General features: G+C 61.4%; 48 protein-coding genes, 2 tRNA genes and 1 pseudogene (2 of these 51 only partly in view). 28 read left to right on the top strand and 23 right to left on the bottom strand.

Annotated elements, in window-relative coordinates; all coding sequences use genetic code 11:
* From SLW74_RS11065 to SLW74_RS11025, 9 genes are all read right to left on the bottom strand, one after another.
* Positions 1-594: the beginning of a DUF4011 domain-containing protein gene (locus SLW74_RS11065; protein ID WP_410928879.1), read on the bottom strand. 4632 nt of this gene lie to the left of the window's left edge; 594 of the gene's 5226 nt are visible here — the first part of the coding sequence; it begins with the start codon at positions 592-594; its stop codon lies off the left edge, out of view.
* Between the two features lie 179 nt (positions 595-773).
* Entirely contained in the window at positions 774-1967 is a 1194-nt protein-coding gene (locus SLW74_RS11060; protein ID WP_410928878.1) for an ABC transporter substrate-binding protein, read from the bottom strand.
* A complete protein-coding gene (locus SLW74_RS11055; RefSeq protein ID WP_410928877.1) occupies positions 1964-2968 on the bottom strand; it encodes a CobW family GTP-binding protein in 1005 nt (334 codons plus the stop codon). The genes SLW74_RS11060 and SLW74_RS11055 overlap by 4 nt, the downstream gene beginning before the upstream one ends.
* Positions 2965-3264 carry a hypothetical protein gene (locus SLW74_RS11050; RefSeq protein WP_410928876.1) on the bottom strand — a complete coding sequence of 100 codons (300 nt, stop codon included), beginning with the start codon at positions 3262-3264 and terminating at the stop codon, positions 2965-2967. The genes SLW74_RS11055 and SLW74_RS11050 overlap by 4 nt, the downstream gene beginning before the upstream one ends.
* A gap of 64 nt (positions 3265-3328) precedes the next feature.
* On the bottom strand, positions 3329-4075 hold the full coding sequence (locus tag SLW74_RS11045; protein WP_065988816.1) for an SDR family NAD(P)-dependent oxidoreductase: 747 nt from the start codon (positions 4073-4075) through the stop codon (positions 3329-3331).
* A gap of 60 nt (positions 4076-4135) precedes the next feature.
* Positions 4136-4897, bottom strand: coding sequence for an SDR family NAD(P)-dependent oxidoreductase (locus SLW74_RS11040; protein WP_192130289.1), 762 nt, complete (start codon positions 4895-4897; stop codon positions 4136-4138).
* A gap of 24 nt (positions 4898-4921) precedes the next feature.
* Positions 4922-6262 (bottom strand): MFS transporter, encoded by a 1341-nt coding sequence (locus tag SLW74_RS11035; RefSeq protein ID WP_410928875.1) that lies wholly within the window; start codon positions 6260-6262, stop codon positions 4922-4924.
* Positions 6263-6289: 27 nt separating this feature from the next.
* Complete coding sequence (locus SLW74_RS11030; protein WP_065988813.1) at positions 6290-7171, bottom strand: polysaccharide deacetylase family protein; 882 nt, start codon at positions 7169-7171, stop codon at positions 6290-6292.
* Positions 7171-8583, bottom strand: a complete 1413-nt coding sequence (locus SLW74_RS11025) for an amidase (protein ID WP_410928874.1) — start codon at positions 8581-8583, stop codon at positions 7171-7173. The genes SLW74_RS11030 and SLW74_RS11025 overlap by 1 nt, the downstream gene beginning before the upstream one ends.
* A gap of 341 nt (positions 8584-8924) precedes the next feature.
* Here SLW74_RS11025 and SLW74_RS11020 point away from each other — a divergent pair, with 341 nt between their 5' ends.
* The gene (locus SLW74_RS11020) at positions 8925-9917 is read left to right on the top strand and encodes a GntR family transcriptional regulator (RefSeq protein WP_410929049.1); all 993 of its coding nucleotides are present in this window, start codon (positions 8925-8927) and stop codon (positions 9915-9917) included.
* 578 nt (positions 9918-10495) lie between these two features.
* On the opposite strand, the gene SLW74_RS11015 is transcribed toward SLW74_RS11020, so the two are convergent.
* Complete coding sequence (locus tag SLW74_RS11015; protein ID WP_410928873.1) at positions 10496-11548, bottom strand: GGDEF domain-containing protein; 1053 nt, start codon at positions 11546-11548, stop codon at positions 10496-10498.
* A 263-nt stretch (positions 11549-11811) separates the two neighbouring features.
* On the opposite strand from SLW74_RS11015, the gene SLW74_RS11010 reads away from it, so the two are divergent.
* A complete protein-coding gene (locus tag SLW74_RS11010) occupies positions 11812-12837 on the top strand; it encodes a YrzE family protein (RefSeq protein ID WP_065988809.1) in 1026 nt (341 codons plus the stop codon).
* 98 nt (positions 12838-12935) lie between these two features.
* Here the strand turns inward: SLW74_RS11010 and SLW74_RS11005 are convergent, their stop codons facing one another.
* Positions 12936-13235 carry an ArsR/SmtB family transcription factor gene (locus SLW74_RS11005; RefSeq protein WP_296313147.1) on the bottom strand — a complete coding sequence of 100 codons (300 nt, stop codon included), beginning with the start codon at positions 13233-13235 and terminating at the stop codon, positions 12936-12938.
* A gap of 85 nt (positions 13236-13320) precedes the next feature.
* Between SLW74_RS11005 and SLW74_RS11000 the strand changes: the two genes are divergently transcribed.
* Both SLW74_RS11000 and SLW74_RS10995 read left to right on the top strand, forming a co-directional pair.
* Positions 13321-14412 carry an NADH:flavin oxidoreductase/NADH oxidase gene (locus SLW74_RS11000; protein ID WP_065988808.1) on the top strand — a complete coding sequence of 364 codons (1092 nt, stop codon included), beginning with the start codon at positions 13321-13323 and terminating at the stop codon, positions 14410-14412.
* A gap of 130 nt (positions 14413-14542) precedes the next feature.
* On the top strand, positions 14543-15421 hold the full coding sequence (locus SLW74_RS10995; RefSeq protein WP_192130286.1) for a LysR family transcriptional regulator: 879 nt from the start codon (positions 14543-14545) through the stop codon (positions 15419-15421).
* Positions 15422-15438: 17 nt separating this feature from the next.
* On the opposite strand, the gene SLW74_RS10990 is transcribed toward SLW74_RS10995, so the two are convergent.
* A complete protein-coding gene (locus SLW74_RS10990) occupies positions 15439-15864 on the bottom strand; it encodes a VOC family protein (protein ID WP_065988806.1) in 426 nt (141 codons plus the stop codon).
* 299 nt (positions 15865-16163) lie between these two features.
* On the opposite strand from SLW74_RS10990, the gene SLW74_RS10985 reads away from it, so the two are divergent.
* The 13 genes and pseudogenes from SLW74_RS10985 to SLW74_RS10925 all read left to right on the top strand — a co-directional run bounded on the left by SLW74_RS10985 (position 16164) and on the right by SLW74_RS10925 (position 35312).
* On the top strand, positions 16164-16676 hold the full coding sequence (locus SLW74_RS10985; protein ID WP_410928872.1) for an acyloxyacyl hydrolase: 513 nt from the start codon (positions 16164-16166) through the stop codon (positions 16674-16676).
* Between the two features lie 333 nt (positions 16677-17009).
* Positions 17010-18044 (top strand): annotated as a pseudogene (locus SLW74_RS10980) (cache domain-containing protein); the annotation flags it as partial.
* A gap of 15 nt (positions 18045-18059) precedes the next feature.
* Complete coding sequence (locus SLW74_RS10975) at positions 18060-18899, top strand: methyl-accepting chemotaxis protein (RefSeq protein WP_410929048.1); 840 nt, start codon at positions 18060-18062, stop codon at positions 18897-18899.
* A 137-nt stretch (positions 18900-19036) separates the two neighbouring features.
* Positions 19037-20248, top strand: a complete 1212-nt coding sequence (locus tag SLW74_RS10970; protein ID WP_410928871.1) for a diguanylate cyclase domain-containing protein — start codon at positions 19037-19039, stop codon at positions 20246-20248.
* Positions 20249-20663: 415 nt separating this feature from the next.
* On the top strand, positions 20664-26279 hold the full coding sequence (locus SLW74_RS10965; protein WP_410928870.1) for a putative Ig domain-containing protein: 5616 nt from the start codon (positions 20664-20666) through the stop codon (positions 26277-26279).
* A gap of 668 nt (positions 26280-26947) precedes the next feature.
* The gene (locus SLW74_RS10960) at positions 26948-28303 is read left to right on the top strand and encodes an iron-containing redox enzyme family protein (protein ID WP_410928869.1); all 1356 of its coding nucleotides are present in this window, start codon (positions 26948-26950) and stop codon (positions 28301-28303) included.
* Positions 28304-28350: 47 nt separating this feature from the next.
* Positions 28351-29301 carry a methyltransferase gene (locus tag SLW74_RS10955; RefSeq protein ID WP_410929047.1) on the top strand — a complete coding sequence of 317 codons (951 nt, stop codon included), beginning with the start codon at positions 28351-28353 and terminating at the stop codon, positions 29299-29301.
* Positions 29298-29609 (top strand): hypothetical protein, encoded by a 312-nt coding sequence (locus SLW74_RS10950; protein WP_410928868.1) that lies wholly within the window; start codon positions 29298-29300, stop codon positions 29607-29609. The genes SLW74_RS10955 and SLW74_RS10950 overlap by 4 nt, the downstream gene beginning before the upstream one ends.
* A 144-nt stretch (positions 29610-29753) precedes the next feature.
* Complete coding sequence (locus tag SLW74_RS10945; protein ID WP_410929046.1) at positions 29754-30269, top strand: DUF4142 domain-containing protein; 516 nt, start codon at positions 29754-29756, stop codon at positions 30267-30269.
* Positions 30270-30404: 135 nt separating this feature from the next.
* Positions 30405-30647, top strand: coding sequence for a hypothetical protein (locus SLW74_RS10940; protein WP_410928867.1), 243 nt, complete (start codon positions 30405-30407; stop codon positions 30645-30647).
* A 240-nt stretch (positions 30648-30887) separates the two neighbouring features.
* The gene (ligD, locus tag SLW74_RS10935; protein WP_410928866.1) at positions 30888-33575 is read left to right on the top strand and encodes a DNA ligase D; all 2688 of its coding nucleotides are present in this window, start codon (positions 30888-30890) and stop codon (positions 33573-33575) included.
* 245 nt (positions 33576-33820) lie between these two features.
* The gene (locus SLW74_RS10930; protein ID WP_065988797.1) at positions 33821-35068 is read left to right on the top strand and encodes a zinc-dependent alcohol dehydrogenase; all 1248 of its coding nucleotides are present in this window, start codon (positions 33821-33823) and stop codon (positions 35066-35068) included.
* Between the two features lie 25 nt (positions 35069-35093).
* Complete coding sequence (locus SLW74_RS10925; RefSeq protein WP_410928865.1) at positions 35094-35312, top strand: PLDc N-terminal domain-containing protein; 219 nt, start codon at positions 35094-35096, stop codon at positions 35310-35312.
* Positions 35313-35394: 82 nt separating this feature from the next.
* On the opposite strand, the gene SLW74_RS10920 is transcribed toward SLW74_RS10925, so the two are convergent.
* Complete coding sequence (locus SLW74_RS10920) at positions 35395-36252, bottom strand: SDR family oxidoreductase (RefSeq protein WP_410928864.1); 858 nt, start codon at positions 36250-36252, stop codon at positions 35395-35397.
* A gap of 443 nt (positions 36253-36695) precedes the next feature.
* Between SLW74_RS10920 and SLW74_RS10915 the strand changes: the two genes are divergently transcribed.
* Positions 36696-37076, top strand: a complete 381-nt coding sequence (locus tag SLW74_RS10915; RefSeq protein ID WP_410928863.1) for a RidA family protein — start codon at positions 36696-36698, stop codon at positions 37074-37076.
* 122 nt (positions 37077-37198) lie between these two features.
* Positions 37199-39193 (top strand): peptidase U32 family protein, encoded by a 1995-nt coding sequence (locus SLW74_RS10910; protein WP_065988793.1) that lies wholly within the window; start codon positions 37199-37201, stop codon positions 39191-39193.
* A 55-nt stretch (positions 39194-39248) separates the two neighbouring features.
* Here SLW74_RS10910 and SLW74_RS10905 read toward each other — a convergent pair whose 3' ends face one another.
* Positions 39249-39578 (bottom strand): hypothetical protein, encoded by a 330-nt coding sequence (locus SLW74_RS10905; RefSeq protein WP_410928862.1) that lies wholly within the window; start codon positions 39576-39578, stop codon positions 39249-39251.
* 286 nt (positions 39579-39864) lie between these two features.
* On the opposite strand from SLW74_RS10905, the gene pcsA reads away from it, so the two are divergent.
* A complete protein-coding gene (gene pcsA / locus SLW74_RS10900; RefSeq protein WP_065988791.1) occupies positions 39865-40584 on the top strand; it encodes a phosphatidylcholine synthase in 720 nt (239 codons plus the stop codon).
* 95 nt (positions 40585-40679) lie between these two features.
* Here pcsA and SLW74_RS10895 read toward each other — a convergent pair whose 3' ends face one another.
* Positions 40680-41141 carry an Lrp/AsnC family transcriptional regulator gene (locus tag SLW74_RS10895; protein ID WP_192130271.1) on the bottom strand — a complete coding sequence of 154 codons (462 nt, stop codon included), beginning with the start codon at positions 41139-41141 and terminating at the stop codon, positions 40680-40682.
* A gap of 206 nt (positions 41142-41347) precedes the next feature.
* On the opposite strand from SLW74_RS10895, the gene SLW74_RS10890 reads away from it, so the two are divergent.
* A complete protein-coding gene (locus tag SLW74_RS10890) occupies positions 41348-42508 on the top strand; it encodes a cysteine desulfurase family protein (RefSeq protein WP_410928861.1) in 1161 nt (386 codons plus the stop codon).
* Between the two features lie 544 nt (positions 42509-43052).
* Here SLW74_RS10890 and SLW74_RS10885 read toward each other — a convergent pair.
* Complete coding sequence (locus SLW74_RS10885; protein ID WP_244656862.1) at positions 43053-43472, bottom strand: hypothetical protein; 420 nt, start codon at positions 43470-43472, stop codon at positions 43053-43055.
* Complete coding sequence (locus SLW74_RS10880) at positions 43469-48145, bottom strand: RHS repeat-associated core domain-containing protein (protein ID WP_410928860.1); 4677 nt, start codon at positions 48143-48145, stop codon at positions 43469-43471. Before SLW74_RS10880 ends, SLW74_RS10885 begins: the two co-directional genes overlap by 4 nt.
* A gap of 440 nt (positions 48146-48585) precedes the next feature.
* On the opposite strand from SLW74_RS10880, the gene SLW74_RS10875 reads away from it, so the two are divergent.
* The 3 genes from SLW74_RS10875 to SLW74_RS10865 all read left to right on the top strand — a co-directional run bounded on the left by SLW74_RS10875 (position 48586) and on the right by SLW74_RS10865 (position 51633).
* The gene (locus tag SLW74_RS10875; RefSeq protein ID WP_065988787.1) at positions 48586-48930 is read left to right on the top strand and encodes a YggL family protein; all 345 of its coding nucleotides are present in this window, start codon (positions 48586-48588) and stop codon (positions 48928-48930) included.
* Between the two features lie 377 nt (positions 48931-49307).
* A complete protein-coding gene (gene dacB / locus SLW74_RS10870) occupies positions 49308-50774 on the top strand; it encodes a D-alanyl-D-alanine carboxypeptidase/D-alanyl-D-alanine-endopeptidase (RefSeq protein WP_410928859.1) in 1467 nt (488 codons plus the stop codon).
* Positions 50775-51000: 226 nt separating this feature from the next.
* Positions 51001-51633, top strand: coding sequence for a DUF5666 domain-containing protein (locus tag SLW74_RS10865; protein WP_410928858.1), 633 nt, complete (start codon positions 51001-51003; stop codon positions 51631-51633).
* Positions 51634-51759: 126 nt separating this feature from the next.
* Here SLW74_RS10865 and SLW74_RS10860 read toward each other — a convergent pair whose 3' ends face one another.
* From SLW74_RS10860 to SLW74_RS10850, 3 genes are all read right to left on the bottom strand, one after another.
* Positions 51760-52104, bottom strand: a complete 345-nt coding sequence (locus SLW74_RS10860) for a 2-oxoacid ferredoxin oxidoreductase (protein WP_410928857.1) — start codon at positions 52102-52104, stop codon at positions 51760-51762.
* Between the two features lie 93 nt (positions 52105-52197).
* Positions 52198-52755 (bottom strand): DUF4174 domain-containing protein, encoded by a 558-nt coding sequence (locus SLW74_RS10855; RefSeq protein WP_369319980.1) that lies wholly within the window; start codon positions 52753-52755, stop codon positions 52198-52200.
* Positions 52756-53009: 254 nt separating this feature from the next.
* Positions 53010-53086: transfer RNA gene (locus SLW74_RS10850), tRNA-Val, on the bottom strand.
* 313 nt (positions 53087-53399) lie between these two features.
* Here SLW74_RS10850 and SLW74_RS10845 point away from each other — a divergent pair.
* Positions 53400-53723 carry a hypothetical protein gene (locus SLW74_RS10845; protein WP_065988781.1) on the top strand — a complete coding sequence of 108 codons (324 nt, stop codon included), beginning with the start codon at positions 53400-53402 and terminating at the stop codon, positions 53721-53723.
* A 175-nt stretch (positions 53724-53898) separates the two neighbouring features.
* Complete coding sequence (locus SLW74_RS10840; protein WP_244160351.1) at positions 53899-54120, top strand: hypothetical protein; 222 nt, start codon at positions 53899-53901, stop codon at positions 54118-54120.
* 111 nt (positions 54121-54231) lie between these two features.
* Here SLW74_RS10840 and SLW74_RS10835 read toward each other — a convergent pair.
* Positions 54232-54308 (bottom strand) — tRNA-Val (locus SLW74_RS10835).
* A 247-nt stretch (positions 54309-54555) separates the two neighbouring features.
* Between SLW74_RS10835 and SLW74_RS10830 the strand changes: the two genes are divergently transcribed.
* A complete protein-coding gene (locus SLW74_RS10830) occupies positions 54556-55839 on the top strand; it encodes an NAD(P)/FAD-dependent oxidoreductase (RefSeq protein ID WP_410928856.1) in 1284 nt (427 codons plus the stop codon).
* Positions 55840-55864: 25 nt separating this feature from the next.
* Here the strand turns inward: SLW74_RS10830 and SLW74_RS10825 are convergent, their stop codons facing one another.
* Positions 55865-56557, bottom strand: a complete 693-nt coding sequence (locus SLW74_RS10825) for a peptidase C39 family protein (RefSeq protein ID WP_410928855.1) — start codon at positions 56555-56557, stop codon at positions 55865-55867.
* 235 nt (positions 56558-56792) lie between these two features.
* Between SLW74_RS10825 and SLW74_RS10820 the strand changes: the two genes are divergently transcribed.
* Complete coding sequence (locus SLW74_RS10820) at positions 56793-56969, top strand: hypothetical protein (protein ID WP_167355791.1); 177 nt, start codon at positions 56793-56795, stop codon at positions 56967-56969.
* Between the two features lie 129 nt (positions 56970-57098).
* Here SLW74_RS10820 and SLW74_RS10815 read toward each other — a convergent pair whose 3' ends face one another.
* Positions 57099-57671 carry the 3' portion of a TerC family protein gene (locus SLW74_RS10815; protein WP_065988779.1) on the bottom strand. Its footprint extends 192 nt past the window's final position, so 573 of the gene's 765 nt are visible here — the last part of the coding sequence; its start codon lies off the right edge, out of view — the gene reads right to left on this strand; its stop codon occupies positions 57099-57101.

Below are 57671 nucleotides of genomic sequence, written 5' to 3'. Positions count from 1 at the left end.
CTGCTCGAAACTGGCGGGCGGCAGCGCATAGCTCAATTGAAAGCTGCACACCCCCGACCAAATGGCGGAGGCCAGCTCCCAGGTGCGGGTGCGGGATTTGCTTTCGTAGCCGTCGATGCCGTCTTTCTTGCCGGCACGGCGCAAGACCTGCGAGGCGGCTTTGAGCACCCGGTCCACTGCGGGGTCGTTGGGCATGCAGAACGCGGCGAGCAACTCCGGCATCGCGCTCAACCCGCCCCATTCGGTGCGGGCGAGCAGTTCGGTGGGGAAGCGCTGCTCGACGAGCACCGTCTCGCCCTGGGACACGTGCATGACCACGTCGGCGTTCAGGCTTTCCGTCAGGCCGGACAGGTAACCGGCGTTCAGCTTGATGTCGCGATCAGAGACGCTGAGGCGATCACCGGGATGGATGCGGTCAATATTCCAGCTTCGGCTTTCAACGAAGTCCGGGTCAGTGCTTAAGGTCAGTACCAGGTTTTCAAGGGTGGTTTCTTCCTGGTTCCAGAGGCTCAATTCGCGCACGAGGGGAACGGCATTCTGGTGGGAGGCGAAGCCGATCTTGCGGGCGATCAGCGCTTCAATCTTGATGTTCATTCACGGGATCCTGAAGCTACGAGCGCAGGCCTCCTGTAGAGGCCGCCAAATGGCGCCTATAGTCCATGAGTAATCGATGGTTGTGAACGTGTTTATCGGCTAATCAGCCAGCCGGGCATTTTGCAGGGGCGCCAGCGCAGCGGTCCGCGAGGCCCCGGCTTACGGCCCGCGCCAGGGCTTCACTGCCTGCGCGTGCCTTTGCTGCCGGCCCGGGAGATGTCCCCCCAGCGGCGCACCAGGTAGTTGTGTTCATCCATCACGGCATTCCACACCGCAATGTGGCCCATGCGCTGCTCGTAAGAGCCGCCATCGCGCACTTCGCCGATGTCGATCAGCGGCAAGCCGTCGCTGCCCATCAGCTGTTCCCGGGCGGGCAGCCCGGCGTACCAGTAATCCCACTCGGCCGCACTCAGGTGTTCGCGGCTGCGCGCCGGGTTGCCGATGTAATAACCCTGGCGGGCCATGACCGCGCCGGGCCAGCCGGACAGCCACCAGTTCAGGTACGCATAGGCCGCATCGAGTACCGCGCCCTTGGCATGGCGTGACAGGGACAACCCGCCGAACCAGCCGCGATAGCCCTCACGCGGGACGGCGACCCGGTATTTCACGCCGGCGCGATGCAAGCGCACCAGGGTCGGCGACCATAGGCTCTGGATATCGATGGTCGGGTGCAACATCAGCTCCGCCGCTTCTTCATCGTCAGACCAGAACGCGCCGAACATGCCCTGCCCCTGCTTGCGCACGAGGATGTCGGCCAGCACGTCGATCTCTTCGATGCTCAGGTTGCCGATGTCGTTGAACTGCGCCAGCCCGGCGCCTTGCACCGCCAGTGCAGCGTCCAGCGCGCCAATGGCCGCGTCGCTTTGCAGCGCCACCCGCCCGCACCACGCCGGATCAACCAGCCAGCCCCAGCTCTCGTCCGCCGAACTGAAACCGGCGGGAAGGCGCTCGGGTCGATAGGCGAAACTGTCGGCGTTGTGGGTCAGCGGCAACATGCTGATCCGTTCACTTACCGCGCTGCCGAGGCTGCCGTCGTGCTGCACGAACAGGCGCTCGCTGGGCACGCTGCCGCTGCCGAGCCGGTCACTGGCCGACAGCCTGCCGCGCTTGGGCAAGTCATTGATCTCGTGCCACAAAGCGACACGGCGGGTGTCGATGGGCTGGATGGCGCGGGCGGGCCAGACGAAATCCACGTTGTGGAACCACTGGTCATAGAGGTCGTAGCTGTCGGGCTGCATAACCGCGATGCGCTGGGCGGTCTGCACGTCATGCACCTGATACACCAGCTTGATGCCCAGGTCCTCTTCGGCGCGAACCCGCAGGGATTCAAGCAGCGTCACCGAAGTGCCCAGGACCCGCAGCGTCACCGTCATGCCAGCGCTTCCCGGGGCGCCGGCGCCAGGCGGTCGGTGAACGCCTCGAAGGAGCGGCGCAGCAGCGCGGTGTCCAGTCCGCGCACGATAAACACCAATCGCGAACGATGGTCATCGCCAGGCCATGCAGGGAGATGCACCGGCGCATGCAGGCAATGCTGCACACCATGAATGACGACGGGGGCATGGCTGTTGTTCACGTTAAGCAGTCCTTTGACGCGCAGGATTCGTTCGCCGTGGCATCTTAGCAGCATGGACAGCCAGACCCCGAAAGCGACCCAGTCCAACGGACGTTCGAAGGTCAGGCAGCAGACCTGCGCTTCGCCGTGGCGGGCGGGTGTCGAGCGCACGGCCATCAGGTGCCAGCGCGCGACTTCCTGCGCGGGATCAGGGCTGTGCAGCCCGTCACCGAGCAGCAGCTGATCGCCGCTCTGAATGGCATCCGTGGTCAGCACCGGCGCGGGGTTGATCGACTGCAAACGCCGCTGCAGCGATCGCAGCGCATCGTCATCGGCGAGGTCGGCCTTGCTGATCAGCAGTCGGTCGGCGGCGGCGACTTGGGCCATCCATTCCGGGTGCAGGCGCTCCTGCAGCGCGGCATGGCTGGCATCGACCACCGTCACCACCAGACCAATGTGCACCCGCCCGCGCAGGTGCGGGTCATTGTTGATGGTGGCGAGAATGGGCGCCGGATCGGCCAGGCCCGTGGTCTCCAGCAGGATGCGTCGGAACGCGGGCACTTCACCTTTTGCCCGGCGCTGGAGCAAGTCGGTCAGGGCATCGCGCAATTCGCCGCTAATCGAGCAACAGACGCAGCCGCTGGGCAGCAGGACGGTGTCCGGCGCGACCTCTTCCACCAGCAGGTGATCGATGCCAACGTCGCCGAACTCATTGATCAGCAGTGCCGTGTCGCCGAGGGTTTCGCCCTGCAGCAGGCGCTTGAGCAAGGTGGTCTTGCCGCTGCCGAGAAAACCGGTGATGACGTTCAGGCCGATGCTCATGGGTACTGCTCCAGGTGGTCCAGCAGTCGTTCATCCAGTGGATCCAGCGGGCGGCCGATCAACTGCTCGGCCCGTTGCCACAGTTGGTCGAGACCGCTGGCCAGTTCCTGCTTGCCGGTGGCGCCGAGCAGCAGGTAGGAGACGCCCTGAAAGTCCTCGACCTTCAGACGAAACGGCGCCACCACCTTGTTGATCGCGGCGATCCGGCGCAGGCGTTCGCGGCGACGGGGCAATTCGTCGCCCAGCGGGTCGCTCCAGTGCACGTCTTCACCCAGCAGGCCGCAGAGTCCACACATGGTTAGTTGCTCCTGCTTTATTTGGTGATGAGCTATTCGCGGCTATGTTCTTTGTGCTTGGGCATCAAGGCATCACATCGCCGGAATTGGGCCCCAGGGTCTGGCCGACGAACAGGTTGCCTCCCGGCTCGCTGGCCAGCAGCACGGCGACGGGCGCCACTTCTTCCGCCAGACCAAAACGCCCCAGGGGCAGCTCCGCCGCCTTGGCGGTTTTCCAGGCGCTGCTGATCCCGGCCACCAGCGGCGTTTCGATCGGGCCCGGCGCAATGGCGTTGACCAGCACGTTGTCCTTGGCCACTTCCAGGGCGAGGGATTTGCTGAAGCCGATCACCCCGGCCTTGGCCGCCGCGTAATGGGTCAGCTCGGCGCCGCCCTTGATGCCCAGCTGTGACGCGACGTTAATGATGCGTCCCCAGCGCTGCGCCAGCATATGCGGCAAGGCGCGCTGACTGGCGATGAACACGCTGGTGAGGTCGACCCGCAGCATGTCATTCCACATGTCCAGGGTCAGGTCGACACAGCGGGCCTGGGTGAGCATGCCGGCGTTGTTGACCAGAATATCGATGCCGCCAAAGTGCTGAACGCAGGCGTCGACGCCGGCCTGCGCGCCCTCGACGGTGCCGACATCAGCGACGCTTTCGACCACCTCGACGCCCAACTCGCGGCAGTGCTGGGCGGTGTTCGCCAGGGTGACGGCGTCGCGGTCGGCCAGGACCAGCCGCGCGCCCTGCTCGGCATACGCCCGGGCGATGGCGGCGCCGATGCCGCTGCCTGCGCCGGTAATCACCGCGCGTTTATTGACCAGTTGCATGGTGTTTCCTCTTTCAGTCTGCGGCTTGTGGCGCAATCAATAGCGGATCGGCGCTACGCCCTACTCCGGCCAACGCACGGTCAGGCCGCCATCGATGACGATGCTTTGTCCGGTGAGATAGCTGGACTCGTCGCTGCACAGGAAGCGCACCAGCGAGGCGACTTCATCGGCCCGGCCGACACGGCCCAGCGGGATGGCACGGGCCGCTTTGGCGAGGCCTTCCGGTCCGAGTGAGTTTTTGCTGTCCAGCGATTGCGGTGTCTCGATCAACCCCGGGATCACGGCGTTGCAGCGAATCCCCCGGGGCGCCAGTTCCACCGCCAGCGAGCGGCACAACCCGGGCACCCCGGCTTTGGCCGCGGCGTAGTGCGAGTGGTCCTGCCAGCCATAGACGCCCCCGGCAATCGACGAAATGGCGACCAGGGAGCCGCCCTCGCCCATGTGCCGGGCCGCCGCGCGGAAAGTGCGCATCACACCGGTGAGGTCGACATCGAGCATCTCGTTCCAGCGTTCGTCGGTCATTTCCAGCAACGGCGCCCGGCGCAGCAGGCCGGCATTGGCGACCGCGTAATCGATGCGGCCAAACCGGCTGATCGCCTGCTCGGCCAGGGCGTCAACCGAGGCCGTCCGGGTCACGTCCAGCTCCGCCATTAGGCATTCGCCGCCGGCGTCGGCGACCAGCCGCGCCGTGATCTCGGGGTCATGGGGGTCGGCCGGGTAATAGCCGCCCACCACGGCAACGCCCTTGTGCGCGAACGCCACCGCCAGGGCCTGGCCGATCCCGCTGGCGGCCCCGGTAATCAACGCTACGGTGCGAGTCATGTTCAGCTCCTTATTGGACGGTTGCTATTGGACGGATTCGGGGCGCACATGGCGGGCGGCGAACATCAGTACACCGGACAGAAAGCACGGCACGGCGCCGAAATACAGCGCCGACGTCTGCCAGTCGCCGCCAGCGCTCAGTACCGAAGTCGCGCCAAAACCCGCGACCACCGCGCCAATCGGGCCCATGGCGTGGATGATCGCGCCACCGGTGGCGCGGATGCTGGTCGGGAAGCTTTCGCTGATGAAAAACAGGGCCGCAGAATACGGACCGATCAGGAAGAACAGCCCGAGGCTGTACAGGCCGACCACCGTGGGCATGTTGCTGGGGCCGAAGAGCATGCCGGTGAACGACAGACCACCGAGCATCCAGCCCAGGCCGATGACGTTGCGCCGGCCGATCTTGTCGCCCATCCAGCCGTGGCTCAGGTAGCCGCAATAGCCGACCAGGTTCGACAGCACCAGAATGATCAGCGAGTTCTCGAAGGAGATGTGGTGCACGCTGACGATCACCGAGGTGCCCAATACGCTGAACACTTGAATGGCCGCCCAGTTGAGCAGGATCGCTGCGCCGATCACCAGCGTGGCGCGCCGCGAGGTGCCCCGGAACGCTGCACCGATCCCAGCCGTGCGATGCTCTTCGTAGTCCACGCCGTAGGTCATCGCCACTTGCCTGGCCTGCTCAGCCTCGCCGGCCTTGCGCAGTTGGGTGATGCGCTGGTGAATCTGGAACTGCGGGCTCTCCTTGAGCTTGCGTGCCATGAACGCGATCACCAGCGCCGGGGTCGCGGCGAAGACGAAGCAGCCCTGCCAGCCGATAATAGGCAGCAGCACCGCGGTCAATCCGGCGGCAATCAATGCGCCGACCGGCCAGCCGCCCTGCACCAGGCTGTAGATGAAGCCACGGCGTTTGGCCAGGCGCGGGTCCTCGGAGGCCGCATAGATTTCGCTGAGGTACGTGGCGTTAACGGTTTCTTCGGCGTACCCCAGCCCGCTCAGAGAGCGGATCAGGATCAGCGGCGACTTGCCCCATGACCCGCCCAGCGCCGTCAGCGCCGAGCAGATCGCGGAACCGGTGACCGTGAAAATGATGCCCATGCGTCGACCGAGACGGTCCACCAACGGCCCGATGGCCAGGGCGATGACCGCCGTGCCGACCGCAGCCCAGGTGGCGATTTCCGCCTGTTCCGCTTCGCCCCACTGAAAGTGCCGACCGATTTCCGGCAGCAAGGTGCCGAACAGGATGAAGTCGTACACCGCAAAGACCCACGCGAAAAAAGCGATCCAGGTGGCGTAGCGCACTTGCTCGGAAGTCAGTTGCTGGGGTTTCCAGCCAGTCAGATCAAGCTTGTTGTAGATGGACATGGGTCACGCCTCGGAATGAAGGGCCAATCAGCTGTGGCGAGGGTTACGGCGGACGAAGTCATCGGCGATTTCGTCGAACGTGACAAACTTGACGCCGGCATGGCTCTGGATGTGCTCGATCAGACGCTCCAGCATGAGCAGCACTTGCGGACGACCGGAGACGTCCGGGTGGATGGTCATGGTGAACACGGCGTGCTCGTGCTCGCGGTAGACCCAGTCGAACTGATCGCGCCACATCTCTTCCAGATGGCGCGGGTTGACGAAGCCGTGGCTGTTGGGCGCCTTTTTGATGAACATCATCGGCGGCAGGTCATCGAGGTACCAGTTGGCCGGAATCTCCACCAGGTCGGTTTCCTGACCGCGCACCAGCGGTTTCATCCAGGTGTCGGGGTGCTGGGTGTAATCGATCTTGGTCCAGCTGTCGCCCACGCGGACGTAGTACGGATGGAAGTCGTTGTGCATCAGACTGTGGTCGTACTTGATGCCCTTCTTGAGCAGCAACTCGTTGGTGACCTTGCTGAACTCCCACCAGGGTGCGACGTAGCCGGTCGGGCGTTTGCCGGTCATTTGGGTGATCAGCTCGATGGACTTATCGAGCACGATTTCTTCCTGCTCGGGGGTCATGGCGATGGGGTTTTCGTGGCTGTAGCCGTGCACCCCGATCTCGTGACCGGCGTCGAACACGGCCTTCATCTGCTCGGGAAACGTCTCCATCGAGTGACCGGGGACGAACCAGGTGGTGCGCAGGCCGTAGCGCTCGAACAGCTTGAGCAGCCGCGGCGCACCCACCTCGCCCGCGAACAGGCCACGGGAAATATCGTCAGGCGAATCTTCGCCACCGTAGGAACCCAACCAGCCTGCCACGGCGTCGACGTCGACACCGAAGGCGCACAGAATTTCTTTAGCCATCATCGTTCTCCAGCGGAGTTATCGGATCCTTCGTTTCGGGACGTGCGCAACGCGGCCTCAACGGCCAGCGCTGCGCGTAATAAACGTGAGTCTTCGCCACACGGCGCGCTGATCAACAGGCCCGTAGGCAGGCCGAGCGCGTCGCAGCCGCTGGGCAGCGACACGCCCGGCATGTCCAGCAAACTGCCCGGCATGGTCAGGCGCAACGTGGCCAGATTGGTGCGGATGAACAGGTCATCGTCGCTGAGCAATGGCGCAAGCGGCGGCGCCACATGGGCCACGCTCGGGGTGATCAGAAAGGCGCCATCGAGTTCGTCGCTCATCTGTTGCTGAAGGCGCTCGCGGGCGTTGTAGAGGTTGATCAAGTGGCTGGCCGGGAACGCCCGCGCCGCTTCAAGACGGCGTCGTACGCGAGGGTCGAGTTGCGCGGCCGCGTCGCTGTCGAGCAAGGCCTGATGCAGGGCGAACGCTTCCGCCGCACCGAGCCAGCCTTGCTGCTGGATCAGATCAAGCGTGGCCTGAAAGGCAGGCGACGGACGCACCTCGATCAATGCGCCCTGGGCCTGCACCGCACTCACACCGCGCAGCAAATTGTCACGCACCGCGGGCTCGACGCGATCATCCTCAAGGACAGCCTGATCGACCCAAAACCGCTGGCCGGCCAGCGGGCGTGGCAGCAAAGAGGTCGATTTCGTGCGACCCCGCAGAATGTCGTCAATGGCGATCGCATCGCGCACGCTGCGTGTCAGCGGGCCAAGGCTGTCGAGGCTGTGCGCGAGGGGAAAGACCCCGTCGCGGCTGTAGCGCCGGCAACTGCTGCGAAAGCCCACCAGGCCGTTGAAGGCGGCCGGGATGCGGATCGAGCCGGCCGTGTCAGTGCCCATGGCGACCGGGACGATGCCCGCCGCAACCGCCACCGCCGAGCCGGACGAGGAGCCGCCCGGAATACGCGGCTGGTCATGCCCGAGCGGATTGTGCGGCGTGCCGAAATGGGGGTTCAGGCCCAGGCCCGAGTAGGCGAATTCACTGAGGTTGGTCTTCCCGACGCTGACCATCCCGGCCCGTGACAGCAGGCCGACGGTCTGCGCGTCCAGCAGCGCCGGCGCGACATCACGGCGCACCGCCGCGCCTGCAGTGGTCGGGCTGCCGGCCACGTCAAACAGGTCTTTCCAGGCGATGGGCACACCGTCCAGCACGCTCGCGGGTTGCCCGGCCTTCCAGCGCGCCGCCGAGGCTTGAGCTTCGCGACGCGCCCGGTGGGTGGAGAAGGAAATAAACACGTCATCGACTGCAGCGGCCTGGTTCAGTACCGCGTCCAGGGCCTGCACGGGGTCGCTTCGGCCACTGGCGAAATCTTGTGCCATGGCCAGTGCGTCGGCGAGTAACGGATCCGGGAGGCGAGCGTCGGACATTTCATCTACCTTTAATGTACATATTCGGGAAATGTACATTTAGCAAAGGCAGAAAGCGTGCCAGAGTAGGCGTACGCTGATATCTGGAACGACCCGATGGACAAGTCTTCGGGCCAGGACGGCCGCGCTAGATACGTTGCCAGGCTTTTGAAGCTGACCGAAGGTGTGGTTTTACGAGCGTGAGGTGATGAGCGGCCTCAATAATGGATATTTACGAAAAGGTACGTTTTAGTGCAGAAAAGTAACAACGGCTCCAATACCGTGCGTTCTGACGTGACCCGCAGTGACAACCTGTCTTGTGCGAGAATCGCCGCCCGCCTCTCGAGAAGTGTATGAAATCGATGTCCGTCGAGGATTCCCGCACCCCGTCCCGCTACGCCACGATCCGGCAGGTCCTGCGCGATGCCATCGTCAACGGTGACGTGGCTGAAGGCTTGGTGCTGCTCGAGGCGCCGCTGGCAGAGCTGTTCGGCACCAGCCGGGTGCCGGTGCGTCGGGCGCTGGACCTGCTCCATGAAGAAGGCCTGATCAGCCGATTCAACGGACGCGGTTATCTGGTCAATCCCGACGGCACCCACGTGGAGCCGCTACGACTGGCCCTGACCCACCACCAATTGGGTCTGGACAGCAGTGAAGAACTGGTCGACACCCGCCCGCTGGGGGAACGGATTTACGAGGAAATCGGCGCGGCGCTGTCGACCTGTATCGCGTTCGGTCATTACCGGCTCGACGAGCAGATTGCCGCCGAACACTATGGTGTGAGCCGGGCCGTGGTGCGCGAGGCGCTGATGCGTCTGCGTGATCGGGGGCTGGTAGAGAAAGAACCCTACTCCCAATGGCTGGCCGGGCCGCTTACGGCTCGGGAGGTGACCGAAGACTACGAGCTGCGCGCCTGCCTGGAGCCTGAAGCGTTGCGCCAGACCGCACCGGGACTGAGCCGCGACGACCTGGTCGCCATGCTTGCGCGGGTCGAAGCGGCGCAGAATAACCCGCAGTGCAGCCTGGCGGACATCGAGCGATTGGAGGAGGACCTGCATCACCACTGCCTGGCCGGCATCACCAACCGCAAGATCGCGACGTTGATCCGCCAGGGCCAGAGCCCGATGATCATCAGCCGGATTTTCTATAGCCAATTGGGTATCGGCCCTGACGACGCGATGCTGGCCGAACACCGTCTGATCCTGGAATTGCTGCTGCACGGCGCCTTCGATGCCGCCGCGCTCAACCTCAAAGAGCACCTCAACCGCGCCAGCCAACGGATGCTGCAGCGGCTGAAAGTCCTGTCCGTGCTGCCTGAGCAGCCCGTGCCGGCGTATCTGACCCGACTCAGTTGAAGAAGAGCGGGCATGCGCGGAGTAGGACCGGCTTTAGCCGGGAAAGCGTCAGAGGCAACAACTCAGAATTGTTAGCGTACGCACCGACCTCTTCCCGGCTAAAGCCAGTCCCACTGAAATCAAAAGCAGCCGCCACACCGCGCGCATTGGTGGGACCGGCGTTAGCCGGGATGGCTTCAGGTGCAACACCGCAGAATTGATGGCTTACGCACCAACCTCTTCCCGGCTGAAGCCAGTCCCACTGAAATCAAAAGCAGTCGCCACACTGCGCGCATTCGTAGGACCGGCGTTAGCCGGGATGGCTTCAGGTGCAACACCGCAGAATTGATGGCTTACGCACCAACCTCTTCCCGGCTGAAGCCAGTCCCACTGAACTCAAAAGCAGTCGCCACACTGCGCGCATTCGTAGGACCGGCTTCAGCCGGGAAGGCGTCAGAGGCAACACCTCGGAATCGTTAGCGTACGCACCGACCTCTTCCCGGCTGAAGCCAGTCCCACTGAAATCAAAAGCAGTCGCCACACCCCGCGCATTCGTAGGACCGGCTTTAGCCGGGAAGGCGTCAGAGGCAACACCGCACTCACTCCGCCCGCATCACCCGATTGCGCCCCTCCTCCTTGCCCTCATACAAACGCTGATCCGCCCGGTTCAGCGCATCCCGGAACGTCTCGCCGTCTTTCAGGATGGCCACCGCAAGGGTCGCGCTGAGGGTCAGGCTCATCTGTCTGATCTCCCCGGCCTCCTCGCGAATGTGCGTCAGTATCCGCTCGGCGATCAGCCGCGCATCCTCGAAGGTGGTGTTGGGCATCAACACCAGAAACTCCTCGCCGCCCCAGCGCGCGGCGATGTCGGTGGTGCGCACGCACCGGGCGATGACGTCGGCCACCTGTTGCAGCACCACATCGCCCAGGTCGTGACCGTGCTGGTCGTTGATCTGCTTGAAATGATCGATGTCGATCAGCACCAGCGCCGTGGGTATCTCGCGGCGGCCCCCGCCCAACTGACGCAAGCGCTGCAGCACTCGCCGCCGGGTGTAGAGGTTGGTCAGGCTGTCGCGGTGAGCGGAGTGATAGAGGTTCATGTGCATGGACAGGTTGAAACGCACCGACAGCGCCGTGGCGTGAAGCAACAACGCTGTGGCGGTCAATGCGTTGGCGGCGCCGAACAGGTCCTGGGCGTGTTCGCTGACGCTGATCACCGGCACTTTGTTGCGCATGAGGTACCCGCCCACCGTGACAATTAGCACGGCAGCGCTCAGACAGCCGCGGCGTGCCGGCGAGGAATGAAAGCCGAAGGCGATGATCGGCACGATGCAGAAGACGTACAGATGGAAGTTGCTGTCCCAGCCCAGAACCCAGGTGGCGATGGCCGCATGGGCGATGATTTCGAGGCAGATCAGCATGCCGGCGCATCGATACAGGCGACGTTTGATCGCCAGCAGACAGGCGATGTACGCCGCGACGCTCACTGCATTGGTGACCCACATCACGGGCAGATCCACAATCAAAAACAGACCGAGCAGGAGCACGTGGAGCCCGAAAGCAATCTGCACGATCGGGATGATGTGTTTCCAGTATTCGACGGTGGCTTCCCGAGTGACCTGAGTGCGGTCATCGGCGGTGAGGGTATTCATCAGGATGTCTCGGAAAAAATAAGTACGGTGGCATGGTCGGTTGCTAAGGACAGTGTGCGGGGTGACGCGATATCGCGATTCCGAATAGCACTAATTCCAATTTAGTCTGCTTGCAGGCCTTTGAATTTCCGGCATTTTTAAAGTTTAGGCATTTTGCCAGCATTTTATTTTTCGCCTGCATAAAACTAATTAAAAAGCCCGAGTGTCATTGAATTACGCGCAAGGACTCTTGCGTTCTGCCAATGACCAAAGGAACTGCCACTATGATTCGCGATGACCGAGTAACGCCCGCTGGCTACGATGATCCTGTCTACCGGGGCACCGCTGTTGCTCCCTTGCTCAAACGTATTTCCTGGGGCGCCATTCTGGCCGGTGTGGTACTCGCACTGGTGGTCTCGCTGATGCTCAGCCTGCTGGGCACCGCCATCGGCAGCGCCAGCATTGATCCGCTGCAGGAAGCCGACCCGCTGGCGGGCATGGGCAAAGGCACTGGCATCTGGCTGGGTGTCAGTATGGTCATTTCCCTGTTCATCGGTGGCTGGGCCGCCGGCCGGTTGGCCCATCGCGAAGGCGCCTTCCACGGCATTTTGGTCTGGGCCAGTGTTTCGCTGATCAGCGTTTACCTGGTGTCCAGCGCCGTGACCGGCGTCGTGCGGGGCGGTCTGAACCTGGCAGGCAGCGGCCTGTCGGCAGTGGGCAGCGGCATCGCACAAGTGGCCCCGGCTGTGGGCGGCAAGATTCAGGAGCAACTGCGGGCCCAGGGCATTGACTTCAATCTGGATGATATCCAGGGTGAAATCGAACAGGCCATGCGCCAGACCGGCAAGCCGGAATTGGACCCGAACAAGGTCAAGCAAGACGTCGCCACGACCCAGGAAGACGCTAAAAACACCGCCCAGCGCAGTGCTGAAGCCCCACAACAGGCCGACCAGCAACTGAGCGGTTTGCTGGACCGCCTGAAAGCCAAGGGCGACCAGGCGTGGGATGCGGCTGACCGCCAGGCGTTCGTCAACCTGATCAAGGCCCGCGGCAACAAGACCGACGCCGAAGCCAACCAGATCGTTGATCAGGCCCAGGCCAGCTACCGTCAGGCGTACGCCAAGTACCAGGAGCTGAAAGCTCAGGCAGAACAGAAAGCCCGTGAAGCGGCTGACGTGGCGGCGAAAAACATTTCCCGCGCCGCCTGGATCCTGCTGATCACCCTCGTGGTGTCGGCCCTTGTCGCGGCAGGCGCTGGTGCAATGGGTCGTCGTACCCAACCGGCTGCGAAGATCGTCGGCGCTGTCTAAGCGTCGCGGATGGCGCAAAAAAAAATGGCCCGATCCTGTGATCGGGCCATTTTTGTTTCAGGTCAACCTCCCCGCCGTACATCTGAAAACCACCGCGCTCAATCCTGAGCCAGGATGCTTCGCAACAATCCCGGAAAACGTGCATCCAGCTCGTCAGTGCGCAGGGAATTCATGTGGGTGGTGCCGATATTGCGGGTGTGCACCAGGCCTGCATCCCGCAGCACGCGGAAGTGATGGGACATGCTGGACTTGGGCCGCCCGCCGTCGAGTTCGCCACAGGTGGCCTCGGACACCGAGGAAAGACAGCGAACGATTTCGAGGCGCACGGGGTCACTTAATGCGTAAAGCAAACGCTCAAGTGTGAGTTCGGTCGGTAACGGATGTTTGAAGGCGCGCATGCCGCCCATCATAGCGGGGGGTTTCATCCTCCGCCATATTTCGAATACTATCGAACAAGCGAATTCAATCATCAGGAGTATTTCCATGTCGGCATTGTTCGAACCCTTCACGCTGAAGGACGTAACCCTGCGTAACCGCATCGCCATTCCTCCAATGTGCCAGTACGTGGCAGACAACGGCGTCATCAACGACTGGCATCACGTTCACCTCGCGAGCATGGCCCGCGGCGGTGCCGGTCTGGTGGTCGTCGAAGCCACAGCCGTCTCCCCTGAAGGCCGCATCACCCCGGGCTGCGCCGGTATCTGGAGCGACGAGCACGCCCAGGCATTCATCCCTGCCGTGCAAGCGATCAAGGCCGCCGGTTCCATCCCCGGCATCCAGATCGCCCACGCCGGTCGCAAGGCCAGTGCCAACCGTCCATGGGAAGGCGACGACCACATGGCCGCCGATGACACCCGTGGCTGGCAGACCATCGCGCCCTCGGCTATCGCTTTCGGCGCCAACCTGCCGAAAGTCCCGCAGGAAATGACCCTCGACGACATCGCCCGGGTCAAGCAGGACTTCGTCGACGCCGCGCGCCGCGCCCGTGAAGCAGGCTTCGAGTGGATCGAACTGCACTTCGCCCACGGTTACCTGGGCCAGAGCTTCTTCTCCGAACACTCCAACCAGCGCACTGACGCCTACGGTGGCAGCTTCGACAACCGCAGCCGCTTCCTGCTGGAAACCCTCGCTGCCGTCCGTGAAGTCTGGCCGGAAAACCTGCCCCTGACCGCGCGCTTCGGTGTGATCGAGTACGACGGCCGTGACGAGCAGACCCTCAGCGAATCCATCGAACTGGCGCGCCGCTTCAAGGCCGGCGGTCTCGACCTGCTGAGCGTCAGTGTCGGTTTCACCATCCCGGAAACCAACATCCCGTGGGGCCCGGCCTTTATGGGCCCGATCGCCGAACGTGTGCGCCGCGAAGCCGATATCCCGGTGACGTCGGCATGGGGTTTTGGCGATCCAAAACTGGCCCAGGCCGCCGTGCAGAATGGTCAGTTGGACCTGGTCTCGATCGGCCGTGCGCACCTGGCGGACCCGCATTGGGCGTATTTCGCCGCCAAAGAGCTGGGCGTCGACAAAGCCTCGTGGACCCTGCCAGCGCCTTACGCGCACTGGCTTGAACGCTACCGCTAAGCGTCACGCGATACAGAATGCCGCCCCTTGAGGCGGCATTTTTATTTGCCGACGGCACTGGTTACTATCCGCTGCCGGCCGGCTGCCCATGCGCCCTGCCCGATTTGAATCCCCATCCCAGGACCTGACGATGATCAGAGAGTTGAAAACCTTTGTCTGCGTCGCGCGGCGAGGCACCTTTGCGGCGGCCGGACGTGAGGTCGGGCTGACGCAATCGGCGGTGAGTGCGCAGATCAAAAACCTCGAAGACACCCTCGGCGTGACCCTGTTCGACCGCACCGGCCGCGCCGCCACCCTCAACGCTGCCGGGCAGCGCGCCGTCGCACTGGCTGAAGAAATGCTGCAGTTGTTCGGGCGCATGGGCAGCCCCGACAGCGCCAACGATTTTCGTGGCGCGCTGCGCATCGGCGCCATCAGCACCGCACAGACCGGCATCTTGCCCCAAGCCCTGGTGGCACTGCGCAGCAAGGCGCCTTTTATCGAAGCCAGTCTGGTGCCGGGGGTTTCACTGAACCTGCTCAGCCAGGTGGACGCCGGCGAGCTCGACCTGGCGATCATGATCAAACCGCCGTTCGCGCTGCCCAAGGAGCTGCACGCGGAAGTCATCGCCAAGGAGCCGTTCGTGCTGATCACGCCGGCGAACATGCAAGGCGACGACCCACGGCAGATTCTCAGCGACCACCCCTTCATTCGCTACGATCAACGCTCGTTCGGCGGGCGCCGGGTGACGCAGTTTCTGCGCGAGCGCAAGCTCGAGGTGCGGCAAACCCTGGAGCTCGACGAGCTGGACGCCATCGTCAAAATGGTCCGCGCCGGGCTCGGCGTAGCGCTGGTGCCCATGGCCGGGTTGTGGCTGGAGCATGCGCAGGACGTGCGGATCATTGATCTGGGCGAGATGACCTTCTTCCGCGAGATCGTGCTGGTGAGCAAATACCTGCAGCGGCACACGCCACTGCTGGACCTGTTTCGCCGTTGCGTCATCGACACGCTGAATCAGCCGGCGCGCTGAGGGCCATCTGCAGACGGCTATTTGGCGAAGAGTTGACTCATGTCTTTGAAGGCCTTGAATTCCAGGGCATTGCCGCACGGATCGAACAGAAACATGGTCGCCTGCTCGCCGACCTGGCCCTGAAAACGGATATAGGGTTCGATCACAAACCGGGTTTCGCGGGCGCGCAGCCGCTCCGCCAGTGCTTCCCATTCCGCCCAGTGCAGAATGATGCCGAAATGCGGAACCGGCACGTCGTGACCGTCCACGGCGTTGGAATGCACGGATTCCTGGGATGTGGTTTTGGGGTGCTCATGGATGACCAATTGATGGCCGTAGAAATCAAAATCGACCCACTGCTCGCTGGAGCGTCCTTCGGAAAGACCGAAAACGTCGCCGTAGAAGTGCCGCGCGGCGGCGAGGTCATAAACAGGAATAGCGAGGTGAAATGGCGAGAGGCTCATGGTCGATCCTTGGGACGGGAATGATAGGAACGGATTGTTGACCGTGATCGACCGCTGCGAAAGCGGATATCTCTTCTGCTGAGCCTCAACTATTTCGATCAATAACGCCTTCTATTCAACGGCAGCGTTGAAATGTCCAAAGGCTCGGCAGCGGGGTAAGGCAGCTGGGCGTGCGAAAACGCCACACGGCAAAGCAATTTTTCGCAGTGCCAATGGAACTTTAGTAGTGGCATTATGCCCTACATCCGTTCGGGTGATTTGTCCCCCCGGTTCCACTGACCTTCTTGGCTACCTCTACCATGAAAAAGCTACTGCTCGCAGCCCTTTGTCTGTCCTCTCTCGCCACCCATGCTGATGCCACGCAAATCTCCGGGGCACTGGGTGCCACCAGCCAGGGTGGCTTGACCGGCCGCGTCGCCCTGGGTTTCGACTGGGACAAGGCATGGCTGGAAAGCTCCACCGGCAAACTGACCGGCTATTGGGATCTGGGCTACACCTACTGGGAAGCGGGCAAACAGGCCGGCGCTCGCCATTCGGCGTCGTTTGCCCCAGTGTTCGTTTATGAGTTCGGCGGCGGCCCGGTCAAACCGTTTATCGAAGCGGGCGTGGGCGTTTCGCTGTTTACCGGCGCGTCCGCGGGCGATCAGACGTTTGGCTCGGCGTTCAACTTTGAAGACCGCCTCGGCGCCGGCCTGAAGTTCGGCGACGCCCAGCGCGTGGGTGTGCGCGTGACACACTATTCGAACGCGGGGATCAAAGAGCCCAATGACGGGATCGAGTCCTACGCGCTGGTTTACAGTCAGGCGCTTTGAGGGCTGAAGTTCCATGGGGCTGAGGTTCCAGCGGCAAGCTGCAAGGGGCGTGCCTGACCCTTGAGCCAACGCCGGGCGGACGCCAGAGGGCTGCTTTTGCAGCCCCATATTTTGGGTCTCTGCCCAGCTCCCCTTGCCTGCCTCCTCGCTTTACACACCTTTCGCCTACCACCCTTTCATGACACGCCATCCGTGTCACATGACCGATTGTCAGATTCCAGCGAGGCAGAGGCCTGTTTTAACCCGCAAGCCATTCATCTATGGCGCCGCTCGCCGATAGACCGGCAGACAGACTGCAATCCTTTCCCTGCAATCGCTTGAAGGCTCTACGGCATGACAAAATCCCTGAAATTCAGTCACAAGATTCTACTGGCGGCCTCGCTGGTGGTAATCGCCGCATTTACCTTGTTCACCCTCTACAACGATTATCTGCAACGGACGGCCATTCGGGATCAGTTAAGGGAAAGTCTGAATCAGACGGGCGAGAGTACGGCCGGTAACATCCAGAACTGGATGTCGGGACGCATCCTGCTGGTGGAAAACGTTGCCGAGGGCGCCGCGGTGTCGCCGTCGCCCGACGTGTTCAATCGCCTGCTGGGCCAGCCGACGCTGATCTCGACGTTCATGAGCATCTATCTGGGCAAGGCCGATGGCTCGTTCGTGACGCAACCGCCCGACGACATGCCCGGCGATTACGATCCGCGCACCCGCCCCTGGTACACCGACGCGCTGAAGGCCGGCAAGACCACCCTGACCGAGCCGTACCTGGACGCGGTCACCAAAGGCCTGATCGTGACGATCGCCACGCCGGTCAAAGGCCCCTCCGGCGTGGCCGGCGTCGCGGGCGGCGACCTGAGCCTGGAAGTGCTGGTGAAGATGATCAGCGCGCTGCGCCTGCAGAACGACGGCCATGCCTTTCTGGTCGACGCCAACGGCCGCATCCTCGTGCATCCGGACACCTCGCTGGTCATGAAGACCCTGGCCGAGGTGTACCCGAACGGCACACCGCGCCTGTCCCAGGACATCAGCGAAAGCGAGCACGACGGCAAGACGGAAATCCTCACCTTCGTCCACGTCAATGGTCTGCCGTCGGTCAACTGGTACGTGGGCATCTCGGTGGACAAGGTTCAGGCCTACGCCGCACTGGGCGATTTCCGTAACTCGGCCATCATCGCCACGATCATCGCCGTGGTGCTGATCATTCTGCTGCTGGGCGTGCTGCTCAGCGTGCTGATGCGTCCATTGAATACCATGGGCCGCGCCATGCACGACATCGCCGCGGGCGAAGGCGATCTGACCAAACGTCTGGAGGTCCTCAGCCAGGACGAATTCGGCTACCTGGGCAACGGCTTCAACCTGTTCGTGGAGCGGATCCATGACTCGATGCGCGAAGTCGCCTCCTCCACCGTGCAGCTCAACGAAGTCGCGTTGCGGGTGGTGAGCGCGTCGAACTCCTCGATGCTCAACTCCGACCAGCAGGCCAACCGCACCAGCAGTGTCGCGGCGGCCATCAACGAACTGGGCGCTGCCGCGCAGGAAATCGCGCAGAACGCCGCCATGGCCTCGGGCCATTCCAGCGACGCCCGCAACATGGCGTCCAACGGTCAGGCCGTGGTCGGTCAGAACATTGAGGCGATGAACCGGTTGTCGACGCGCATCAGCGGCGCCAGCGAGCAGATCGAACAGCTCAACACCAAGACGGCCAACATCGGGCAGATCCTCGAAGTCATCACCGGCATCTCCCAGCAAACCAACCTGCTGGCGCTCAACGCAGCCATCGAAGCCGCGCGCGCCGGGGAAGCCGGGCGCGGGTTTGCCGTGGTGGCTGACGAGGTCCGTAGCCTGGCGCATCGCACCCAGGAGTCGGCCAGTCAGGTGCAGAAAATGATCGAGGAGCTGCAACACGGCGCCCGTGAAGCGGTGGCAATCATGAATGACAGCCAGCGCGAGAGCCACGAAAGCGTGAGCATCGCCAACCAGGCCGGCACCAGCCTGGAAAGCGTGACGGTGCGGATCGGCGAGATCGACGCGATGAACCAGTCGGTCGCCACCGCCACCGAGGAACAGACCTCGGTGGTCGAAGCGATCAACGTCGACATCACCGAGATCAACACGCTGAACCAGGAAGGCGTGGAAAACCTGCAAGCCACGCTGCGCGCCTGTTCCGACCTGGAACGTCAGTCGGCGCGCTTGACGCAGCTGGTGGGCAGTTTCCGTATCTGAGGCAAGGCGCAGCGCTGTTCGTCGCAAACCTGACGCTTGATCGGCCAGCCCTTGCGAAATCAGCGTTCCGACGAAATGATGGCACTAAGACATCACCAGTGATGTCTTAGTCCGGTAACCCAGCCCTTTGGTGCAACATGCTTTCCTTTGTCCTCGATCGACCTGGCCCCCATGACGCGCAACTTCTTGCCGAGGTCGATCGCACCATCGCGTCGCGCTTTCGCAGCCTGCGTTTCAGCACCGAGCTGGAGCGTCGTTACGAGGCCGAAACGCTTGAGCAACGCCGCCAGTTTCTGTCCGCCGTGGGCATTGGCGGCATCCTCATCTACAACCTGTTCATGGTCAGCGACTGGCTGAGCCTGAACGATATGTTTACCTACGTGGCGCTGGGTCGTGTCTGCCTGATGACGCCGATCTTTATGATTCTGCTGGTCATCGCGCGGCGTGCCAGCACCCGGCGCATCGTGGAAGCGACGGCAGCCATCGGCACCGTGACGTGTTCGGTGATGCCGCTGATTGCGATGATCTACAGCGAAAGTCCGTTCCGCCTGCACTATCAACTGGGGATGCTGCTGATCATGGTGTATTGCACGGTGATCCAGCAGGTGCCGGTGCGCTGCGCAGCGGTGGCCATGGCGTGCATGCTGGTCATCCAGCTGGTGACAACCTACCTGGCTGACTTCGCTGACTTCCAGATCTGGCAGGCCAATGCGCTGTTGTTCTTCTCCACCGCCGCGTTGCTGATGATGGCGTCGTGGTTTCTGGAACACGGCAGCCGGTTGAGTTATCTGTTTGCGTTGCGCGGGCAGTTGCTGCGAGCGCAGCTGGTGGAACTGGCGCGCATCGATTCACTGACGCAATTGTTCAACCGGCGCTTTCAGGGCGAGGTGCTGGCCTCGTTGTGGAGCCGTGCGGCGCAGACGCCCATGAACGTCGCGGTGATCCTGCTGGACATCGATCACTTCAAATCCTACAACGATAATTATGGGCATATGCAGGGCGACACCTGCCTGCGGCTGCTCAGTGGCGTGATTCAGCGCACTGCGCAGAAAGCCAACGCCCTGACCTTCCGCTTCGGCGGCGAGGAAATCCTCGTGCTCATGACCCACGCCCACCCGGCCCAGGCCAGGGCGCTGGCGGAAAACCTGCGCTCGGCGGTCGCCGCGCTGAATGTGCCACACCCGGTGCTGGGCGAGGGCGCCAGAGTCACCATCAGCCTCGGCGTCGCCATCGCCAGCGCACCGCAGACCAGCGCCGAAGTGCTCATCGCCATGGCCGACAAGGCCCTCTATGTCGCCAAGGGTGAAGGCCGCGACTGCCTGCGTTGCGCCCCGGCCGAAGTGGCCTAACGAGCTCTACCAATCGACCGCGTTCCTTTCAATCGACCGCGATCCCCCTGAATGACCGCCAACCCCCTGTAGGACCGGCTTTAGCCGGGAATGCGTCAGATGCCACACCGCAAAATTGATGGTGTACACGCAGGCCTCTTCCCGGCTAAAGCCGGTCGTACCAATTAACCTGCATTCCTACCCAATGATACCCATCGTTCGCAGCAACCCCCCGCCCCACAAGTGCCAAAAAAGCACAGCCCCCAAAACGTCAATTAGGTGACGCATAAAACCACCCAAATGTGCCGGCCGTCACAAAACGACGGTTTCCCGACATACGGCGACAACTTTTCCGTTCAGTTAGGTCATACCTGCTGCAGTGCCGATTGGAAATTGGCACGCAGCGTGACCTCAGCCTGTGACCGGAGATAAGTACATGATTTATAACGTCCAAAATTTTGGCGCCAAAGGAGATGGCGTCTCTGACGACACCGCGGCCATCCAACAAGCGATTGATGCAGCTGCGGCGGCTGGCGGAGGACAAGTCTATGTACCCCCCGGGACCTACATCGTGTCGGGCGGTGAGGAACCGTCTGACGGCTGCCTCATGCTCAAGAGCAACGTCTACATGTACGGCGACGGCATGGGCGTCTCGAACATCAAGGTCGCGGACGGCTCCGACACGAAAATCACCGGCGTTATCCGCTCCGCCTACGGCGAAGAAACCCACGACTTCGGGCTGAGCAACCTCACCATCGACGGCAACCGCGACAACACCACCGGCAAGATCGATGGCTGGTTCAACGGTTTCATTCCCGGCAAGGAAGGCTACGACTCCAACGTCACCCTCGACGGCGTGGAGATCAAGGACTGTTCCGGTTACGGCTTCGACCCCCACGAACAGACCGTTAACATGGTCATCAAGAACAGCGTGTCCCATGGCAACGGTCTGGACGGCTTCGTCGCTGACTTCCTGAGCGACAGCACCTTCGAAAACAACATCGCCTACGACAACGATCGTCACGGCTTCAACGTGGTCACCAGCAGCCACGACTTCACCCTCAGCAACAACGTTGCCTATGGCAACGGCGGTGGCGGCATCGTCGTGCAGCGCGGCAGCGAGAACATCCCTTCGCCGAACAACATCACCATCACCGGCGGTGAGGTCTACAACAACGGTGCCGAAGGCGTGCTGATCAAGCTCTCGAGCGAAGTCACCATGACCGGCGTCGACATCCACGACAACGCCAGCGCCGGCGTGCGCATCTACGGCAGCAGCAACGTCGACGTGATCAACAACACCTTGAGCAACAACTCGCTGGGCGGCGGCGTACCGGAAATCATCATTCAGTCCTACGACGACAGCAACGGCGTTTCCGGCAAGTATTTCAACGGCAGCGACAACACCGTTCAGGGCAACACCATCACCGGCAGCGCGCTGTCCACCTATGGCGTGGCCGAGCGCAACGAAGACGGCACCGACCGCAACGCTATCATCGGCAACACCATCAGCCACACCACCAAGGGCGACACCCTGCTGTACGGCGATGGCAGCTACGTCAGCGCGACCGTGCCCGTTGTGGCCGTGCAAGGCACCGACGGCAACGACACCCTGCTGGGCAGCGACGCCAACGAGATCTTCTACGCCGGCGCAGGCAATGACACCGTCAACGGCGGTGGCGGCAGCGACATCCTCATCGGCGGTGCCGGGGTCGACAAGCTCACCGGCGGCGCAGGCGCGGACATCTTCCGCTTCACCAGCGAATCCGACAGCTACCGCACCGCGACCACCAGCTTCGACGACACCATCACCGACTTCGACCCGACCCAGGACAAGATCGACCTCGCGGGCCTTGGCTTCACCGGGCTGGGCAATGGCCGTGGCGGCACCCTGCAGGTGAGTTACAGCGCCAGCAACGACCGCACCTACATCAAGGACTACGACGCCGACGCCAGTGGCAATCGCTTCGAACTGATCCTGGCCGGCAACCTGGTCAGCGCGCTGACCGCCGACAACTTCATCTTCAATCGCACCCTCACCGGCACCGAGGCCAACGATTCGCTGCAGGGCACTGACGGGGCCGACACCCTGTTGGGCCTCGCCGGCAATGACAGCCTGGCGGGCGGCGGCGGTGACGATCGTCTCGACGGCGGCGCCGGGCAAGACACCCTCAGTGGTGGCGCCGGCGCTGACACCTTTGTGTTCTCCAGCCGCACCGACAGCTACCGCAACTACAACGCCGGCGGCGCGAATCTGGGCGACGTAATCACTGATTTCGACGTCACCGCCGACAAGATCGACCTCTCCAAGCTGGGCTTTACGGGCCTTGCCGACGGCATGAACAACACCGTCTACGCGGTGCTCAACGACGCCGGCGACAAGACCTACATCAAATCGCTGAACGCCGACGCCGAAGGCAACCGCTTCGAAGTCGCGCTCGTGGGCAACTACCTCGACAAACTGACCAGCGCCAACTTCGTGTTCGCCACCGCACCTACCGTGAATCAGGCCCCCGTGGTGGCCAACCCGCTGCTGGATCAGAACGCCACCGAGAACACGCCGTTCAGTTACGTCGTGCCGGGCACCAGCTTCACCGATCCGGACAACGACAACCTCAGCTACACCGCCACCCTGGCCGACGGCACCGCCCTGCCCGCCTGGCTGACCTTCGACGCCGTGACCCGCACCTTCAGCGGCACGCCGGGCAACACCGCGTCGGGCACCTACGCGATCAAGATCACCGCGAGCGACGCCAGCAACGCCACGGTCAGCGACAGCTTCACCCTCGCCGTGCAGGACGTGCCAGTCACGCCGGGCGAGATCAACGGCACGCCGGGCAACGACACCCTGACCGGCACCACCGGCAACGATCAGCTCTTCGGCGGCGCGGGCAACGACACCCTGAATGGTGGCGACGGCAACGACGTGCTCATCGGTGGCGCCGGTGCCGACAAACTCACCGGCGGCGCGGGCGCGGACGTGTTCCGCTTCACCTCGACCCAGGACAGCTACCGCACGGCGACCACCAGCGCCAGTGACCAGATCCTCGATTTCGATGCCGCCGCCGATAAGATCGACGTCTCGGCCCTGGGCTACAGCGGCCTGGGCAACGGCCTCAACGGCACGCTGCAGGTGACCTACAACGCCAGCACCAACCGCACCTACGTGAAAGACAACGTCGCGGACGCCAGCGGCAACCGTTTCGAACTGTCCCTGGCGGGTAATCTGGCCAGCAGCCTTAACGCCAGTCACTTTGTCTTCGCCAGCCAGAACGTGCCCGTCAACGTGGCGCCGGTGGTGGTGATTCCGCTGCTGGACCAGAACGCGACGGAAAATTCGCCGTTCACCTACGCGGTCACCAGCAACAGCTTCTCCGACGGCAACAACGACACGCTGACCTACACCGCGACCCTGGCCGATGGCAGCGCCCTCCCGGACTGGCTCAGCTTCGACAGCACCCGCCTGACCTTCAGCGGCACGCCCACCAGCACTGCCTCAGGCAACTACACCCTGCTGATCAAGGCGACTGATCCGTCGGGCGCGTCCGTCAGTGACAGCTTTGCCCTCGCCGTGGCCGATGCGCCGGCCAGCACCATCACCGGCACCGACAATGGCGAAGCGATCGCCGGCACCGCAGGCGCCGACCTGATCCTCGGGCTGGGCGGCAACGACACCATTCGCGCCGGCGCAGGACCGGACATCATCGACGGCGGTGCAGGTCGCGACTCGCTGTACGGCGGCGACGGTGCCGACACCTTCCGCTACACCAGCGTCCAGGACAGCTACCGCGACTACAATACCGGCGGCGTCACCGCCACCGACACGGTTTACGATTTCACCCACGGCGTGGACAAGATCGACGTCTCCGCCCTGGGCTTCCTCGGCCTGGGCGACGGCAGCAACGGCACGCTGTACCTGAGCCTGAACGCTGCCGGCGACAAGACCTACATCAAGTCCAGCGTCCCTGACGCCGACGGTCACCGTTTCGAGATCGCCTTGAGCGGCAACTACGTGAACACCCTCACGGCGGACGATTTCGTGTTCGGCTCCCGGGCCGACCAGGACATCCTGTTCCTGCCGACCCTGGGCCAGTCCAACGCACGTCTGCTGCGCATGACCGAAGACGACAGCCAGTCCGGCACCACCATGCTGGTCGACGGCCTGAGCAAGTACACCACCTACGACGTGCGCAGCCAGTTCAACGACGCCGACGGCAATGGCATCGACATCGCGGTGGGCGGCAGCACCGTCAACGGCATGTCGACCCTCAGCGCCGACGAACTGAAACTGTGCTGGTGGCTGACCGACACCGACCAGCCGGGCCCTGCCTTGTTGCGCGCCGTGGCCCTGTTGAACGACCAACTCACCGAGCTGAAAGCGGTCGACAACGTGACCATGGGCATCATCTGGGGCCAGGGCGAAGAAGCAGCGCAGGAAATCGCCCGCGCCTCGGACAAAGAGGTCGCCGCGGCGGCGTACAAGGCCGCGACTTTGTCGGTGTTCGATTACCTGCACGCGCAGTTCGGCAACTTCAACGTCTACATGATGGAAACCGGCCACTACGACCAGGACGCGGCCCGCGCCCGCGGTTTCTCGGAAGAGAAGATCGCCGGCATCGTCGAAGGCGTCGGCTATGTCCGTGCCACCCAGGAAGCGATTGCCGCCCAGCGTGACGACGTGAAGATTGCGGTGGACTACACCGATCTGCCCCTGCGCCACGAGGTCGACCCGCTGGTCTATCCCGATGACGTCTGGCACTTGCACGAAGAGTCTGCCGAGATCGTCGGTCAGCGTCTGGCCGACTACATCGCCGACGACCTGGGCTTCAAAGGCGACCCGAGCGACAACAACAGCGTGCAGGCCATCTTCGACGGCGCGCAGAACGAAGGCGGCCTGATCTTCGGCACCGACCAGGACGACACCCTGGTGGGCTCGGCCGGCAATGACACGCTGGACGGCGACCTTGGCGCCGATAGCATGACGGGCGGCGACGGCAATGACATTTACATCGTCGACAACGCCTTCGACAGCATCACCGAAAGCAGCGACTCGCCGTCGCAGATCGACACCGTGCAGGCGTCGGTCAGCTGGACCCTCGGCGCGAATCTGGAAAACCTGGTGCTCACCGGCGTTTCGGCCATCGACGGCAACGGCAACGAGCTGCGCAACTTCATCACCGGCAACGCGGCAGCCAACGTGATCGATGGCGCAGGCGGTGCCGACAGCATGAGCGGCGGCAACGGCAACGACACGTACTACGTCGACGACAGCGGCGACAGCGTGATCGAAAGCAACGCCGATCGCGTCTCCGGCGGCGTCGACAGTGTGCACAGCACCCTGGCGACGTTCACCTTGGGCAATAACGTCGAAAACCTGTACATCGACAGCATTGACGCGGCGAACGGCATCGGTAACGCCCTGGACAACGTGCTGTTCGCCGGCAGCGGCGATAACGTGCTGGACGGGCGCGGCGGCAACGACACGGTGTCCTACTACGGCGCGCAGGCCGGCATCACCGCCACCCTGTCGACCTCGGCGCAGCAGAACACCGGCGGCTCAGGCCTCGACACGCTGAAGAGCGTCGAAAACCTGATCGGCAGCGCTTTCGACGACAGCCTGACCGGCAACAGCGGGGCCAACGTGCTCAACGGCGGTGCCGGCAACGACACGCTGATCGGCGGCTCGGGCAATGACCGTTTGATCGGCGGCGCTGGCACTGACACGCTCACCGGCGGCACCGGGTCGGACACCTACGTGTTCGACTCCATCGCCGACATGGGCGTCGGGGCGTTGCGCGACGTGATCAACGGCTTCAAGAGCGCCGAAGGCGACCTGCTCGACTTCAGCGCCCTGGACGCCAACCCGCAGACCCCGGGGATCGACGCGTTTACTTTCATCGGCAGCAACGCCTTTGACAGCAACGACGCGACCGGGCAAATCCGCTTCGCTGACGGGATTCTCTACGGCAGCATCAACGCCGACGCGGCCCCGGATTTCGAAATCCAGTTGGTCGGCGTCAAGGAGCTGCACGTCACTGACCTCGTTGCCTGATTGATCGCGTAACACAAAAACGGCCTCCGCAATGGAGGCCTTTTTTTATGGATCGCTCACCTACCGGCTCCTTCCCGGCTGAAGCCGGTCCCACTGAAAGCATCGCGTGCATGCGATGTGACTGACTGAGCCCCGGACAGCGCGACCGCATATCCCTCGTAGGACCGGCTTTAGCCGGGGAGGCGTCAGATGCCTCACCCCAAGATCCGCTGCGTACTCAATAACCTATTCCCGGCTGAAGCCGGTCCCACTGAAGGCATCGCGTTCCTCCAATGTGACTGACTGAAACCCGGACAGCGCGACCGCATATCCCTCGTAGGACCGGCTTTAGCCGGGAAGACGTCATATGCCTCAACAAAAGATCCGCTGCGTACTCAATGGCCTATTCCCGGCTGAAGCCGGTCCCACTAAGAGCAGACGGTTACAACGATCCATTGTAGGCATCAGCGGCAGACGCAAACCCCGTTGGAGCCGGCTTTTTGTCGTCGCTGCCCTCCCGGCGGTCGAGTCACGCTGTACGATTTTCAGGCCACGCGGCGTCGATTGAATCGAAATATGCGCCATTCATCTCCGACAGCTGTCGATCATCGACTGCCCTGCAACTCGATGGAATTTTCGCGAACTGCCTCCCTCTGACCTACATATCAAGAAAAGTCAGCAGGCTAACCATGACCTCTTTACAGCTACTGTCCGAGCGTTCTGCCACGGCGCACCTATCCAACGGCGCCCACCATTCGCTGTACTCCCGCCTGCTGCGCGGACAGGTGGACAGCGAGTGGGACAACGTTCGCGACTTCCTCCAGGAGCACCTGGAGAAAGCGAATACGCTGCCGTCAAACCTGCCTGCTGACCTCAACGATCTGTCGGCTTGGGTGGCCAGTAACAGCCATTCCGTCGCCGAGCAGTACGGTGTCTATCTCGAGGAGCGCCGCGCTGGCGGGCCCAGGAAGTTCTTCACCAACAAAGCTCACGCGCTGTTCTTTCTGCAAAGTGTTGCGCCGAGCAAGCTGGTAGACGGCGCCTGGCTGTACGGCACGGTGAAGCATGCCAACGACTGGCGCTATCACGGCTTGATCCGCACCTACCTTGAAGAGCTGGGCGACGGCGAGCCTGCGCTGAATCACGTCGTGCTGTACCGCAATTTGCTCACCGAACACGATTGCGCGCCCATCTCGCCACTGGACGATGCGCTCTATCTGCAAGGCGCCATTCAACTGGGGCTCGGCCATTTGAGCGACGAATTCCTGCCGGAAGTGTTGGGCTATAACCTGGGCTACGAACAACTGCCGCTGCACCTGCTGATTACTGCCTTCGAGCTGAGTGAACTGGGCATCGACCCGTATTACTTCACCTTGCACGTGACCATCGACAACGCCAGCTCCGGCCACGCCCATAAGGCGGTGCAGGCCGTGCTGGATCTGTTGCCGAACGACGACAGCAAGGATGAGTTCCTCCAGCGTCTGCGCGCAGGTTACCTGCTCAACGATCTGGGCATTGGTTCGACCGACATCGTCCGCGCCTTCGATCTGGAAGAAGAAGTGGTCTCGATGCTGGAGACCAAAAGCACCTTCGGCCAGCACATGCATTCCGATTACTGCCGCCTTGAAGGCCGGACCATCAACGACTGGCTCGCCACCCCTGGCCAGAGTCGCCAGCTGTTGGGTGCGCTGGAGGACCGTGGCTGGATCAAGCGCAATCAAGACCCGCAGGACAGCCGCTTCTGGCAACTGATCGACGGTCCCGGCGCCGTGATGTTCGGTGTGTTCAGCGGCTATGAGATGCAGCTGCTCAAAGACTGGATCGCCGGTGACTGGCAGGCCTCCGAGCAGAGCAATCCGTTTCGCGCGCGCTTTCGCCGTCGCCCGGTGGCCGCGGCCGACATCAGCCAGCCGCGCAATACCCCGTCCCTGCCGCTCGAGCGACTGGTCCAGTTGATCGCCCCCGATTCCCATTCAACGCCTGAAGGTCTGGCGGCCACTCGAATCTATGCTCGCCAGCTGGCGCAAGGAAGCCTGACGCAATGAACCAGCAGACACTGCTTGAACCGAACCTTGATCAGTCTGCGCCGGACATGCCGGAAATGACCGACGCAAGCCACGACCTCGCGCTGCTCCAACTGGGACAGCGTCTGCAGGACGGCGGCTATCGTTTCACCACGGTCACGCCGCTGACCCATCAACGGGTCAACGCCCGTGAACAGAACCGCGAGGCCCGCAGCCTGCGCGACGTCTTCGGCTGGAGCCGCCCGTTCGAAGGCGGGTTGCTGGACGAAGCCGAACTCGAAGCGCTGCTTGCCTCGGGTGTGCTGCGGGCCCATGCCGGCATGTGGGTCAGTGAAGTGCGTTGGTCGAGCCTTGATGACTTGCTGTTCGTCCACTCCGCCTTCCCCACCGTGGCTCACGATTCGGTGTTCTTCGGCCCCGACACCTATCGCTTTGCCCAGGCCATTGAAGAACACCTGCGCACCTCGACCCACCCGATTCGTACTGCCGTCGACATCGGCTGTGGCAGTGGCGTCGGCGCGATCCTCATCGGCCGTGCCCGACGGGATGCGAGTGTGCTGGCGGTTGACATTAACCCCACTGCCCTGCGATTCACTGCCGTCAACGCGTCGCTGGCCAAGGCCGATAACGTGGTCGCCTACCACAGCGACATCCTGGCGGGCACCACCGGGGAGTTCGACTTGATCGTCGCCAACCCGCCGTACATGAAGGACACCCAGGAACGCGCTTACCGCCACGGTGGCGAACAACTGGGCTCCGAGCTGTCCGTGCGTATCCTGGCGCAAGCCATTGAGCGACTGGCGCCGGGCGGCAGCGTATTGCTGTACACCGGCGCGCCCTCGGTCGACGGCGTTGATCTGTTCCTCGAACAGGCGCGCGCATTCGTTGATCGTCCTGATCTCGCCTGGTCCTATCGCGAGATGGACCCTGACGTGTTCGGTGAAGAGCTGGAAACCGACACGTACCAGGACGCTGACCGCATCGCTGCCGTGGTGCTGACGGTCACGCGGATTCAGTGAAATACCCAACGACGCCGGACGGTCGCTATTTCGTCGTTAAGGGCCAACTGTGGCGCTGCAGCAACCCGGCCCTCGGCGAAGAAGAGCGCCAGCAGTGGGTCAATGCGCTGATGAAGGCGCGGCAGGCCGTCAAAGCCGCCAAACGCGCCGATGACGCTGCCGCGCTCCAGGGGGCTCGCGCATCGGTCAATGCGGCGAAGATTGCACTGGGCGAGCGCGGTCCGGTCTGGTGGTCGGACGGTGCGGCGGACTTGAATCGCTTCAAGGCTGTGAATACGCCTTATCGGGAATGGTTTGAATCGTTCTGACACAGAGTTGCGGACGGTTTGAGGCGTTCCACAGGCGACCTGACAGCAGCTGGTTATGAAATTCTCTGAACGATTAATGTGATCAGTGCGTCGGATTAGTTGCTGGCACTCAAGCCACGTCAAGGACAGAAGAGGAACTTCACTATGGCAAATCTTATTCAGACTTCCGCACTCGCATTGTTGATGGCTATCGGTAGCCAAGGCGCTTTTGCAGCCCAAGACAACGACGACTTCGTGGAAGATGCATCCGCCAAAGGTGTGGCAGAAGTTGAAGCCGGTAAACTCGCACTGGAGAAAGGCACTTCCGCTGATGTGAAAGCCTTCGCGGAAATGATGGTCAAAGATCACACGGCCGCCAATACCAAATTGAAAGGCATTGCTGACACCAAGAAGCTGGAAGTGTCTGATAACGCCATGCTCATGGACAAAGCCAAAGCGATGATTCTTGAGCTGCGCAGTTCGAAGTCGTTTGATCAGGCGTATGCGAACAACCAGGTTGTCGCCCATGAACAAACCATCGAGCTGTTCAAGAAAGAAGCCGCTGAAGGCAAAGACGCTGATCTGAAAGCGTTCGCGACCGCTGCGTTGCCGAAGCTGGAAGAGCACCTGACCCACGCCAAGGCCTTGGCCAAAGCACATGGCGGTGACGCTGCTAAATAGTTCGGAGGACGCCTGTCACGGGCTGATTCGAATCTTTAGTTGAAGGAGGCAGGGTTTAGACACCCTGCCTTTTTCATGTCTGTCAGTGTGTGATCAAGCAATCCGCGCCTGCCCCCCTATAACGTGAGGCCCGACATGAGCAATGCGACCCGCAATCAAATGGCTGTTGTCCTCAATCAACTGGACGAACTTCGCGGCAGCGTTAACGAACTGTTCCGGCTTGAACTGGCCGAAGTCACCGAGCTGACCGGCCACCAGACGGTGGACGATAAACAGAGCATCGCTCAATGCTTTGCTACGCTGGAAGCGTCTATCGTGGACATGGAACAGACCCTGGCGATGCTGGCGGAAGCGACGGAGCAGCGTGGGGCTTTATAGCGCGTCTACGCTCTATGCCAGGCCGTCGATTTTGCAGTGTCTTGGCCGACGCCTTCCCGGCTAAAGCCGGTCCCACTATCAGACCGCGCTGCACCGTAGGACCGGCTTCAGCCGGGAACTGGCCCGTTCAGGCGCCCCCATTGTTGCGGGTGTCAGGAGAGGATCGAACCGATACCGGAACTCCGCCCGCGCCGCGAACTCTGCGTTTAACAGACACAGGCTGCAGGCTGAGGGATTTCCATGAGTGCCGGACTGGACGAATACAACCGCAAGCGCGATTTCGACGCGACGCCCGAGCCGTCAGGCAGCGCCAAGAAAAAACGCGCTTCGAGCAACAAAGCAGCCCATGCCCTGCAGTTCTGCATCCAGAAGCATGACGCCTCTCGCCTGCATTACGACTTCCGCCTCGAAATCGATGGCACGCTGAAAAGCTGGGCCGTGCCCAAGGGCCCCTCGCTGGACCCGGCAGCCAAGCGCCTGGCGGTGCACGTTGAAGATCACCCGGTCGGATACGCCACCTTCGAGGGCAGCATCCCCGAAGGGCATTACGGTGCCGGCGACGTCATCGTCTGGGACCGCGGCGTGTGGACACCCCTCACCGACCCTGCCGAGGCCTACGCCAAGGGCAAACTCAAATTTGAACTGCAGGGCGAGAAGCTCGGCGGCGTGTGGAATCTGGTAAAGACGCACATTCCCGGCAAGCAGGAGCAGTGGTTCCTGATCAAGCACCTGGACGAATTTGCCCGCCCGGAAAGCGATTACGACGTCGTCAGGGAACTGCCCGACAGCGTGCTCAGCGATCGCACCCTGATCCCTAAAAAACGCGGGAGCAAAACGGCGGCAACGTCAAAGCCTGACAAGCCCAAAGCGGTAGAGAAAGTCCCCGCCCCCCGGAAGAAATCCGCCAAGGCGCAACTGGTCGGCGCCGAACCTGGCGATATCCCGGATCTCATCAAGCCCGAACTGGCGACGCTGGTGGAGTCGGCGCCTGAGGGCGACTGGCGGTACGAGATCAAGTTCGATGGCTACCGGGTCATGGCGCGAGTCGCCGAGGGCAACGTGCAGCTGTTCACCCGCAATGGCCATGACTGGACGCACAAACTGCCGCACCAGGCCGACGCCATCGCCGGACTGGGCCTTGAATCGGCCTGGCTCGACGGCGAGATGGTCGTCGCCAACGACGAAGGCGTGCCCGACTTCCAGGCCCTGCAGAACGCCTTCGAGGCCGGCCGCAGCGGCAACATTATTTATTACCTGTTCGACATGCCCTTTCTCAACGGCATGGACCTGCGTGAAGTGCCGCTGGAACAGCGTCGCGCCGCGCTGTCCAAGGTGCTCGAACGGACCGACGACGAGGTGCTCAGATACTCCGAAGACTTCGCCGAAGTGCCGGAAGTCCTGCTCAACAGCGCCTGCCAGATGAAAATGGAAGGCCTGATCGGCAAGCGCGCCGGCAGCCCTTACCTGTCGCGCCGCAGCGGTGACTGGATCAAGCTCAAGTGCAAGCGTCGCCAGGAATTCGTCGTCGTGGGCTACACCGATCCCAAGGGCGCGCGCAGCAAATTCGGCGCATTGCTCTTGGGTCTGCACGATGCCGACAGTGGCGAGTTGAGGTACGCCGGCAAGGTCGGGACCGGTTTCAATGAAGCGACATTGGGCACGATCTACGACCAACTCACGCCGCTCCACGGCAAGAAGGCTGCGGTGGTCAATCCGCCCACCGGCTTTGAAGCCAAGGGCGTGCATTGGCTCAAACCAGTGCTGCTGGCCGAAGTAGCGTTTGCCGAGATCACCAAAGACGGATCGGTCCGGCACGCTGTTTTCCATGGCCTGCGCACCGACAAGCCTGCGGAGTCGATCACCGAGGAGCTACCGGCGCCGGCGCCATCAACCGATCAAACGTCGAAGCCCGGGCAGGCGTCAGACGTGCCAGAAGCGCGGTCGGAAGACACGCCAAAACCTGCGACGACGCGTAAGCGTGCGAAGGCATTCAAGCCTGTCAACGCCGAAGAAGGTCCGCGTGAGTCCGATGCCGCCGACACCCGAACAGGCAAGATTCGCCTGACCCACCCCGAGCGGGTGATCGATCCCACCAGCGGCGCGACCAAGCGCGACCTCGCCGATTACTACATCCGCATTTCCGAATGGCTGCTGCCGCAACTGTCCCAACGCCCGGTGGCGCTGGTGCGGGCACCGGAGGGCATCGGCGGCGAGCTGTTCTTTCAGAAAAACGCCGACCGCCTCGCCATCCCCGGCATCGAGACCATGGGCAAGGAATACACCGGCCATCCGGTGATGCTGATCAACAACATCGAAGCACTGATCGGTGCGGTGCAGATGAGTGCCATGGAGCTGCACACGTGGAACGCCGTCGCCAAGAACCTTGAGCGGCCGGACCGTTTCATACTCGACCTCGACCCCGATCCCGCGCTGCCCTGGAAAACCATGGTGGAAGCCACGCAACTGACCCTCGCTGTGCTGGATGAACTGGGGCTCAAATCGTTCCTGAAAACCAGCGGCGGCAAGGGGATTCATGTGGTCGTGCCGCTGACGCCGAAAGCGGACTGGGACGCCGTGAAGGATTTCAGTCATGCCATCGTCAAGCACATCGCCAGGCTGCTGCCGGAGCGGTTTTCGGCGGTGGCCGGGCCGAAGAACCGCATTGGCAAGATCTTCATCGACTACCTGCGCAACGGGCTCGGCGCCACCACGATTTGCGCGTACTCGGTGCGCACCCGGGAGGGCCTGCCGGTGTCGGTGCCGATCTATCGCGAAGAACTGCTGGAGATCAAAGGCGCCAACGCTTGGGACATCCACACCGTCCACGAACGTCTCGCCGAACTGGACAGCGACCCGTGGGCGGACCTGGGCAAAACACGCCAGACCATCACCACCCCCGACATGCGCAAACGGGTTGGGCTTAAATAACCCATCCGCGACGCGGGCTTCCTGTAGAACCGCGATGACGTAGTAGGACCGGCTTTAGCCGGGAAAGGGTCGGCAGCCACACTGCAAAGATGATGGTGTCTACACAGGCCTCTTCCCGGCTGAAGCCGGTCCTACCAGCACCAAACGCACCGCTAATCCCCCACCGCTGCAAAGTCCTGAACTAAACCCCTCGCCGCCTGCTCCGCTACTTAGTTGCCCCTAATTAATCGCGGAGAAAAACCACAATGAGAGCACTCACCTACCACGGCGCCCATGACGTGAAAGTCGACACCGTCCCCGATCCCGTCATCGAACAGGCTGACGACATCATCCTGCGCGTGACCGCTACCGCAATCTGCGGCTCCGACCTGCACCTCTACCGCGGCAAGATCCCCACCGTCGAACACGGCGATATCTTCGGCCACGAATTCATGGGCATCGTCGAAGACACCGGTTCAGCCGTGACCGCCGTGCAGCGCGGCGACCGAGTGGTGATCCCCTTCGTCATTGCCTGCGGCGAATGCTTCTTCTGCAACATGGACCTGTACGCCGCCTGCGAAACCACCAACACCGGTCGCGGCGCGATCATCAACAAGAAGGCCATTCCACCGGGGGCTGCGCTGTTCGGCTTCAGCCACTTGTACGGCGGCATCCCTGGCGGCCAGGCCGAATACGTGCGCGTGCCGAAAGCCAACACCGGGCCGTTCAAGGTCCCTGGCACGCTGTCGGACGAAAAGGTGCTGTTCCTCTCCGACATCCTGCCCACCGGTTACCAGGCGGTCCTGAACACCGGCATCGGCCAGGGTTCGAGTATCGCCATCTACGGCGCGGGTCCTGTGGGGTTGATGGCTGCGGCCGTGGCCCGGATGCTCGGCGCCGATCAGATCTTCATGGTGGACCATCACGCTTACCGACTGGCGTACGCCCAGGCCACCTACGGTGTGATCCCGATCAACTTCGATGAAGACGACGACCCGGCCGATACCATCATTCGTCAGACCAAGGGCATGCGCGGTGTCGACGGCGTGGTCGATGCGGTGGGTTTCGAAGCCAAGGGCAGCACCACCGAAACCATTCTGACCAACCTGAAAATCGAAGGCAGCAGCGGCAAGGCGCTGCGCCAGTGCATTGCTGCCGTGCGCCGTGGCGGCGTGGTCAGCGTGCCGGGTGTGTACGCCGGTTTCATCCACGGCTTCCTGTTCGGCGATGCGTTCGACAAGGGCCTGACCTTCAAAATGGGCCAGACTCACGTGCAGCGCTACCTGCCGGAATTGCTGGAACACATTGAAGCCGGCCGTCTCGCGCCCGAAGCGATCATCAGCCACCGCATGTCTCTGGAGCAGGCCGCTGAGGGCTACAAGATTTTCGACAAGAAACAGGAAGACTGCCGCAAGGTCATCCTGACCCCCGGGAGCCCGGAAATCCCTTTGACTGCATCCGTGACCGAAACTGAAACGGGTACTGCAACGGTTACCGGCATCCCCGCCATGTGATCCCGCGCGGACCGAGGACAATGAAATGGACACGCTGTTCTCGGCCGCCCTGGTGGTCATCATCCTTCTGATCGACGTGTGGGCCATCGCCAATGTCTGGCGCGGCCCCGAATCGCCCTGGACCAAAATCGGCTGGGTGGTGCTGATCTTCATTTTCCCAGTGATCGGCGTTGCCATCTGGGGCATCGCCGGGCCACGGGGCATCGCCAGAGCCCCCACGTCCAGGGTACGCCGCAAGGGCTGAAGCGCTGCACGGGCTGCTTCTTTTGCTGCGCGGCGAGCAGGCGCGAGGCCTGGGCGCGACGCAGCAGTCCATCCATGATCAGTTACAGAATCGGCTTGCCGCCGGTCACGCCGTAACGTGTGCCCGAAATGTAACTGCCTTCGTCGGACCCCAGCAGGACGTAGATCGGCGCGACCTCCACTGGCTGACCCGGACGGCCAAGTGGCGTCTCCTCGCCGAAGCTTTTCACGTCTTCGTCGGTCATGGTCGACACAATCAGCGGCGTCCAGATCGGACCGGGCGCGACACTGTTCACGCGAATGCCGCGCTCACCGAGCAACTGCGCCAGGCCAGCGGTGAAGTTGGCGATGGCGCCCTTGGTGGCCGCGTACGGCAGCAGCGTTGGCTTAGGCGAATCGGAATTGACCGAACTGGTGTTGATGATCGAACTGCCCGCAGCCATGTGGGGCACCGCCGCCTTGCAGATGCGAAACATCGCGGTGACGTTGATATCGAAGGTTTTCACCCATTCCTCGTCGGAGATTTCCTCAAGAGATGCGTGGGACATCTGGAACGCGGCGTTATTGACCAGCACGTCGATGCGGCCGAACTTCTTCACCGTTTCATCGACGATGGCCACGCACTGCGCCTTCTCAGCCAGATCGCCCGGCAGCAGCAGGCACTGACGGCCCGCCTCCTCCACCCAGCGTGCGGTTTCCTTGGCATCTTCGTGTTCATCAAGGTACGAAATCGCCACGTCAGCGCCTTCACGGGCGTAGGCGATAGCGACTGCACGGCCAATGCCGCTGTCGCCGCCGGTGATCAGCGCAATCTTGTTGCTCATGCGGCCCGAGCCCTTGTAGCGGGTCTCGCCGCAGTCCGGGTAGGGGTCCATTCGGCTCTGATCGCCAGGAACAGGCTGCTGTTGAGGCTTGAACGGCGGTTTCGGGTAATCAGTCATGGGGCTCTCCTTGAAATGTTCCAACCCAAACGGTCAGCGTTAAAAGTGGACTGAACGACCGGGGACGAGTTCGGAGTTTTTTGCAGCGGCCCTGCTAGACGATTCGCCAGATGTTCCAGCGCCGGGGTTGATTGTTCCCGCAACGGAAACACTGTATTGCGAAATGATAGCTAGCTAACGGTTAACCCCACTGCTAGTTTCAATCACGTTGAATCCGCCGATTTGACAACCCCCCCGGAGCCGCCTTCACGTCAGAGATAACGTGACGGCGGCTCGCTTTTTGTGGACAGCCCCAGGCGCATTGGCACGAATTTTCTGATCGGACCCCTGCTCACTCGGCCGGCCACGACGCTGTCAAGCCTCCCTTTTCCCTTCCGAGTCGGACATCATGGCCGTCGGCCGTTCCTGGCCGGTCATCCACACACTCGTAGAAGAGAACGCCCATGGCCAACCACGACATCACCTTCACGCCGGATCCTGACGCCGATTCCATCTCCTCGGACGTCGCCGGTTTCGGCGGTCTGCTGGTTTCCACGCAGATCCCCACCCGGGCCGACGGCAGTCTGGAACTGGGCGGTATCGTCGAGCAGAGCGAATGCACGTTGCAGGCGTTGAAAGCGGCACTGGAGCGGGCCGGCAGTTCCATGGACCGCGTGCTGCACCTGACCATCTACCTCACCGACATGGCCGATCGCGCCGCATTCAACGAAGTCTACACACGCTTTTTCGCCAAACCCTGGCCTGTGCGCGCCGCAGTGGGCGTCGCCGCGTTGGCCGTCGAAGGCATGCGCGTGGAAGTCACGGCGATGGCCGCCAAGGCCTGATCACGCGGGTTTCCGGCGCCCCCACCCCACAGGCGGGCGCCATCGGGCAGCAGACGGGTGCCGGTCAGGCGTTTCGCCGCTACAATGCGCGCCTTGACCGTGACCGTGCCGACTAAAAAAATATGTCTCTGCCCAAACATCATCTGGAATTGCTCAGCCCTGCCCGCGACGTGGCCATTGCCCGCGAGGCCATTCTGCATGGCGCTGACGCGATCTACATTGGCGGCCCGAGCTTCGGCGCGCGCCACAACGCGGCCAACGACGTCAGCGAGATCGCCCAACTGGTCGAATTCGCCCGCCGCTACCACGCCCGCGTCTTCACCACCATCAACACCATCCTTCACGACAACGAGCTGGAGCCGGCGCGCAAGCTGATACATCAGCTCTACGACGCTGGCGTCGACGCGCTGATCGTGCAAGACCTCGGCGTGATGGAGCTGGACATTCCGCCCATCGAGCTGCACGCCAGCACCCAGACCGACATCCGCACCATGGAGCGGGCACGCTTTCTCGATCAGGCCGGCTTCTCGCAGCTGGTGCTGGCCCGTGAGCTGAACCTCCAGGAAATCCGCGCCATCGCCGACGAAACCGATGCCGCCATCGAATTCTTCATTCACGGCGCGCTGTGCGTAGCTTTCTCCGGTCAGTGCAATATTTCCCACGCACACACCGGGCGCAGTGCCAACCGTGGCGACTGCTCCCAGGCCTGCCGTCTGCCCTACACGCTGAAAGACGATCAGGGCCGCGTGGTTGCCTACGAGAAGCACCTGCTGTCGATGAAAGACAACAACCAGAGCGCCAACCTGCGCGCACTGGTGGATGCCGGCGTGCGTTCGTTCAAGATCGAAGGCCGCTACAAGGACATGGGCTATGTGAAGAACATCACGGCCTACTACCGTCAGCGTCTGGACGAGATCCTCGAAGACCGTCCGGACCTGGCCCGCGCCTCCAGCGGCCGCACCGCGCACTTCTTCCTGCCGGACCCGGACAAGACTTTCCACCGGGGCAGCACCGACTATTTCGTCACCGACCGCAAGGTCGACATCGGCGCGTTCGATTCGCCGACCTTCACCGGCCTGCTGGTCGGCGTGGTCGAGAAAGTCGGTAAGCGTGACTTGCAGGTGGTGACCCATGAGCCGCTGTCCAACGGTGACGGCCTCAATGTGCTGGTCAAGCGCGAAGTGGTGGGTTTCCGCGCCAACATCGCCGAGCCAAAAGGTGAGTTCGAAGAAGACGGCGAGAAGCGTTACCGCTACCGCGTCGAGCCGAACGAGATGCCAAAAGGTTTGCAACTGCGGCCCAACCATCCGCTCAGTCGCAACCTCGATCACAACTGGCAACAGGCTTTGCAGAAGACCTCGGCCGAACGCCGCATCGGCCTGTCATGGGTGGCGCGCCTGCGTGAAGAGCGTCTGGAACTGGTCGCCACCAGCGAGGAAGGCATCAGCGCTCGCGTCGAGCTGAACGGCCCGTTTGGCGTCGCCAATAAACCGGAGCAGGCGCTGGAGCAGCTCCACGATCTGCTCGGCCAGCTCGGCACCACCGAATACCACGCGACTGCCATTGAGCTGGACGCGCCGCAAGCGTTCTTCATTCCGAACTCGCAACTTAAAGCGTTGCGCCGTGAAGTCATCGAGACCTTGACCGCCGCTCGCATCCAGGCGCACCCGCGCGGTGCCCGCAAGCCGGAAACGTCGCCGCCGCCGGTTTACCCCGAGGCGCACCTGTCGTTCCTGGCCAACGTTTACAACGAGAAGGCGCGGCACTTCTATCACCGTCACGGCGTGCAGTTGATCGACGCCGCGTACGAGGCCCATGAAGAGAAAGGCGAAGTGCCGGTGATGATTACCAAACACTGCCTGCGCTTCTCCTTCAACCTGTGCCCCAAGCAGGCCAAGGGCGTGACCGGCGTGCGCACCAAGGTCGCGCCGATGCAACTGGTCCATGGCGATGAGGTGCTGACGTTGAAGTTCGATTGCAAGCCGTGCGAGATGCACGTGATCGGCAAGATCAAAGGCCATATTCTGGGCCTGCCCCAGCCGGGCAGCGGCGTTCAGGTGGTGGGGCATATCAGCCCTGCTGATCTGCTGAAGACCATCCCGCGCGGGGCGCACTGATCCTGCTATCGCGTTGATTGCTCGCGCTGCACCTCCAGGGCTGCAGCGCGGTCAGTCAGCGCCGTGCGACTTCGTGCTTGATGCAGCCTTCGTAATACACCTGTTTGACGCATTCCGGCCGCAGCCTCGAAGGGCTGTCGTAAGTCTGCTCGGTAATGCCCAGGGCACTCATGCGCATCCATTGCTGGGCGAAATGCTGGGCCTGCATCTTCTTGCGGGCGCCGTACAGCGTCAGGCCGGACAGTTTGTATTGTTGAGCGGTACCGGCCATCCCCGCGCCCCAGGTGCAGAGGTCGCGTTCGTTCTTGTTTGGACTGCGCGCGAAGGCCTGGGAAGTCACCGTTATGAGCACGCAGAAGGTCAGTAGAGTCTTGAGAAATGACATGCGATTCCTTGCCTAAGTGACTGATCAGGCGTGGATTCTGACGAGGTACGGCGCCCATCGGGGCCAGCATATTGCCTTTTTTGTTTGTCAGCCGACCAATGACACCTGCACCCCTGCGCTCCACGGCACGGCGTCACATTTGAGTAACGAAAGCCTGCGCCGCCTGCTACCGTGTAGGGGTTACGTATGAACCTTATCGACCGATCCCCGGTCGATAGATGCACCTCTGGTTCCGTCGACCGTTGTTGTACCCGACCGAACCCGCTTATTTCCAGAAGGACCGTCCATGATTCCGATTCAACGCATCGCTTGGCTCAAGGCCTGGGGCGCCCATGGTTTTACTGCCACGGGCGTGGTGCTCGCCTTTCTCGCGACCATTGCTCTGTTCGACAACCAACCCAAGGCGTGCCTGCTCTGGCTGGGCTTCGCCCTGATCGTCGATGGCGTAGACGGCTCCCTGGCGCGCAAGCTGAACGTGCAGTCGGTCCTGCCGCACTTCGACGGCTCGGTGCTCGACCTGGTGATCGATTACCTGACCTACGTGTTCATTCCCGCCCTGTTCATCTACCGCTACATCCCGCTGCCGGAATACACCCTGCTGCTGACCACCTCGATCATCCTGGTGTCGTCGCTGTTCTGTTTCTGCAACGTCGAAATGAAAAGCAAGGACAACTACTTTCAGGGCTTCCCCGCCGCCTGGAACGTCGTCGCCCTGTGCGTCTACATCCTTTCTCCGGCGCCGTGGCTGACTTTCATCACGGTGATCTGCCTGGCGCTGCTGACGGTGACACGCATGAAGTTCCTGCACCCGTTCCGCGTCCGCCGCTTCATGCCCCTGAACATCGCAGTCACTGCCGTGTGGTTCTTCTGCAGCTTCCTGCTGGTGATGAATCATCCGTACAACGGATCGGTGGCCCTGTTCGTGTGGTTGGCCATGTCAGCGTACTTCCTGGGGATCTGCATCTGGCGCACGTCCATGGAATGGATCGACAAAGCCCGCGTCTGATTCAACAGACGACTTTCTTCGACGCATAAAAAAGCAGCCCTCTTCGGAGGGCTGTTTTTTTGCGCAGGATTTGGATGAAGCGTGCTGATGCGGGTTTACAGGGTGTAGCTCAACGGCAGCTGGGTCGTGGACTTGATCTGCTCCATGGCGAAGCTGGAACTCATGTCAGTGATGCCCGACAACTGGATCAGCTTTTTGTAAACGGCATCGTAGCCAGCGATGTCCGGCACCACGATCCGCAGCATGTAGTCGGTATCGCCCGCCATGCGGTAACACTCCACCACTTCGGGCAGCGTGGCGATCAGATCATGGAAACGACCCAGCCACTGGGCGTTGTGCTGATTGGTTCGAATGGCGGCGAACACCGTTACCGCGACGTTCAACTGCGCCGGGTCAAGCAGCGCAACCCGCCCGCGAATCATGCCCTGCTCTTCGAGCTTTTGTACGCGACGCCAGCATGCGGTGCTGCCGAGGCCGACGCTGTCGGCAATTTCTGCAATCGGGCGGGTGCAGTCGTTCTGCAGAATGCTCAGGATGGCCTGGTCGAATTTGTCCATGGAACGCGCGGTGGCCTCGGTAAATTCATATGCCGGGAAGCGATAAGGATAGGCCAGAAAGGCCAGCTCATAAAATGATATTCCCTTTAATGAGCCTTTGATGGAAATTAATTCTAATCCGAGGGCAAATCTCCGTTGAGGAATCAATTTTTTTTCACCCTGACGCTAGTAGTATTTTCGGCACGACGGACAGCGCAGAACTCCCCATGAAAACACTCCCTTGTTATTTCGATTACGCCGCCACCACCCCGGTCGATGACCGCGTCATCCAGGCCATGGTCACCTGCCTCGGCCGCGAAGGTACCTTCGGCAACCCGGCCTCCAGCTCCCACGCCTACGGCAATCAGGCCCGGCAGTCCGTGGAGTTGGCGCGCCGTCAGGTTGCAGAACTGGTGGGTTGCAGTGCCGATGACCTGGTCTGGACCTCAGGCGCGACAGAGTCCAACAATCTGGCGATCAAGGGCATCGCGCTCAACCCCAACAATGGCGCCCGCCGCCACCTCATCACCAGCACCATCGAACACAAAGCCGTCATCGACACCGTTCGCCAGCTTGAGCAAGCCGGTTGCCCGGTGACCTGGCTCGAACCCGACAGCCGCGGCCTGATTCACCCCGACGCCGTGCGCCACGCACTGCGAGATGACACGCTGTTGGTGTCGCTGATGCTGGTCAACAACGAACTGGGCACCGTCACCGATATCTCGGCCATCGGCCAAATCGTGCGTGAACACGGCGCCCTCTTCCACGTCGACGCCGCCCAGGGCGCTGGCAAACTGGCGATCGACCTGAGCGCATTGCCGGTGGACCTGATGTCCTTCTCCGCGCACAAAACCTACGGCCCGAAAGGCATCGGCGCACTCTATGTCGGCGACCGCGCGCGATCGCTGCTCGAAGCACAGATGCACGGCGGCGGCCACGAACAGGGTTACCGCTCCGGCACCCTCGCCACCCACCAGATCGTCGGCATGGGCGCGGCGTACGCACTGGCCAGCGCCGAAATGGACGAAGAAGCCGCGCGCATCGCTGCGTTGTCCGCGCAACTGCGCGAAGGCCTGCTCGGCTTGGACGGCGTGAGCCTGAACGGCGATCCCCAACAACGCGTTCCCCATACGCTCAACGTCTGCATCGACAGCCCGGGGTTTAACGTTGCCAGTCTTGCCAGCGAACTGGCCGTTTCTTCGACCTCGGCGTGTAACTCGGCGAGCAGCAGCGTTTCTCACGTGTTACTGGCGTTGGGGCTGAGTAAAGCCCAGGCCGGGAGCAGCTTGCGGTTAAGCCTGGGGCGGTATACCGAGGTGAGTGATGTGGAGAAGGCGATTGCAGTGATTGCCGGGAAGTTGACTGCGCCGGCTACGACGTTTTGGTAGGAAAGTGGGTTGATCGTAAAGGGACGATTATAAGGGGACTGATTTATTTACAGCGCTTCACCGTAAATTAATCTGTCCCCGATAGCGGAAGGGGTTAAAGGTTCAAAAGACGATCGTAAGGGGACTGATTTATTTACAGCGCTTCACCGTAAATCAATCTGTCCCCGATGGCGGAAGGGGTTAAAGTTTCAAAAGGTATCCGTCCCCTTTAACCCCTCAAGCCACAGTGAATTTTGGTCATAATAGCTTAAGCGTGCATCGTAATTCGCCTCGGTCTCGGAGATGCAATCTTTCAAGTAAACAAACTCTTGATCTGCTCGGACGCAATACTCACTCGCCCTCAGAGCGCTCATAAGGCAGCGGGCGGTAAGAACATTAGGAAAAACCAATCTATATTCGTGACTCATGAGCCGTGCGGCCTCCCTCGAACTGTGGGTAAATCGATGGGGTTACGGATGTCAATATGACTTTCACTAGTTCAAGGGGTCCGTCCCAATAAGCTATCGTAGGCAGCCCGCCTTAATACGAAAGAACCCAAAGAGCATTACTCCCTACGTCTATTTTTATTTTTAGTCTCTTCAAGGTTGTATTCTGCTGCGCGAGCAACATGCTTGTTTTGATCATTAAGTAGTCTTTCCAATATTGTAATTGGTGCTTTTTTGTTGGCGGCCACTGCGATGCGTACAACGTAGCTCTCATCCCTAGATAGAACTTCGAAGAGCGCCGGTGACAGCTTTCTTTTTGCTGCAACGAACTGCCGGACGGTGCTATCAAACTGGCATAGCTCTTCTAGGATCTCTAATGGGACATTTTTATTATGCGAAACCCATCTTCTGTAATTCGGGTATCTTTTTATTACATCTCGCCATACCGAAATCGGGGCCTCCTCAGTTGCAGCTCTATCGTATTCACTTTTGATGGAGCTACTCCGTAAAGCAATAAACTCCTCAGCAGATGTAATCATTTTTCATCCTTACACTTCAAAGATTTAAAACTAATATTCTTTCCGACCCCACTTTTATGCTTGTTCATATGGTCTCCGTAAATGTCAGTGTCCGCGAGCCACTCGCCAGATTCGTCGTAGACTTTCCAAGCACTTTCACCATGGCCTGTCTTATCTACTGACCACCACTGCTGTTTTTTAGGATCTAGGTAGTATTTCGCATAACCCACGCCAGGGACATTACCCTCGCAAACCCTGTCGTACCGATTTACCTCCCATTTTTTTCTGCATGCGCGTTTACAGTTTTGGTTAGGCTTATCAGACTTAGGCTTTCGCCCCGGTCCAACGGCCGAACTTGCCAGCCCTAACGGATCGACCCAGCTGATTGAGTTCGGCCCGTATTGGTAGATGTTCAGTCCACCTAGATACCCAATCGGGTCCTCGCTAATGAACCGCCCGACCCTTGGATCATAGTATCGATGCCGGTTGTAGTGCAGGCCGGTTTCGTGGTCGTGGTATTGGCCTTGGAAGCGGATCGGGTTGGTCAGGCCGACTTGTTGGGCGAACTCCGAACGGTTTTCTTGCGCTTCGCCCCAGGCTTTGTATTGCGCGCTCCATGCGGTGTGGCCGTTCTGGTCGGTGATTTCCTGGGGGGTGCCGAGGTGGTCGCATTGGTACCAGGCCAACGCATCAATCGGCAGCGCCACCGGTTTGTAGTTCCACAGCGGGTCTTCTTTGAAGTTGTAGCGACCTTCGTATGCCGGCTGGCTGACGAGGCGGATGGTTTCGTGGCGGATGGCCTGGGCCACGGGCACAAAGGTGCCGGGTTCGTGGATGTAATGCACCGTGCGGCCTAGCGCGCCGGCATAGGGCGGCGGACTGCTTTCCCAGGCGAGGTTGTCGCCGTCCCAGCCGTAGAGGGTGAAGCCGCAGCCGAGTTCGCGCTCTTTGCGGGCGTGTTCGTTTTCGTTCCAGCCGGTGCCGGCTTCGGGGCGTGGCCGGTAGTGGGCTTTTGAGAGTTTGTAGAGGCGACGTCCGAGAGGGTCGTAGCCGAAGTCGACAGTCAGGCGCGGATCGTAGAAATGTACAAGGCGATCGAAAAGGTCCCAGTGCAGCTCGCTACGCAGGCCTTTGGTCCAGCGCTCGGTCAGGTTGCCGCGTTCGTCGTACTCGTAGTGGTTGCCGGCGTAGTCGCGCAGCAGGTTGTCCACGAGTTTGTTGCGGACACGTTCGGGATCGAGTGGACGGCGGACGGGTGCTGCGCTGTCGTCGAGCAGGTTGCTCGCGGGGTCGAAGGCGAAGTGCTCCGTGCCGAGGCGACTCGTGGCGGCGAGCAGGCGGCTGACGGGATCGTATTTATAAGCAAGAGAACCGCGACGGCTGTCGTTGATGTCGGTGAGCTGCCCGGCAGCGTCGTAGGTATACGCGCGTTTAATGAGTGTGGCTTTGTCGTCTGCTAGGCCCAGCAGTTGTTCTTGGAGGCGTCCTGCTGGGTCCCAGTTTTGGGTTTGCAGGAGTTGGTTGCCCTGATAACGGGCGACTTCGCGGTGAAGATCATCGCGCTCGTAGCTCAGCAGCTCGTGCTCGTCGAGCTTCAGACCGAGCAGATGACCGCTGCCGTAGGTCAGCCAACTGACGCGGTGGCCGTCCGGGCGAATGGTGGCAACGCGGTTGTTGAGGGCGTCGTACTCGTGCTGCCAGACCGCAGCCAGGGGTTTATCCAGATTCGAGTAATGCTGATGTTCGCGCAGCAGATTGCCGGCCGGGTCATGAAACCATTGCAGCTTGCTGACGGCGTTGGTCGCCATGACCAGATGGCCATTGCCGTCGTAGGCAAAGGTTTCGCTCTGGAACTGTTCGCCGAGGGTGGCGCGGCGCTCGGTCAAGCGGCCCATCGGGTCGAAGGTCAGTGCGATAGTGCGTTGGCCGTTAACCGTTTGAGCAAGCCGTCCTGTTTCCGAATCGTACTGATAGCGAGTGCAGCGATTGTCGAAGCCGCGTTCTTCCAACAGCCTGCCGACCGGGTCGTAGTGAAAGTGGGCGCGGCGTTCGTTTTCGTTTTCCAGCGCAACGAGACGGCCGAGCTTGTCCCAGCGGTAGCGCAGGGTTTGGTCGGCGGCATCGACGCGTTCAGCGATAAAGCCGGCAGCGTTATAGCGCCAGGTGGTACAGCGTTCGAGGCCATCCGAATAAGCCAGCAAACGACCTTCGGCATCGCGGCTAAAACGTTCTTCGGTTTTGTCCGGATGCTTGATCAGCACTAACTGACCTAACTTGTACTCGTAGGTCGTGCTGTGCCCGGCCGGATCGGTAAAGCGGATCATTTGGCCGCGTTCGTCGTACTCCCAATCACTGACCTTGCCCGAGCAGTCGGCGTACTTAACCAGCTGACCCGCGTCGTTGTAAGCCAACGATTTGGTATTCCCGTAGGCATCCTTGATCGCCGTTGGAAGCCCGAACGAGTTGTAGGCGTATTCGGTAACGTTCTCTAGCGGATCAATCGCTTCGATCAAATTGCCCCGAAGGTCATAGTCCCGTTTCCACAGCCCGCCCTCGCCATCGCTGATCTTGATCAGGTGGCTTTTGTCGTCGTAGGCGTAATTGATGACGCTGTGGTCAGCGCGGGTGTGTTCGGTCAGGTTGCTTAGCTTGTCGTAGCGATAGCGATCCGTGCTGCCGTCGGTGTGGACATGGCGGATGATGTTCTTGGCAGCATCACGGAAGAACCACTCAGAACGGCCGTCAGCATGGCAGATGCGGTACGTGTAACCGAGGCTGTCGTAGTAGTGCCGGGTTTCGTGACCGAGTGCATCAGTGACATAGGTGAGACGAATGTTTTCATCCCACGCCAATCGCGTATCAAAGCTGCCGTCGTCCGCCCACTCGCGCGCGGCCTTGGCGTCGGGACCGGTGCCTTGCCACTGCAGGTTCAAACCGCGATTCGTACGGTCGGTGTAGCGCGTGATCAGGTGATCTTGATACTGATAACTCCATGTACCGCCGTTCTCGTCCTGAGCCAGAACAAGATCGCCAGAATCATCGTACTGATACGCGCACAGTTGACGTTTAACGTCCCCGCCACGAATTTCCCAAACACCCGTCAACCGCCCCTGATCATCAATCAACGTACCCAGGCGCAGATGGACTTTGTTTACATCTTTCTCCGAGTAAGTCACCAACTCGGAGAGCACCACCCCCCCGCCGTGCGGATGCTCGTAATGCAGCATCACCCCAGCGTCGTTGGGCAAAACCTTGTTGATCAGAACAAAACGACCACCCCGTCGAACATAGGTTTCCCTGTGTTCCAGGCCACGCATCAGCACTAACCGGTCCTTGCTGAGGCGAACGACGGTCAGGTTTTCAATGGCGTTGAAGTGAAAAAGTTTTAGCTTGGGAAGAGGAAATTCATGGCTACGCCCATCGGAGTCATGAAACACCAAACCATCACCGACGAGATCGAAGCGTGTAGTAAACGGCGTAATCCACCGTGCGCCGATAACATCCTCATCGTAGGCATCCAGACTCGAACAATAAGTCCGCGTCCACTCAATCGGAAACGGCCCTGGCAGGCTGAAATCGGTATGACTGACCGACTCCGAACCCATCGCAAAGCTGATGCTCTTGATCGTCGACGCACAGGCGCAATTCTTCTGTTCGTTGGGCCGACCCTTGGCAGGCCTCTCGTGCTGAACAACTTCGAGCTTGCCTTCGCCGGCCCGGCGCTTGGCCTGATTAACCATCCCCGGCTTTATGTTGAAAGACTGCCCATGCCCGTTGCGCGCCCGCCAGGAGACCACTGCACCCGCCAAAGTCTGCAGCAACGCCCCAATCGAGTTCTGGACCCCAGGATCCGCCAGACCATTAATCTGGGTCCGAAGCTCCGAGCCCATGGCACGCAGCGCTTTGGCCTGCCTGCGTACCGGGTCTTTCAGCACCTCAGGCACAAGATGCTCGACGGTGCCGTTGACGATGTGTTGGCCGGCAGCGATGTAAACGTCGGCAACCGCGATGAAGATATTGGAAATCGCGCCTTTGGGATCGTAGTCCCACTGCTGGCGCCCCTCGCTGATCAGCTCCACCGCCTCAAGCAGATTGCCCTCGGCATCGAGATCGCCGTTGATCACGCTCTCCAGGCCCTTGGCGATCTCGTTAAACACGCCTTCGCCCAGTTTCCCCGCAGCGTCGAGAACCCCGGGAAGCTTGCCCTGCGCCTGGGTCACGAAGTCATCAAGCGTGCCAACGATGTCCGCATTGAGATGCCCAATCAGCACCTCAATCAGCGATTCCCCAAGCACCAACTTGCCCGCCTGACGCATCTCCTGACGCACCAGAAACAGCGTCGGCCGCAGGCTCATTCGCGCTGCCGCCATGGTCGGCGGCGTCGGCAAGACGCCAATCAGATTGATGCCCAGACTCACCCAATCCAGCGGATCGCGCGTCTCACTCGTCGCCAGCCGAACGATGTCATTCAGCGCATCAACCAGCGCCATGATGTTGCCCACCACCGGTAGAAAACCGGCAGCGCTCTTGATCCGCCCAAGCGAAACAACCCCGCCGCTGATGTCCTGCAGCCAGGCATCGACATTGGCCGCGCCGGCCCCGACGTCCTCAAGCTGGATCTGATCAAGCGGCACAACCGCCACTTCAGGTTCGCGTTTCTCACCACCAACAGGCAGATTTAAGGGGGTCGCCAAGGATGCTCTCCGTGCTCAAAAACCATCCGAAAAAGCGTGAATGCCAATCCGGGGGCGACGGAGATATCAAGGGCTATGCCAGCTATCAATTAGCCAAACAAAATCAACAGCTTAAGAGAAACAACGGCAGGTTTAAGCGAACGCTCAACCCGAAAACAAAGAACAAGTGCGCAAGAAGTTGCGCACCCCTGTGCAACTTCTTGCGCACTCGTCTGCACACCACGAACGACGTGGCCTCCAACCCATCAATCACCCCACTTCCAACAAACGAGTGCGCAACTTTTTGCGCATTATGGCTAAGAGTCATCCCGAAGCTCTCAGCGCCAGCCCCTCCCCAACCCCACGGTCAGAAATCCGAAAATCCCTGATCAGCATCAAGCAGGCGCCATCAGGACGAAGCTGATAGACTGCGCCCCGAAATTACTTAAGAGGAACGCTTCATGGCCACTAACCGCTCCCGTCGTCTGCGCAAAAAACTCTGTGTCGACGAGTTCCAGGAATTGGGCTTCGAACTGAAGCTGGGCTTCAAAGAGGACCTGGATGACGAGGCCATTGATGCTTTCCTCGACGCTTTCCTGACAGAAGCCATGGACGCTAACGGTCTGGACTATGTCGGCGGCGACGACTTTGGCCTGGTCTGCCTGGCCAACCGTGGTTCGGTCAGCGAAGAACAGCGCGCCGCTGTCGAAGCCTGGCTCAAAGGCCGCAGCGAGCTGACTGAAGTTGAAGTCAGCCCTCTGCAGGACGCCTGGTACCCGGAAAAGCCGATCAACGCGGCTGTCTGATTAGCGGGCGGGCCTTCCCGCCGAGCTGATACGGAAAAAGCCATCCCCCGGGATGGCTTTTTTGTGTCCGGGATTCAAGCATTCACTCGCCAGAAAACGTGTCCAGCTATCACTCATCGCACTGCCAGGTGCAAAGCCCAGCCAGACACAGGCAGAGAAATTCACGGTTTAACGTGACTTTAAATGGGCAAGCGCAAAAAATAGCGCGGTTTGACGGCTGTACCCCGGCGCAAGTCACGAAAGCTTGGGGCATAATGCCGCTTTACCGAAACGCCAGTGTCACGCCCTGCTATCGGGCATTTTCTGGCGGTTCGTTCACCGTGCTAGGGAATTCACCCCCTCTTCATCTCCGTGTTTGCTGCAGTAGGGTTTATTGAATGATCAAGTCTTTGCGTCCGCTGTTTATCGCCACCCTGCTTTTGCCCCTCTCATTCTCCATCGCCGCCGCTCCCATCAACACCGCCCTGCCTCCCAAGGTCCAAGAAGCACTCAAAGCCAGCAAGCTGCAGAACGATGCGCTGTCGCTGGTGATGCTACCGGTCAGCGGACCCGGCACCCCGACTGTTTTCAACGCCGATGTGTCGGTCAATCCGGCCTCGACCATGAAGCTGGTGACGACTTACGCCGCGCTGGAAATGCTCGGCCCGACCCATCAGTGGAAAACCGAGTTCTACACCGACGGCATCCTCAGCAATGGCGTTCTGCGCGGCAACCTGTACCTCAAGGGCGGCGGAGATCCCAAGCTGAACATGGAACGCCTGTGGCTGCTGATGCGCGATTTGCGGGCCAACGGCGTGCAGCAAGTGACCGGTGATCTGGTCCTGGATCGCAGCCATTTCGTGCAACCGCAGCTGCCAGTGTTCGACGACGATGGCAACGACAAGAACAAGCCGTTCCTGGTGCGTCCCGACTCCTTGATGGTCAACCTCAAGGCCTTGCGTTTCGTCACCCGCAACGACGGTGGCAAGATTCTGGTCTCGGTGGAGCCGCCCATCGCCGCCATCCACATCAACAATCAGGTCAAGGCGCTGTCCTCCAGCAAATGCACTGGCGACGTGCTGTACAACCCGGTACCGGAAGCCGATGGCGGGATCACCGTAACGGTATCCGGCCAATTGGGCGACGGCTGCAATTCCCAGACGTATCTGTCGCTGCTCGACCACCCGACCTATACCGCGGGCGCCGTGCGTGCCATCTGGCAGGAACTGGGCGGGACCATTCTCGGCAAGGACCGTCTGGACGTGACGCCCGGCAGCGCCAAGCTGCTGGCCAGGGCGTTCTCGCCGGATCTGGCGGAGATCATCCGCGACATCAACAAATTCAGTAACAACACCATGGCCCAGCAGCTGTTCCTCAGTCTGGGCGCTGAGTTCCGCAACGAAGCCGACGGTGACGATGCCAAGGCCGCGCAGCGTGTGGTGCGCCAGTGGCTGGCCAAGAAAGGCATCATCGCAACGCACCTGGTGATGGAGAACGGTTCAGGCCTGTCCCGCGCCGAACGGGTCAGCGCGCGGGAAATGGCGCAGATGCTCCAGGCAGCGTGGAACAGCCCGTTTCAAGCCGAATTCATGAGCTCGCTGCCGCTGGCAGGGATGGACGGCACCATGCGTAAACGCCTGAAACGCACGGCCCTGCGCGGTGAAGCCCACATCAAGACCGGCACATTGAACACCGTTCGGGCGATCTCCGGATTCAGCCGCGACAGCAACGGTAACACCTGGGTCGTCGTGGCAATCCTGAACGACCCCCGTCCGTGGGGTGCGTCTTCGGTGCTGGATGAAGTGCTGGTCAGCCTGTACAACCAGCCGAAACTCGCGAGCACGTCGATTTCCCTTCAGCAGTAATCCCCCGCGCCGTGCTGTGCGAAGTCGTTCGACGACCGACGCACAGCCTGGCCGCAACCTTCCTGCCCCCCCGCCCTACGCCAACTCCGGCAAACCGAGCATCTGCTTGCGCAGGTCCACCGGATGCGCCGATGCCAGGCCCCGCTTGCTGACGCCGATGTCATGCACTTGGACGGGCACTACCGCTATGCTCAGTGCTCAGCCCATCACAGGATTCGCGCTGCCAATGAAGACGTCCAGAACCCAGCCCCTCCGCCACGCCCTTCTCCTGTCCGGATTGCTCGGCGCACTGCTGTCGGCAGCGCTGCCCGCCCACGCCGAAGACGGCAAACCCACCCGCGTGCGCGGCGCCATCACTGCGATCGAAGGCGATTCGCTGAAAATCCACAGCAATCGCGGAGAGGACCTGCAGGTTGCGTTGACCCCTGATACACAGATTCGTGGCGTGACCCTGGCGCAAGTGTCGGAAATCAAACCGGGCAGCTACATCGGCTCCGCGGCGGTGCCGTTGCCGGACGGTTCGCTAAAGGCGCTCGAGGTGCATGTGTTTCCGCCAGCCATGGCGGGCACGGGAGATGGCCATCGGGCTTTTGACCTGACGCCGGACAGCACCATGACCAACGGATCGGTTGGCGATCTGGTCGCCAGCACCGGACGCACCATCACGGTGAACTACAAGGGCGGGCAAAAGAAGATCGTCATCCCTGACGACGTGCCGATCGTCAACCTGGTGCCCGGCGATCGCAGCTTGCTCAAGCCCGGCGTGAAGGTGGTGCTGCAAGCGCAGAAAGGCGCGGACAACACGCTGACCGCGCTGTCGATTTCTGCCGGGCAAAATGGCGTGACTCGGCCGATGTGAAGCAGTTGATGTGAAAAGCCGAGGTAAAGCGGCCAAGGTGAATGGTCTGTGGTGCTCAAAGCCTGCGCGACGCTGGGACATGATAGAACCGGTCAGCACGCGCAGGTCAGTGAATGCAGGCTCGATTCAGAGGCAGGTTGCGAGCACCGCGCCACGCTGCTCAACCACTTTGGCGCCCGGCTTGGCGTAGAACTTGACGTTGGTCATGCCCGCCTTGCCCGCCACATCAGCGAAATACTCGCCTTCGGTGGTGTAGACCGTGAACGCGCCAGGATCCCCTTTGGCCATGAACACGTCCGCTACATCGCCGAACAGCTGGACGTTGGCCCAGGTGACCTTGATGCACTCGGCAACGGCAACCGCAGGCTTCTGACTGGTGTAAACCTGCGCCGGCCCTGCCGAGCGCGTCTGATTCAAGCTCATGCAGCCAGACAGCATGATCAGTGCCACAGCGCCCGCCCAATGTTTCATGCCAGTCCCACTCATCAAACGTCCCTTTCGGTGAAAAAAGAGCGATGTTACCAGCAACGCCAAGCGAGCCCCATGGGCATGGCGTCTGAGCGGTTAATCATCCAGCCCGGCAGGCGGTGCAGCGGGCGCGGCCTTGCCAGGCTTGGCCGGCTTGCCCGACGGCGTTGCGGCCTTCGGCTCGGCGACCGGCGCAGGAGCCGCAGCGGCGGCCGCCTCTTTCTCAGCCATCGGCATCTGGTCGATGGTGCTGAAAATCTCCTTGGGATCGATGGGGCCGTTGTGGATCATTTTCTTCTCACCGTCCTTGCCCACCAGGATCACCTGAGCTTGCTTGTCTGTCTGAGCGCCAAGCTTGAGCTCGCGAACCAGCGCCATGGTGGTCTGGGCATCGAGGTCCTTGCCGCCACGCTGACCGACCATGTTAATGATGGTGTAAAGGACCATGTCACGCTTGGCGAAACCCTCCTTGTTGGCGCTCTCATCCAGACTTTTTTTCAGACTCACCAGCGTCGGGTCCACCGAACTCGATGCGATGACGATCAATGGACGGTTCTTGCCGCGCTCCTGAGACAGTGGGCCATCACCGTCGGCAGCCAGCAAGGGGCTCGACAGGGCGAACAAAACGGCAAGGGTCAACGACCGGCTAAACATACACACCTCCTCTGGATTTCCATGCACTGATGATCGCGCATCATGGGAAAAGGTCCAGACGGTAGCGGGAAAAAAAACGGATTTTTTCGCGGCTCGGCATGGTAGGTAAGCGTCAAATCGGGCTGAAGCGTCCGGCCATAGGGGCTATGGCTGATTCAGGCAAGGCTGGCATGACTTAAAAGTTTCAGGCAATAAAAAAGGGCGAATCTTTCGATTCGCCCTTTTTTGTTACCGCCCAGCAGAGCGGATTTGTTTGGTAGGCGCGATTGGACTCGAACCAACGACCCCCACCATGTCAAGGTGGTGCTCTAACCAACTGAGCTACGTGCCTGCTGTGGGTCGGCATTCTACGGATATTCAAATAGCTGTCAACGTCTTTTTCGCCCAGTAAGCCTATGAATATGCAAATTATTTCCCCGGCACATCGACACGGACGGATTGACCTGACACGGCCCCTGTCGATCAGCCAGACCCGGCGGTCAATCCCCTGACACACAGGCTGATCTTCGCCACCCGGCTAGATCGAATGAGCGGTATCCCGCCAATGACGCCCCCACCAACATGCCGCTTGTCGCCGTGATGGCACTTCGGACAAGGTTCAGATGCCGAATGGGGACAAGGAACCAAGACACGGAGATCACCTGATGAACAGATCACTTGCTGCATTCACGCTGGGCTGCGCGCTGTCCTGCACCTCCCTAGCTGCGCTGGCTGGCGCGACATCGCCGGACATGGGTCCGCCGCCTTCGCAGACGGGCATCGATCCGCGCGTACAAGGCAGCGACCCGGCTCGCCAAGGTGCTGATGTGGACGCGCAAAACAAGAAGGGCATCAGCATTGGTGGCGGCACGTCAATGAGCAATGGCACCGGCAACAAAGACGATGCGGATTTGCCCGGTGGCGATACCACGACGGGCGGCGGCAGCAAGGGCTCGGGTTCGTCGAGCGCGGGCGGCGCGGGCGGCTGAAGCATCACCCACGCATGAGCCGTGACACGAGGCATCCAAGGGCGCTTGAACAGCGCCCTTTTCGTGCCTGGTGGTCGTGGAAGGCCATCGTGCTTTGATATAGTGCGTCGCCGCCGCGCCTGAATCAGAGGCGCGGGCCCGGCGGTAATCAACAGTGGAGAGCGGCACCGTGGGCATGAAAAAATCAGCGCTGGAACTCAAGCGTGACCTGAGCGGCATCGCGGCCAATCTGGAAAGCACCGCTGGCGAAATCAGCCGGTTGGCCGAACGTGTCAACGATGTGGACGTAGTCGCCGTGCTGCACTTGATGAATCAGCAGTACAAGGATGCTGACCGGCTGCGCGCCTATGTGGACGAGATCAGGGCGGGCCGCATTACCCGCGCCAAGGGCGAGTGACCGGTCAGCCATAAAGGACCGCACGCCTGACGTCATTCGGATTCGAGCAAAAAAAAGGGTGACCCTCTCGGGCCACCCTTTTTTGTCACCGCCCAGCAGAGCGGATTTGTTTGGTAGGCGCGATTGGACTCGAACCAACGACCCCCACCATGTCAAGGTGGTGCTCTAACCAACTGAGCTACGTGCCTGCTGTGGGGCGGCATTCTACCGAGATCCGCATCGCTGTCAACTTCGATTCAGCCCTAAGCCCATGAATGTCCAAGCTATTTGCGCCGGCACTCTCGAATCGGTCTGAGTAGATGCGCCTGTGCCTCGATGGCCGCTGCCTTGCCAGCGTCTCGTCGACACCGCAAAGCTGCGGCGGTGGCTGGCCGCCCAATTTCATCTCAGGTACGATCCGCCCATTCGTAAAAAATATAAAACAGGGGTTACAGGATGACGAACACGCCATACCCACATTCCTACTACGCCGCTTCCGCCAACCCCGTTCCGGTGCGGCCACGGCTGCAAGGGGACGTCGAAACCGACGTGGTCATCATCGGCGCAGGCTACACCGGCCTTTCGAGCGCGCTATTTCTCCTGGAACACGGCTTCAACGTCACTGTGCTGGAAGCCGCCAAGGTCGGCTTCGGCGCCTCGGGGCGTAATGGCGGGCAAATCGTCAACAGTTACAGCCGCGATATCGACACCATCGAAAAGTCTGTCGGACCGAAGGAAGCGCAACTGCTCGGCCATATGGCCTTCGAGGGCGCGCAGATCATCCGCGACCGCATCGCCAAATACCAGATCCAGTGCGACCTCAAAGACGGCGGTGTCTTCGCGGCGATCACGCCCAAGCAGATGGGCCATCTGGAATCACAAAAACGCCTCTGGGAACGCTACGGCCATACGCAGCTGGAGCTGATGGACCAGCGCCGCATCCGTGAAGTGGTGGCGTGCGACCAGTACATCGGCGGCATGCTCGACCTGAGCGGCGGTCACATCCACCCGCTGAACCTGGCGCTGGGCGAAGCGGCGGCGGTCGAGTCACTGGGCGGGGTCATTTACGAACAGTCGGCGGCAACGCGCATCGATCGCGGCGCCAGCCCGGTGGTGCACACCGCCAAGGGCAAGGTTCGGGCGAAGTTCGTCATCGTCGCGGGCAATGCCTATCTGGGCAATCTGGTCCCGGAACTGGCGGCCAAGTCGATGCCCTGCGGCACACAGGTCATCACCACCGAGCCGCTGAGCGAGGAACTGGCAAGCACGTTGCTGCCCCAGGACTACTGCGTCGAGGACTGCAACTACCTGCTCGATTACTACCGGCTGTCTGGCGACAAGCGTCTGATCTTCGGCGGCGGCGTGGTGTACGGCGCGCGCGATCCGTCGAACATCGAAGCCATCATCCGGCCGAAGATGCTCAAGGCGTTTCCGCAACTGAAGGACGTGAAGATCGATTACGCCTGGACCGGAAACTTCCTGCTGACCTTATCGCGGTTGCCCCAGGTGGGCCGGCTGGGGGACAACATCTATTACTCCCAGGGATGCAGCGGCCACGGCGTGACCTACACCCATCTGGCCGGCAAAGTGCTGGCCGAAGCCCTGCGCGGACAGGCGGAACGATTCGACGCCTTCGCCGGCCTGCCCCACTACCCGTTCCCGGGCGGGCAACTCTTGCGCACGCCGCTGACGGCATTGGGTGCCTGGTATTACAGCCTGCGGGACAAGCTGGGGTTCTGAATCAGAGGTGATGAACGGCCAACCGTTAACGGGCCGCCGGATTGTTCAGCGCCTTGACCGCCTCGCCCGCCGCCTGTTCTTGCCCGGCCTGGGCCAGATCATTGGCGGCTTTCAGCCAGCGGTCACGGTCGACCGGCACTGGCACCTGACGCGGGCTCTGGATCAGCACGGCCCAGTTGCCGGCGTCGTTCCAGTCCGAGGTAAACGAATCGAAGCTCGTCGTCACGCGCCCCGGCCCGGTATAGATCAGCACCGTGCGCTTGTTCTGATCGAACCCGACCAGCACCCCGTAGCGCTGCTCTTTCCACAACAGGGAGCCGTCCGAAAACCGCACCATGACTGGATACCCCGCCGACACCTGGGCCAGCAGGTCCGGGAGACCATGGTCGACGGGATACACCACAAAGCCGTATTCGCGGGCCAGATTGAGCATGCTGCGGTCGAGCTTGTCTTCGGCGCCCGGCAGCTGCAGCGGCTTTTCCAGCAGGCCCGGCGTGGTCTGGACGCCATGCACGGTCAGCATGCTGGCCAGCGCGAACGGTCCGCTCTGGTAATCCTTGCCCCGGAACGACGGCACCGCGTTGATCTCCACCCGGTCGGGCAATGTCTTGTACATCGGCGGGTAGCCGGGCTTCCAGTTGTGGGCGTTCGAGCAGCCTGCCAAGACCAGCACGGCGGCAAGCGCCAGCCATTTGCGTCGACTTGCAACGCTATCCAATCGCGTCAATGCCCGCACGTTCTTCACTCACTTGACTGATGGCAACGGATCCCGAGATCCGGCCGGAACGCGGATGATAGAGCCGCCACCGATTGTGGTATAGCCCGAAGCGCTGTCAACGCGAGTGGATAGAACGAATCGGTCATGCAATTCCTACCACCGGTCAATTTTTGGCAACAACAGCGAGACTAGACTGTCGGTAACTAAGAGACGAAGAGAAGAGCCGGAGGAAGCCATGAGCCTCGGAATGACCATTGTGATGTTGATCGCTGCCTGGCTGGCCGTTGCGGCTGCCATGTTGTGGGGGGTGATGCGCATCTCGCGTCGCCATCATCCGCATTATCGGGAAACCGAAGCCGCGAAATCCGTAGAGCGTGCACAACGCAAAATCCGTCCTGTCACAGCGCACTGACGATGTGACGACGTGAACGCGGAAAGGACAGACGAAAACGGTCGGTAATGGCATCCCATTCCCGACCGTTTTTATTGGCCTACTTTTTTACGGCCCCGCCCTCGATAGCCAGGCGGAGCCGTCCAGGCGTCAGACCTTCTGAGCTTGGGCTTCGGCGTCCAGGCGACGCTGGCGGGACCGACGAACCAGCATGTTCAGCACTTCAATCAGGGCCGAGAACGCCATCGCGGTGTACACGTAGCCTTTCGGAACGTGGGCGCCGAAGCCTTCGGCGATCAGAGTCATGCCGATCATGATCAGGAAGCCCAGCGCCAGCATGACCACGGTCGGGTTGTCGTTGATGAACTTGGCGAGGGGCTCCGACGCCACCAGCATCACAACCACGGCGGCGATCACGGCGATCACCATGATCGGCAAGTGCTCGGTCATGCCAACGGCGGTGACGATACTGTCGATGGAAAACACCAGGTCAAGCATCAGGATCTGACCGATCGCGGCAGCCATGCCCAGCGTGACGGCGCTGGAAGCGGCTTTTTCGGCTTCGCTCTTTATGTCGACGCTGTGGTGGATCTCGGTGGTTGCCTTCCAGACCAGGAAGAGGCCACCGGCGATGAGGATCATGTCCTTCCAGGAGAAGGTCTGCCCGAACACTTCGACCACTGGCGCGGTCAGCTGGACAATCCAGGCCACGGTGGTCAGCAG

Source organism: Pseudomonas sp. W5-36 (genome assembly GCF_046540455.1).
In the GTDB taxonomy this organism is placed as follows: domain Bacteria; phylum Pseudomonadota; class Gammaproteobacteria; order Pseudomonadales; family Pseudomonadaceae; genus Aquipseudomonas; species Aquipseudomonas graminis_B.
The sequence above is the reverse complement of the archived record's forward strand: the minus strand, read 5'-3'. Positions and strand labels throughout refer to the sequence as shown.

Bases quoted from the DNA above. Each gene is read 5' to 3' on its own strand.
- ligD (WP_410928866.1), top strand. From the start codon at position 30,888: ATGAGTGCCGGACTGGACGAATACAACCGCAAGCGCGATTTCGACGCG.
- SLW74_RS10925 (WP_410928865.1), top strand. From the start codon at position 35,094: ATGGACACGCTGTTCTCGGCCGCCCTGGTGGTCATCATCCTTCTGATC.
- SLW74_RS11045 (WP_065988816.1), bottom strand. From the start codon at position 4,075: ATGCAACTGGTCAATAAACGCGCGGTGATTACCGGCGCAGGCAGCGGC.
- SLW74_RS10845 (WP_065988781.1), top strand. From the start codon at position 53,400: ATGAACAGATCACTTGCTGCATTCACGCTGGGCTGCGCGCTGTCCTGC.
- SLW74_RS11030 (WP_065988813.1), bottom strand. From the start codon at position 7,171: ATGGCTAAAGAAATTCTGTGCGCCTTCGGTGTCGACGTCGACGCCGTG.
- SLW74_RS11000 (WP_065988808.1), top strand. From the start codon at position 13,321: ATGTCGGCATTGTTCGAACCCTTCACGCTGAAGGACGTAACCCTGCGT.
- SLW74_RS11050 (WP_410928876.1), bottom strand. From the start codon at position 3,264: ATGTGTGGACTCTGCGGCCTGCTGGGTGAAGACGTGCACTGGAGCGAC.
- SLW74_RS10855 (WP_369319980.1), bottom strand. From the start codon at position 52,755: ATGTTTAGCCGGTCGTTGACCCTTGCCGTTTTGTTCGCCCTGTCGAGC.
- SLW74_RS10865 (WP_410928858.1), top strand. From the start codon at position 51,001: ATGAAGACGTCCAGAACCCAGCCCCTCCGCCACGCCCTTCTCCTGTCC.
- SLW74_RS10990 (WP_065988806.1), bottom strand. From the start codon at position 15,864: ATGAGCCTCTCGCCATTTCACCTCGCTATTCCTGTTTATGACCTCGCC.
- SLW74_RS11005 (WP_296313147.1), bottom strand. From the start codon at position 13,235: ATGCGCGCCTTCAAACATCCGTTACCGACCGAACTCACACTTGAGCGT.
- SLW74_RS10945 (WP_410929046.1), top strand. From the start codon at position 29,754: ATGGCAAATCTTATTCAGACTTCCGCACTCGCATTGTTGATGGCTATC.
- SLW74_RS11055 (WP_410928877.1), bottom strand. From the start codon at position 2,968: ATGAGCATCGGCCTGAACGTCATCACCGGTTTTCTCGGCAGCGGCAAG.
- SLW74_RS10930 (WP_065988797.1), top strand. From the start codon at position 33,821: ATGAGAGCACTCACCTACCACGGCGCCCATGACGTGAAAGTCGACACC.
- SLW74_RS10895 (WP_192130271.1), bottom strand. From the start codon at position 41,141: ATGGACAAATTCGACCAGGCCATCCTGAGCATTCTGCAGAACGACTGC.
- SLW74_RS10940 (WP_410928867.1), top strand. From the start codon at position 30,405: ATGAGCAATGCGACCCGCAATCAAATGGCTGTTGTCCTCAATCAACTG.
- SLW74_RS11025 (WP_410928874.1), bottom strand. From the start codon at position 8,583: ATGTCCGACGCTCGCCTCCCGGATCCGTTACTCGCCGACGCACTGGCC.
- SLW74_RS10955 (WP_410929047.1), top strand. From the start codon at position 28,351: ATGCCGGAAATGACCGACGCAAGCCACGACCTCGCGCTGCTCCAACTG.
- SLW74_RS10840 (WP_244160351.1), top strand. From the start codon at position 53,899: ATGAAAAAATCAGCGCTGGAACTCAAGCGTGACCTGAGCGGCATCGCG.
- SLW74_RS11035 (WP_410928875.1), bottom strand. From the start codon at position 6,262: ATGTCCATCTACAACAAGCTTGATCTGACTGGCTGGAAACCCCAGCAA.
- SLW74_RS10970 (WP_410928871.1), top strand. From the start codon at position 19,037: ATGCTTTCCTTTGTCCTCGATCGACCTGGCCCCCATGACGCGCAACTT.
- SLW74_RS10890 (WP_410928861.1), top strand. From the start codon at position 41,348: ATGAAAACACTCCCTTGTTATTTCGATTACGCCGCCACCACCCCGGTC.
- SLW74_RS10975 (WP_410929048.1), top strand. From the start codon at position 18,060: ATGCGCGAAGTCGCCTCCTCCACCGTGCAGCTCAACGAAGTCGCGTTG.
- SLW74_RS10920 (WP_410928864.1), bottom strand. From the start codon at position 36,252: ATGACTGATTACCCGAAACCGCCGTTCAAGCCTCAACAGCAGCCTGTT.
- SLW74_RS10965 (WP_410928870.1), top strand. From the start codon at position 20,664: ATGATTTATAACGTCCAAAATTTTGGCGCCAAAGGAGATGGCGTCTCT.
- SLW74_RS11010 (WP_065988809.1), top strand. From the start codon at position 11,812: ATGATTCGCGATGACCGAGTAACGCCCGCTGGCTACGATGATCCTGTC.
- SLW74_RS10820 (WP_167355791.1), top strand. From the start codon at position 56,793: ATGAGCCTCGGAATGACCATTGTGATGTTGATCGCTGCCTGGCTGGCC.
- SLW74_RS10860 (WP_410928857.1), bottom strand. From the start codon at position 52,104: ATGAAACATTGGGCGGGCGCTGTGGCACTGATCATGCTGTCTGGCTGC.
- SLW74_RS10915 (WP_410928863.1), top strand. From the start codon at position 36,696: ATGGCCAACCACGACATCACCTTCACGCCGGATCCTGACGCCGATTCC.
- SLW74_RS11060 (WP_410928878.1), bottom strand. From the start codon at position 1,967: ATGACGGTGACGCTGCGGGTCCTGGGCACTTCGGTGACGCTGCTTGAA.
- SLW74_RS10875 (WP_065988787.1), top strand. From the start codon at position 48,586: ATGGCCACTAACCGCTCCCGTCGTCTGCGCAAAAAACTCTGTGTCGAC.
- SLW74_RS10960 (WP_410928869.1), top strand. From the start codon at position 26,948: ATGACCTCTTTACAGCTACTGTCCGAGCGTTCTGCCACGGCGCACCTA.
- SLW74_RS11020 (WP_410929049.1), top strand. From the start codon at position 8,925: ATGTCCGTCGAGGATTCCCGCACCCCGTCCCGCTACGCCACGATCCGG.
- pcsA (WP_065988791.1), top strand. From the start codon at position 39,865: ATGATTCCGATTCAACGCATCGCTTGGCTCAAGGCCTGGGGCGCCCAT.
- SLW74_RS10885 (WP_244656862.1), bottom strand. From the start codon at position 43,472: ATGATTACATCTGCTGAGGAGTTTATTGCTTTACGGAGTAGCTCCATC.
- SLW74_RS11040 (WP_192130289.1), bottom strand. From the start codon at position 4,897: ATGACTCGCACCGTAGCGTTGATTACCGGGGCCGCCAGCGGGATCGGC.
- SLW74_RS10910 (WP_065988793.1), top strand. From the start codon at position 37,199: ATGTCTCTGCCCAAACATCATCTGGAATTGCTCAGCCCTGCCCGCGAC.
- SLW74_RS10905 (WP_410928862.1), bottom strand. From the start codon at position 39,578: ATGTCATTTCTCAAGACTCTACTGACCTTCTGCGTGCTCATAACGGTG.
- SLW74_RS10995 (WP_192130286.1), top strand. From the start codon at position 14,543: ATGATCAGAGAGTTGAAAACCTTTGTCTGCGTCGCGCGGCGAGGCACC.
- SLW74_RS11015 (WP_410928873.1), bottom strand. From the start codon at position 11,548: ATGAATACCCTCACCGCCGATGACCGCACTCAGGTCACTCGGGAAGCC.
- SLW74_RS10985 (WP_410928872.1), top strand. From the start codon at position 16,164: ATGAAAAAGCTACTGCTCGCAGCCCTTTGTCTGTCCTCTCTCGCCACC.
- dacB (WP_410928859.1), top strand. From the start codon at position 49,308: ATGATCAAGTCTTTGCGTCCGCTGTTTATCGCCACCCTGCTTTTGCCC.
- SLW74_RS10830 (WP_410928856.1), top strand. From the start codon at position 54,556: ATGACGAACACGCCATACCCACATTCCTACTACGCCGCTTCCGCCAAC.